The sequence below is a fragment of the Burkholderia sp. WSM2232 genome (genome assembly GCF_000472545.1).
In the GTDB taxonomy this organism is placed as follows: Bacteria; Pseudomonadota; Gammaproteobacteria; order Burkholderiales; family Burkholderiaceae; genus Paraburkholderia.
Genome location: NZ_AWZV01000004.1, coordinates 113,546 through 171,216, shown reverse-complemented (window position 1 = coordinate 171,216; position 57,671 = coordinate 113,546). Strand labels below are relative to the sequence as shown.

The 57,671-nt window shown below is 62.5% G+C and carries 50 protein-coding genes (2 of these 50 running past the window's edge); 22 read left to right on the top strand and 28 right to left on the bottom strand.

All coding sequences use genetic code 11. The annotated features are described in order from the left end of the window. The 7 genes from F757_RS0103050 to ureG form a co-directional block, all read left to right on the top strand. Window positions 1-36: the final stretch of a transporter substrate-binding domain-containing protein gene (locus F757_RS0103050; RefSeq protein ID WP_027210112.1), read on the top strand. The gene continues 768 nt to the left of window position 1, outside the view; 36 of the gene's 804 nt are visible here — the last part of the coding sequence; its start codon lies beyond the left edge, outside the window; its stop codon occupies window positions 34-36. A 167-nt stretch (window positions 37-203) separates the two neighbouring features. Then, window positions 204-506 carry an urease subunit gamma gene (locus F757_RS0103045; RefSeq protein ID WP_027210111.1) on the top strand — a complete coding sequence of 101 codons (303 nt, stop codon included), beginning with the start codon at window positions 204-206 and terminating at the stop codon, window positions 504-506. Between the two features lie 41 nt (window positions 507-547). Beyond that, window positions 548-853, top strand: a complete 306-nt coding sequence (locus F757_RS0103040; RefSeq protein WP_013338421.1) for an urease subunit beta — start codon at window positions 548-550, stop codon at window positions 851-853. Between the two features lie 55 nt (window positions 854-908). Further along, window positions 909-2,615, top strand: a complete 1,707-nt coding sequence (ureC, locus tag F757_RS0103035) for an urease subunit alpha (RefSeq protein WP_027210110.1) — start codon at window positions 909-911, stop codon at window positions 2,613-2,615. Between the two features lie 2 nt (window positions 2,616-2,617). Next, on the top strand, window positions 2,618-3,343 hold the full coding sequence (ureE, locus tag F757_RS0103030; protein WP_027210109.1) for an urease accessory protein UreE: 726 nt from the start codon (window positions 2,618-2,620) through the stop codon (window positions 3,341-3,343). Continuing rightward, complete coding sequence (locus F757_RS0103025; RefSeq protein ID WP_027210108.1) at window positions 3,330-4,010, top strand: urease accessory protein UreF; 681 nt, start codon at window positions 3,330-3,332, stop codon at window positions 4,008-4,010. Before ureE ends, F757_RS0103025 begins: the two co-directional genes overlap by 14 nt. Before the next feature lie 11 nt (window positions 4,011-4,021). Further along, on the top strand, window positions 4,022-4,675 hold the full coding sequence (gene ureG, locus F757_RS0103020) for an urease accessory protein UreG (protein WP_027210107.1): 654 nt from the start codon (window positions 4,022-4,024) through the stop codon (window positions 4,673-4,675). A 42-nt stretch (window positions 4,676-4,717) separates the two neighbouring features. On the opposite strand, the gene waaA is transcribed toward ureG, so the two are convergent. From waaA to F757_RS0103000, 4 genes are all read right to left on the bottom strand, one after another. Continuing rightward, the gene (waaA, locus tag F757_RS0103015; RefSeq protein ID WP_013338416.1) at window positions 4,718-6,031 is read right to left on the bottom strand and encodes a lipid IV(A) 3-deoxy-D-manno-octulosonic acid transferase; all 1,314 of its coding nucleotides are present in this window, start codon (window positions 6,029-6,031) and stop codon (window positions 4,718-4,720) included. A 70-nt stretch (window positions 6,032-6,101) separates the two neighbouring features. After that, the gene (locus F757_RS0103010) at window positions 6,102-6,986 is read right to left on the bottom strand and encodes a Kdo hydroxylase family protein (protein WP_013338415.1); all 885 of its coding nucleotides are present in this window, start codon (window positions 6,984-6,986) and stop codon (window positions 6,102-6,104) included. A 49-nt stretch (window positions 6,987-7,035) separates the two neighbouring features. Beyond that, the gene (gene waaC / locus F757_RS0103005; RefSeq protein ID WP_027210106.1) at window positions 7,036-8,037 is read right to left on the bottom strand and encodes a lipopolysaccharide heptosyltransferase I; all 1,002 of its coding nucleotides are present in this window, start codon (window positions 8,035-8,037) and stop codon (window positions 7,036-7,038) included. 308 nt (window positions 8,038-8,345) lie between these two features. After that, the gene (locus F757_RS0103000; RefSeq protein WP_027210105.1) at window positions 8,346-9,740 is read right to left on the bottom strand and encodes a phosphomannomutase/phosphoglucomutase; all 1,395 of its coding nucleotides are present in this window, start codon (window positions 9,738-9,740) and stop codon (window positions 8,346-8,348) included. Window positions 9,741-9,972: 232 nt separating this feature from the next. On the opposite strand from F757_RS0103000, the gene F757_RS0102995 reads away from it, so the two are divergent. From F757_RS0102995 to galE, 4 genes are all read left to right on the top strand, one after another. After that, on the top strand, window positions 9,973-11,277 hold the full coding sequence (locus tag F757_RS0102995; protein ID WP_442856619.1) for an oligosaccharide flippase family protein: 1,305 nt from the start codon (window positions 9,973-9,975) through the stop codon (window positions 11,275-11,277). Beyond that, window positions 11,274-12,107, top strand: a complete 834-nt coding sequence (locus tag F757_RS0102990) for a glycosyltransferase (RefSeq protein WP_027210103.1) — start codon at window positions 11,274-11,276, stop codon at window positions 12,105-12,107. Before F757_RS0102995 ends, F757_RS0102990 begins: the two co-directional genes overlap by 4 nt. 108 nt (window positions 12,108-12,215) lie before the next feature. Continuing rightward, the gene (locus F757_RS0102985; RefSeq protein WP_027210102.1) at window positions 12,216-13,364 is read left to right on the top strand and encodes a glycosyltransferase family 4 protein; all 1,149 of its coding nucleotides are present in this window, start codon (window positions 12,216-12,218) and stop codon (window positions 13,362-13,364) included. Window positions 13,365-13,376: 12 nt separating this feature from the next. Continuing rightward, window positions 13,377-14,402, top strand: coding sequence for a UDP-glucose 4-epimerase GalE (gene galE, locus F757_RS0102980; RefSeq protein ID WP_027210101.1), 1,026 nt, complete (start codon window positions 13,377-13,379; stop codon window positions 14,400-14,402). A 45-nt stretch (window positions 14,403-14,447) separates the two neighbouring features. Here galE and F757_RS0102975 read toward each other — a convergent pair whose 3' ends face one another. Continuing rightward, the gene (locus F757_RS0102975) at window positions 14,448-16,076 is read right to left on the bottom strand and encodes a methyl-accepting chemotaxis protein (RefSeq protein ID WP_027210100.1); all 1,629 of its coding nucleotides are present in this window, start codon (window positions 16,074-16,076) and stop codon (window positions 14,448-14,450) included. A 251-nt stretch (window positions 16,077-16,327) separates the two neighbouring features. On the opposite strand from F757_RS0102975, the gene F757_RS0102970 reads away from it, so the two are divergent. Beyond that, window positions 16,328-17,428 carry an MraY family glycosyltransferase gene (locus F757_RS0102970; protein ID WP_027210099.1) on the top strand — a complete coding sequence of 367 codons (1,101 nt, stop codon included), beginning with the start codon at window positions 16,328-16,330 and terminating at the stop codon, window positions 17,426-17,428. A gap of 131 nt (window positions 17,429-17,559) precedes the next feature. Here F757_RS0102970 and F757_RS0102965 read toward each other — a convergent pair whose 3' ends face one another. Genes F757_RS0102965 through F757_RS0102955 form a run of 3 tightly spaced genes read right to left on the bottom strand, consistent with a single transcriptional unit; the run spans window position 17,560 to window position 21,444 of the window. After that, on the bottom strand, window positions 17,560-19,440 hold the full coding sequence (locus F757_RS0102965; RefSeq protein ID WP_027210098.1) for a polysaccharide biosynthesis protein: 1,881 nt from the start codon (window positions 19,438-19,440) through the stop codon (window positions 17,560-17,562). Window positions 19,441-19,451: 11 nt separating this feature from the next. Continuing rightward, window positions 19,452-20,474: an MraY family glycosyltransferase gene (locus F757_RS0102960; protein WP_027210097.1), complete on the bottom strand. Its 1,023-nt coding sequence runs from the start codon at window positions 20,472-20,474 to the stop codon at window positions 19,452-19,454. Between the two features lie 10 nt (window positions 20,475-20,484). Further along, the gene (locus tag F757_RS0102955; protein ID WP_027210096.1) at window positions 20,485-21,444 is read right to left on the bottom strand and encodes a UDP-glucose 4-epimerase family protein; all 960 of its coding nucleotides are present in this window, start codon (window positions 21,442-21,444) and stop codon (window positions 20,485-20,487) included. A gap of 508 nt (window positions 21,445-21,952) precedes the next feature. On the opposite strand from F757_RS0102955, the gene F757_RS0102950 reads away from it, so the two are divergent. The 10 genes from F757_RS0102950 to F757_RS32885 all read left to right on the top strand — a co-directional run bounded on the left by F757_RS0102950 (window position 21,953) and on the right by F757_RS32885 (window position 34,727). Further along, on the top strand, window positions 21,953-22,933 hold the full coding sequence (locus tag F757_RS0102950) for a glycosyltransferase (protein ID WP_027210095.1): 981 nt from the start codon (window positions 21,953-21,955) through the stop codon (window positions 22,931-22,933). Then, window positions 22,930-25,101 (top strand): glycosyltransferase family 2 protein, encoded by a 2,172-nt coding sequence (locus F757_RS0102945; protein WP_027210094.1) that lies wholly within the window; start codon window positions 22,930-22,932, stop codon window positions 25,099-25,101. The genes F757_RS0102950 and F757_RS0102945 overlap by 4 nt, the downstream gene beginning before the upstream one ends. Beyond that, the gene (locus tag F757_RS0102940; RefSeq protein WP_027210093.1) at window positions 25,094-27,862 is read left to right on the top strand and encodes a glycosyltransferase family 4 protein; all 2,769 of its coding nucleotides are present in this window, start codon (window positions 25,094-25,096) and stop codon (window positions 27,860-27,862) included. The genes F757_RS0102945 and F757_RS0102940 overlap by 8 nt, the downstream gene beginning before the upstream one ends. Beyond that, a complete protein-coding gene (locus F757_RS0102935) occupies window positions 27,859-28,926 on the top strand; it encodes a glycosyltransferase family 4 protein (protein ID WP_027210092.1) in 1,068 nt (355 codons plus the stop codon). The genes F757_RS0102940 and F757_RS0102935 overlap by 4 nt, the downstream gene beginning before the upstream one ends. Beyond that, window positions 28,923-29,906 carry a glycosyltransferase gene (locus F757_RS0102930; RefSeq protein ID WP_027210091.1) on the top strand — a complete coding sequence of 328 codons (984 nt, stop codon included), beginning with the start codon at window positions 28,923-28,925 and terminating at the stop codon, window positions 29,904-29,906. Before F757_RS0102935 ends, F757_RS0102930 begins: the two co-directional genes overlap by 4 nt. A 1-nt stretch (window position 29,907) precedes the next feature. Beyond that, a complete protein-coding gene (locus F757_RS0102925) occupies window positions 29,908-30,963 on the top strand; it encodes a glycosyltransferase (protein WP_027210090.1) in 1,056 nt (351 codons plus the stop codon). A gap of 14 nt (window positions 30,964-30,977) precedes the next feature. Continuing rightward, a complete protein-coding gene (locus F757_RS0102920) occupies window positions 30,978-31,571 on the top strand; it encodes a histidine phosphatase family protein (RefSeq protein ID WP_027210089.1) in 594 nt (197 codons plus the stop codon). Continuing rightward, complete coding sequence (locus F757_RS0102915; RefSeq protein WP_027210088.1) at window positions 31,568-32,446, top strand: hypothetical protein; 879 nt, start codon at window positions 31,568-31,570, stop codon at window positions 32,444-32,446. Before F757_RS0102920 ends, F757_RS0102915 begins: the two co-directional genes overlap by 4 nt. 174 nt (window positions 32,447-32,620) lie before the next feature. Then, window positions 32,621-33,274: a class I SAM-dependent methyltransferase gene (locus tag F757_RS0102910; RefSeq protein WP_232221341.1), complete on the top strand. Its 654-nt coding sequence runs from the start codon at window positions 32,621-32,623 to the stop codon at window positions 33,272-33,274. 298 nt (window positions 33,275-33,572) lie between these two features. Further along, on the top strand, window positions 33,573-34,727 hold the full coding sequence (locus F757_RS32885; RefSeq protein WP_051376653.1) for a class I SAM-dependent methyltransferase: 1,155 nt from the start codon (window positions 33,573-33,575) through the stop codon (window positions 34,725-34,727). 29 nt (window positions 34,728-34,756) lie between these two features. Here the strand turns inward: F757_RS32885 and F757_RS0102900 are convergent, their stop codons facing one another. The 20 genes from F757_RS0102900 to F757_RS0102805 form a co-directional block, all read right to left on the bottom strand. After that, complete coding sequence (locus F757_RS0102900) at window positions 34,757-37,939, bottom strand: hypothetical protein (RefSeq protein WP_027210086.1); 3,183 nt, start codon at window positions 37,937-37,939, stop codon at window positions 34,757-34,759. A gap of 51 nt (window positions 37,940-37,990) precedes the next feature. Then, complete coding sequence (locus F757_RS0102895; RefSeq protein WP_027210085.1) at window positions 37,991-38,800, bottom strand: glycosyltransferase family 2 protein; 810 nt, start codon at window positions 38,798-38,800, stop codon at window positions 37,991-37,993. Between the two features lie 21 nt (window positions 38,801-38,821). Beyond that, on the bottom strand, window positions 38,822-39,178 hold the full coding sequence (locus F757_RS0102890; protein WP_027210084.1) for a multidrug transporter: 357 nt from the start codon (window positions 39,176-39,178) through the stop codon (window positions 38,822-38,824). After that, complete coding sequence (locus tag F757_RS0102885; RefSeq protein WP_027210083.1) at window positions 39,175-40,008, bottom strand: sugar phosphate isomerase/epimerase family protein; 834 nt, start codon at window positions 40,006-40,008, stop codon at window positions 39,175-39,177. The genes F757_RS0102890 and F757_RS0102885 overlap by 4 nt, the downstream gene beginning before the upstream one ends. Next, window positions 40,005-40,799 carry an NAD(P)-dependent oxidoreductase gene (locus F757_RS0102880; protein ID WP_027210082.1) on the bottom strand — a complete coding sequence of 265 codons (795 nt, stop codon included), beginning with the start codon at window positions 40,797-40,799 and terminating at the stop codon, window positions 40,005-40,007. The genes F757_RS0102885 and F757_RS0102880 overlap by 4 nt, the downstream gene beginning before the upstream one ends. Continuing rightward, window positions 40,796-41,935 (bottom strand): NAD(P)/FAD-dependent oxidoreductase, encoded by a 1,140-nt coding sequence (locus F757_RS32880; RefSeq protein ID WP_035466145.1) that lies wholly within the window; start codon window positions 41,933-41,935, stop codon window positions 40,796-40,798. Before F757_RS32880 ends, F757_RS0102880 begins: the two co-directional genes overlap by 4 nt. A 21-nt stretch (window positions 41,936-41,956) precedes the next feature. Next, complete coding sequence (locus F757_RS0102870; protein WP_232221340.1) at window positions 41,957-42,970, bottom strand: glycosyltransferase; 1,014 nt, start codon at window positions 42,968-42,970, stop codon at window positions 41,957-41,959. Between the two features lie 343 nt (window positions 42,971-43,313). Next, a complete protein-coding gene (locus F757_RS0102865; RefSeq protein WP_027210080.1) occupies window positions 43,314-44,441 on the bottom strand; it encodes a glycosyltransferase in 1,128 nt (375 codons plus the stop codon). An 11-nt stretch (window positions 44,442-44,452) separates the two neighbouring features. Then, window positions 44,453-45,700: a glycosyltransferase gene (locus F757_RS0102860; RefSeq protein ID WP_027210079.1), complete on the bottom strand. Its 1,248-nt coding sequence runs from the start codon at window positions 45,698-45,700 to the stop codon at window positions 44,453-44,455. Further along, window positions 45,693-46,814, bottom strand: a complete 1,122-nt coding sequence (gene wecB, locus F757_RS0102855; RefSeq protein ID WP_027210078.1) for a non-hydrolyzing UDP-N-acetylglucosamine 2-epimerase — start codon at window positions 46,812-46,814, stop codon at window positions 45,693-45,695. The genes F757_RS0102860 and wecB overlap by 8 nt, the downstream gene beginning before the upstream one ends. Continuing rightward, complete coding sequence (locus F757_RS0102850) at window positions 46,811-48,415, bottom strand: polysaccharide deacetylase (protein ID WP_027210077.1); 1,605 nt, start codon at window positions 48,413-48,415, stop codon at window positions 46,811-46,813. The genes wecB and F757_RS0102850 overlap by 4 nt, the downstream gene beginning before the upstream one ends. Next, the gene (locus F757_RS0102845; RefSeq protein WP_027210076.1) at window positions 48,412-49,794 is read right to left on the bottom strand and encodes a phenylacetate--CoA ligase family protein; all 1,383 of its coding nucleotides are present in this window, start codon (window positions 49,792-49,794) and stop codon (window positions 48,412-48,414) included. The genes F757_RS0102850 and F757_RS0102845 overlap by 4 nt, the downstream gene beginning before the upstream one ends. Window positions 49,795-50,037: 243 nt before the next feature. After that, on the bottom strand, window positions 50,038-50,814 hold the full coding sequence (locus F757_RS0102840; protein WP_027210075.1) for an ABC transporter ATP-binding protein: 777 nt from the start codon (window positions 50,812-50,814) through the stop codon (window positions 50,038-50,040). A gap of 4 nt (window positions 50,815-50,818) precedes the next feature. Further along, window positions 50,819-51,640, bottom strand: coding sequence for an ABC transporter permease (locus F757_RS0102835; protein WP_027210074.1), 822 nt, complete (start codon window positions 51,638-51,640; stop codon window positions 50,819-50,821). A 1-nt stretch (window position 51,641) separates the two neighbouring features. After that, window positions 51,642-53,060 (bottom strand): mannose-1-phosphate guanylyltransferase/mannose-6-phosphate isomerase, encoded by a 1,419-nt coding sequence (locus F757_RS0102830; protein WP_027210073.1) that lies wholly within the window; start codon window positions 53,058-53,060, stop codon window positions 51,642-51,644. Window positions 53,061-53,328: 268 nt separating this feature from the next. Continuing rightward, window positions 53,329-54,255 (bottom strand): dTDP-4-dehydrorhamnose reductase, encoded by a 927-nt coding sequence (gene rfbD / locus F757_RS0102825; RefSeq protein WP_027210072.1) that lies wholly within the window; start codon window positions 54,253-54,255, stop codon window positions 53,329-53,331. An 11-nt stretch (window positions 54,256-54,266) separates the two neighbouring features. After that, window positions 54,267-54,818: a dTDP-4-dehydrorhamnose 3,5-epimerase gene (gene rfbC / locus F757_RS0102820; protein WP_027210071.1), complete on the bottom strand. Its 552-nt coding sequence runs from the start codon at window positions 54,816-54,818 to the stop codon at window positions 54,267-54,269. After that, on the bottom strand, window positions 54,803-55,696 hold the full coding sequence (rfbA, locus tag F757_RS0102815) for a glucose-1-phosphate thymidylyltransferase RfbA (protein WP_027210070.1): 894 nt from the start codon (window positions 55,694-55,696) through the stop codon (window positions 54,803-54,805). Before rfbA ends, rfbC begins: the two co-directional genes overlap by 16 nt. Window positions 55,697-55,705: 9 nt before the next feature. Then, window positions 55,706-56,767, bottom strand: a complete 1,062-nt coding sequence (gene rfbB, locus F757_RS0102810) for a dTDP-glucose 4,6-dehydratase (protein WP_027210069.1) — start codon at window positions 56,765-56,767, stop codon at window positions 55,706-55,708. Between the two features lie 413 nt (window positions 56,768-57,180). Further along, window positions 57,181-57,671, bottom strand: the 3' portion of a protein-coding gene (locus tag F757_RS0102805; protein WP_027210068.1) for a GDP-mannose 4,6-dehydratase. It continues 421 nt past the right edge of the window; the window shows 491 of its 912 coding nt (coding positions 422-912); its start codon lies off the right edge, out of view; the stop codon is at window positions 57,181-57,183.

The window sequence follows — 57,671 nt, the reverse complement described above, 5'->3', positions numbered from 1 at the left end:
AAGTGGTTCGGCGCGGCGCTGCCTGCCGACCTGTAAGCACACCGTTAGCCGGGCTTGATAGCGTCACTGTCTGTCCGGCGTTGTGTCCGGCGTTGTGTCCGGCGTTGTGTCCGGCATTGCACGGATCGCATTGGGGATGTGCAACGCCTATCATTGTCGCGACCTGTTCCGTTGGAGCAGGCGCCACCCACCGCACTCATTCGATGAAGCTGACACCTCGCGAGAAGGACAAGCTGCTGATCTTCACCGCCGCGCTGCTTGCCGAACGGCGCCGCGCGCGCGGCCTCAAACTCAACTATCCGGAAGCGGTCGCGTTGATCACGGCGGCGTTGATGGAAGCAGCCCGCGACGGTAAGACCGTCGCCGAGGTCATGCACTACGGCACCACGCTGCTCACCCGCGACGACGTGATGGAAGGCGTGCCCGAGATGATCCCCGACATCCAGGTGGAAGCCACCTTCCCGGACGGCACGAAGCTCGTCACCGTGCATCATCCGATTCCGTGAGCCGCTGAACCTTGATCTCCCCGAATACGAAAGGCACGCCCATGATTCCCGGCGAACTCATCATCGACGAAGGCGAGCACGAGCTCAACGCGGGCCGCGCGACCGTCACGGTCGTCGTGTCGAATACCGGCGACCGGCCGGTGCAGATCGGCTCGCACTATCACTTCTACGAAGTGAACGACGCCCTCGCGTTCGATCGCGAAGCGGCGCGCGGCTTTCGCCTGAACATCGCGGCGGGCACCGCGGTGCGCTTCGAGCCCGGCCAGGAGCGCACGGTCGAGCTGGTCGAACTGGCGGGCGAGCGCATCGTCCACGGCTTCAACGGCAAGGTGATGGGCAAGCTCTGAGGCGCCGCGCGCGCTCTGCTGCCCGACCCGCCCTGCTCAATTCCGGACCCACATCATGACCTTACGCATTGGCCGCCGCGCATACGCGGAAATGTTCGGCCCCACCACCGGCGACCGCGTGCGTCTTGCCGACACCGAGTTGCTGATCGAAGTCGAACGCGACTTCACGACCTACGGCGAAGAAGTCAAATTCGGCGGCGGAAAAGTGATTCGCGACGGCATGGGCCAATCGCAGCGCGTGCATGCCGAGGTTGTCGATACCGTCGTGACAAATGCGGTGATTCTCGACCACTGGGGCATCGTGAAGGCCGACATCGGCATCAAGGACGGCCGCATTGCCGCCATCGGCAAGGCGGGCAACCCCGACATTCAGCCCAACGTGACGATTGCCATCGGCGCGTCCACCGAAGTGATTGCCGGCGAGGGGCTGATCGTGACGGCGGGCGGCATCGACACACACATTCACTTCATCAGCCCGCAGCAGATCGAGGAAGCGCTCGCGAGCGGCGTGACGACCATGCTCGGCGGCGGCACGGGCCCCGCAACGGGCACCAACGCGACCACCTGCACGCCGGGTCCGTGGCATCTCGAGCGCATGCTGCAAGCCGCGGACGGCTACCCGATGAATCTCGGCTTTCTCGGCAAAGGCAACGTGAGCCAGCCGCAGCCGGCGCTCGAACAGATCGCCGCGGGCGCCATCGGCCTGAAGCTGCACGAGGACTGGGGCACGACGCCGGCCGCGATCGACAATTGCCTCTCGGTTGCCGACGACACCGACACGCAGGTCGCGATTCACACCGACACGCTGAACGAAGCGGGTTTCGTGGAAGCGACCGTGGCCGCGTTCAAGGGCCGCACGATCCACACGTATCACACGGAAGGCGCGGGCGGCGGCCACGCGCCGGACATCATCAAGGTCTGCGGCGAAGCGAACGTGCTGCCTTCGTCGACCAATCCGACGCGGCCCTACACCGTCAACACGCTCGACGAGCATCTCGACATGCTGATGGTATGCCACCACCTGGACCCCTCGATTGCGGAAGACATTGCGTTTGCCGAATCGCGGATTCGCCGCGAGACCATTGCGGCCGAAGACATCCTGCACGATCTGGGCGCGCTCTCCATGCTGTCGTCCGATTCGCAGGCAATGGGCCGCGTGGGCGAAGTGATCATCCGCACGTGGCAAACCGCGCACAAGATGAAAGTGCAGCGCGGCGCGCTGCCCGAGGACAACGCGCGGCACGACAACTTCCGTGCAAAGCGCTATGTCGCCAAGTACACGATCAACCCGGCGATCACTCACGGCATTGCGCACGAAGTGGGTTCGATCGAGCCTGGCAAATGGGCGGACCTCGTGTTCTGGGAGCCCGCGTTCTTCGGCATCAAGCCGTCGCTCATCCTGAAGGGCGGCATGATCGCCATGGCGCAGATGGGCGACCCGAATGCGTCGATTCCGACGCCGCAGCCGGTGCATTATCGCGAGATGTTCGCAACGCGCGGCGGCGCTTTAGGGCGCACGTCGCTGACCTTCGTTTCGCAACTCGCCGCCGACGCAGGCGTCGCCGAGCGCTATGGTCTGCAAAAGCGTATCGTGGCTGTGAAGAACTGCCGCAACATCACGAAGGCGGACATGATTCACAACGCGTGGCGCCCGTCGATCAGCGTCGATCCGGAAACGTATCAGGTAATTGCAGACGGCCAATTGCTGACCTGCGAACCGGCCACTGTTCTGCCGATGGCGCAACGCTACTTCCTGTTCTGATCATGCGCACCCTCGACAAGCTGCTTGCCCCTCATCTGAAGCTCGCGCCGGTGCTTCTGAAGCGCGCACCCACGCTGACGCTCGCTTTCGACGAGCGCCGCAAGAGCCGCCTAGCGGCCACGCTCGATAACGGCGAGGAAGTGGCCGTGCTGCTGCCGCGCGGCACCGTGCTGCGCGACGGCGATGTGCTGGTCGCCGACGACGGCGGCCTCGTGCGCGTGGTCGCCGCACCCGAAACGGTGCTGGTGGTGCGTGCGAAAGATGCGCTGACGCTGACCCGCGCGGCGTATCACCTCGGCAATCGTCATACGCCGGTGGAAGTCGGCGCGGATTATCTGAAGCTCGAATACGATCCGGTGCTCGCCGACATGCTCGGGCGCATCGGCGCAACGGTCGACCAGCTGTCCATGCCGTTTCAGCCCGAATCCGGCGCGTACGGCGGCGGGCACAAGCACGGGCATGACGAGAGCTTTGCCGAAGATTATGCGCTCGCGCAGCAGGTGTTCGGCGAGCATCATGGGTCAGGTCATGCGCACGGTCATGAGCATGGTCACGAACATGGTCACGATCACGGTCATCAACATGTTCATGGCCATACGCACGAACACGGCCACGAACACGACCACGAAGGCCACACGCACGATCACGCGCACGACCACGCCCACAAAGGCCACACGCACGACGAATCCTGCGGCCACGGCCACCCTCATCACCATGCGCATCGCTGAACTCACGGCGCTGTTGCATCTCGCGTCGCCGGCGCTGCCCATCGGCGCGTTCAGTTATTCGCAGGGACTGGAAGCGGCGATCGAAGCGCAACTCATCACCGACGCGGACTCAGCGCGCGCCTGGATCGCAAGCGGCCTCACCGACGTGCTGGCGCACGGCGAGCTGCCGTTCCTCGCGCATCAGATAGAACGCTGGCGCACTCACGACGCAGCCGGTCTCGCGCAAGCCAACAGCGAATTTCTCGCGAGCCGAGAGTCCGCCGAGTTGCGCCGCGAAACCGCGCAGATGGGCTGGTCGCTGCGGCAGTTGTGCGTCTCGCTCGAATGGGGCGATGCGGCGCGGCGCACGACACTCGCCTCCATCTCGCCGCTCGCCCAACCTACGGCGTTCGCCTTCGCAGCCTATGCGCATGACGCCCCCGTGGGCGCCGCGCTCGCCGCCTACGCGTTCAGCTGGGTCGAAAACCAGGCCGCCGCCGCATTGAAGGCGGTGCCGCTCGGGCAGCTCGCGGGGCAACGCATTATCGTCGCATTGCGCGGGCCCATCGAGGCGGCGGTGACACGCGCGCTCGCCACGTCGCCGGAAAACATCAACACCTTCGCGCCGCAACTCGGCATTCTGTCGGCGCGCCACGAGTCGCAGTATTCGCGGCTCTTTCGCTCATAAAACGATCCATCATGAACGCACCTCAACATACCGCCCTCTCGTCCGTTCGCACGAAGAAGCTGCCGCCGCTGCGCGTGGGCGTCGGCGGCCCGGTGGGCTCGGGCAAGACCACGTTGCTCGAAATGCTCTGCAAGGCGATGCGCGAACAGTACGACCTGGTCGCGATCACGAACGACATCTATACGAAAGAAGACCAGCGGCTGCTGACGGTCGCGGGCGCGCTGCCGGCGGAGCGGATCATGGGCGTCGAGACGGGCGGCTGCCCGCACACGGCGATTCGCGAAGATGCGTCGATCAACCTGGAAGCCGTGGACCGCATGCTCACGCGTTTTCCGGACGCGGACATCGTCTTCATAGAATCGGGCGGCGACAACCTTGCCGCCACGTTCAGCCCCGAACTGTCGGACCTGACCATCTATGTGATCGACGTGGCGGGCGGCGAGAAGATTCCGCGCAAGGGCGGCCCTGGCATTACGAAGTCGGATCTGCTCGTGATCAACAAGACCGATCTCGCGCCGCTGGTGGGTGCAAATCTCGACGTGATGGCGTCCGACGCGAAGAAGATGCGCGGCGAGCGGCCTTTTGTAATGTGCAATCTGAAGGCGCTCGACGGATTGGACGAGGTGGTGCGGTTTATCGAACGAAAGGGCTTGTTGAAGGTTTGACGGCGCGCCGCTGCAGCGCCGCCGTTTTAGCGCCGCCGCCCGTCATTCCGGCAACAACGCCATCAACACATCCACAGTGCGCGCAGTTGCGCCGCGATGCCGCGCCGCGAAGGCCGACGCCGCTCCGCCCATCGCAAGGCGCCGCGCCTTGTCGTTGAAGAGCTCGCGCAGCGCGCGCCCAAGGTCGGCCGGGTCTTGCACCTGCACTGCCGCGCCGGCGGCGACCGCATCGGCAGTGGCCTGCGTGAAGTTGAACACGTGCGGCCCGATCAGCACGGGCACGCCGACCGCGCACGCCTCGATCAGGTTTTGCCCGCCGAGCGGCAGCAGACTGCCGCCTATGAACGCGAGATCCGACGCAGCGTAATAAGCGCCCAGTTCGCCCATCGAATCGCCGAGCAGCACATTCACGTCCGCAGGCATTGCCGGCACGCCGCCGCTCGCAGCCGCGGCCGCCGACGCCACCTTCGCATCGGGCGCCCAGGCGGAGCGCCGCACGAGCCGCAAGCCTGCTTTTTCGACCAGCCCCGCCACTTCGGTAAAACGCTGCGGATGGCGCGGCACGAGAATCAGCAGCGCGCCCTCGACCCCAAGCGCGGCAAACGCCTGCAGCACGAGTTCCTCTTCGCCTTCGCGTGTGCTCGCGGCGACCCACACGGGCCGCGTGCCGATCGCCGCGCGCCACGCATGACCGCGCGCCGCCAGTTCGGGCGGCGTGCTCATATCGAACTTCAGATTGCCGAGCACCGCGACATTGCGCGCGCCGAGCGCCGTCAGCCGCTCGGCGTCGGCAGGACTTTGCGCGAGCACGCGTGCAAAGCCGCCGAACACGTCTTTCGTCGCGCCGCCGAACTTCGCCGCGCGCTTATACGAGCGCGCCGACATGCGGGCATTGGTCAGCACCAGTTGCACGTCCGCCCGGCGGCATTCGTCGATCAGCGTGGGCCATACCTCGGTTTCCATGACGAGACCAAGCGACGGCCGCCACGCGCGCAAGAAACGCCGCACCGCGCGCGGCATGTCGTACGGCAGATAGCTGCGCAACACGCGGTCGCCGAAAATCTGTTCGCCGGTCGCGCGGCCGCTCGGCGTCATGTGAGTAAGCAGAATGCGCGCGTCGGGACGCGCCTTCATCAGCGCTTCGATCAGCGGCTGCGCGGCGCGCGTCTCGCCGACCGACACCGCATGCACCCAGATGAGCGGCGCGTTGTCCTCGGGCAGGCGTCCGCGCGCATAACCAAAGCGCTCGCCGATATGCTCGCGATAACCGCGCTCCTTACGCGAGCGGATCAGCAAACGCAGCACCGCGGCGGGCGCGATAAGCCACCACAGCGCGTTATAGATCGCCCTCAGCACGGCGGCTGCGCAACTACGAGCGCGCGAGAAGCGGGCAGCAGAGCCCGTCTGTTCAGATTGAGCGCGGCGCTCAAACCAGCGCCCTGCCCTTGAGGCGTTCGAGTATGCCGAGCGGCGCGCACTCGGGCTGCGCCATCGCCTTGACCGGCAGGAAGAAGGTCTGTTCGAGCATAAACTGACCGGACATTACCGCGTGCGAAGTCTGGTCGGAGAAACACACCCACACGCTGCCCGGCGGAAACGGCATGGTCTCCTGCGGGCTCGTCTTCTGATAGTCGAGGTCCGCCTTCATGCCGTCGTGCAGATTGAGCATCAAATGGTCGTATTCGCTGCGCGGCGACTTGGTCACGTGCAGCAGATTCAGCAGCCATGCGGAGCCTGGCACCTGCGGCTTGATGCGCGGCAGGAAGCGCTTTGCCATGTCCTCGAAAGGTTCGCCCACGCGCCACACGCGCGGCACGCCATGCGGATTGACGTTGGTGAACACGCGCAGAATGCGTTCGCCATAATTCGGTCGCGACGGAAAGGCGTCGACGTGCAGGCGGCTATCGTCCTTGCGCCAGGAGGTCTGGCGCGTTTCCACCTGATGCAAGCGCAGGCTCGTAGGCGCCACGCGCAGCTTGCCGTTGTATTCGGGAAAGAGCCCGTCGACCAGCGTGCGCGCATTGGCCTGATAACGCGCGATCAACGCACGCACCGCGGACTGCGTGACGGCGTCGCCGACCACGCCATGCAGCGCGCCGCCGTTCGGCTCGAGGCTGATGTTCTTGCGGTTCGGATCGGCGAGCGCCGGATCGAGCAGCGCCTGCTCGCCGCCTTCAATGGCGAAGCGCAGGTTCGGAAAATACAGCACCTTGCCGCGTTCGACGCCCGCGAGCAGCATCTCGCGCGGCACGGACAGATTGCGCCCGTGCCAGTCGGCGTTCGCGACTTCGATAATCTGGGTTTCGTTCATGATCGCCCTTGAAAACGGATGATGCGTAAGGCGAAGCGCGCCGGACGAATTACAGCAGGCCGAAGCCGGCAAGCGCGGACTTCACTTGTTGCAGCGTGGGCGCCTGCCCTGCCGTGCCGAGATTGACGACGTTCGGCGACCAGTACCCGCCGGTACGCCACGCGGTGGCGAAATTGTACAACTCGACCGTTGGCCGCTTCAGCGCCGCCGCGATGTGCACTAGACCTGTGTCAACGCCGACCGTCGCAGCCGCGCCTTCTATCAGACCAACCACCGCGGGCAACGACAATTTGGGCGGCACGATGGCGGCCGCGCCGAATTCCTTCGCAAGGCGTTCGCTCGTCGCGCGTTCGGACTCGCTGCCCCATGGCAGAACGATCGACGCGCCACGCCGCACCAGCGACTGCCCCAGTTCGATCCACGCGGTATCGGGCCATTGCTTGTCGGCGCGCGAGGTCGCGTGGACGAACACCACGTAAGGCACAGGAAGGTTCAGATTGGCCGACGACAACGCCAGCGCGGCGCGCGTCGTGTCGATGCCGAAGTCGATCTCGTCGCCCGGCTGCGGCTGCGGATCGTTCAGCGCCGCGGCCACCAGTTGCCGCGTGCGCTCGACCACATGGGTGCGCGGCTCGATCGGCACGCGCCTGTCGTAGAAGAAACGCACCGGCCATTCGAAGCCCGCGCCGTCCGTGCGATTCGCAAGGCCGACGAGCGGCCCGCGCGCCATTTTCGCGACCCACGCGGTCTTGATGAGCCCCTGGCAGTCGATGACGAGATCGTAGTGCTCCGCAGCGAGCGCGCGGCGAAATGCACCGATCTCGCGCCAGTTCTCGAGCGAAAGAATGCGCTTGCGCCAGCGCCGCAGCGACACTGGAATGGCACGCCGCACGCCGCTCACCAGTTCGACGAGCCCCACGAAGCTTTCCTCGACGAGCCAGTCGATCTGCGCCTCGGGATGGCGGCGCCGGATGTCGGCGATCACGGGCATGTTGTGAACGACGTCGCCCAGCGACGACACCCTCACGATCAATATCTTTTGCACGCTCAAAAGTGGGAAACCGGATACACGGTCCGAATAGGCATTGGAACAGACATTGAAAGAGGTGCCGCGCAACCTGCCGCTTCGCTTCGCGCGAGACCTCCAGCGAGAGGCGCCACGATCTGCACGCCGTGTGCAGGTCATGCCGCCAGGACGGCAATTCTAGCGCGACATAGCCGATCGGCATGAAAAAACGCGGCGCGGTAAGTCAAACCCGCGCCGCGTTACAGAGATCGTGGACGATGGCTGCGGCTCGCTGCGGCCTGCTGCGGTCCATCCGCAACTGCAGCGCCGCCGCTGCCCTTCGCCAGGACTTCCTAGAACGGCAACTTCGCGTCCGCCTTTTCGGCGAGAATCACGCGGCGGAAGTCTTCCTGAATGCGTTTGAGCGCCGCGTCGTTATCCGCTTCGAAACGCATGACGACAACCGGCGTGGTGTTCGACGATCGCGCGAGGCCAAAACCGTCCGGATACTCGACACGCAAGCCGTCGATCGTCACCACGTCGTCCGCGCCGGTGAACTGGGCGTTTTTCTGCAGACGCGCGATCAGTTCGAAGTTCTCGCCTTCTTCAAGCTTGAGTTGCAGCTCGGGCGTGGAGTTGGAGTTGGGCAGCGAGTTCAGCAGCTTGCTCGGGTCTTCCACACGCGTGAGGATTTCGAGCAGACGTGCGCCGGTGTACAGACCGTCGTCGAAACCGTACCAGCGGTCCTTGAAGAACACGTGGCCGCTCATTTCACCTGCCAAGGGCGCGCCGGTTTCGCGCAGCTTTGCCTTGACGAGCGAGTGGCCCGTCTTCCACATAAGCGGCTCGCCGCCCTTGTCCTTCACCCACTTCGCGAGATTGCGCGTGCACTTCACGTCGTAAATGATCTGCGCGCCCTTGTTGCGCGACAGGACTTCTTCGGCGAACAGCATCAGTTGGCGGTCCGGATAAATGATCTGGCCGTCTTTGGTGACGACGCCGAGACGGTCGCCGTCGCCGTCGAATGCAAAGCCGATTTCCGCGTCCGTTTCCTTCAACGCGCGAATCACGTCCTGAAGGTTTTCCGGATGAGCCGGGTCTGGGTGATGGTTCGGGAAGTTGCCGTCGATTTCCGTGAACAGTTCGACGAGTTCGCAGCCGAGCTTCTTGAAGAGCTTCGGCGCGAGACCGCCCGCGACGCCGTTGCCGGTGTCCACCACGATCTTCATGGGACGTGCGAGCTTGACGTCGCCGGCTATGCGGGCAAGGTAATCATCCGCAATGTCGTACTCGACGTACGTACCGCTGCCTGTGGAGAAGTTTTCGTCGACAATGCGCTGATGCAGCGCGAGGATCTGCTCGCCATAAATCGCGGAACCGCGCAGCACCATCTTGAAGCCGTTGTAATCCGGCGGATTATGACTACCTGTCACGACAATGCACGAATCGACGCGGCGTTCGCCGCCTTCCAGCTCAAGCGGCACGCTTGCCGCGAAGTAACCGACCGGCGTGGGCACCATGCCCACGTTGACCACGTCGACACCGGCCGCACGCAGGCCGTCCGACAATGCCTGGATCAACTCCGGACCCGACAGCCGACCGTCGCGCGCGACCACCACGGCGTCGCCGCCTTGCGCACGCACTTCGCTACCGAATGCGCGGCCAATCGACCGCGCTGCGTCGGCGTCGAGCGTCTTGCCGATCACACCGCGAATGTCATATGCCTTGAAAATGGATTTGGAGATCATGTTGGCTCACTTGCGTGCAATGGAAAATTTTGACCGGCGCAGTCATGCTGGATCGGTAAATCATAGTGATCGGACATGATGCTGCACCCTTGCCGGAAGCGATCCGGTTCCAACTTATAATTGCGCTTTTCGGACCAGCCTGTAACGCCATTCTAATGCTTAGACGCGCTCCATTTGTAAAGTTGCCGGGGCAGCACATGCCGGGGCAACGCATGCCGCGCAAGGCAACCCGATGCGGGCACTTGCGCACCGTGCATTGGCGAGCGCCCAACGGATGCTGACGCTCAAACGCTTTGCCAATCCGGACGTCACGCGCGCGTTCACCAACATTGTCTGGCTCGGCCTGGAACGGCTTGCGCAAATCGGCGTGGCCATCGCGATCAGCGGCATGCTCGCGCGTTACTTCGGACCCGAGACGTTCGGCAAATGGCAATACGCCAATACGCTGCTGCTCGTGCTTTCGCCCATTACGTGGGTATGCGGCGCGGAGATCCTCGTACCCACCATCGTCGCGCGGCCGCCCGCGCAACTCGGCACGGTGCTCGGCAGCGCCTTTGCGCTGCGTTTTTCCGTCTCGGTCGCGGCCTTGCTGCTCACGTGGCTCGGCATTGCGCTGCATTTCTTCGATCCCCTCGTGGGTGCGATGCTCGCGGGGCTTGCAGTGACCATGCTGTTTCGCGAGCCGTTTGTCGGCGTAATCAACGCGTGGCTGCAAAGCATGACCTACAGCAAGCCGCAGTTGCTGACCAGCATGTGCACCGCTGTGTTGAAGGCCGGCTTCGTCTATCTGCTCGTGCAGGCAGCCGCCGGGCCCGCGCGCTTTGGCTGGCTGTGGGCGCTGGAGTCGGCGGCTATCGGCAGTGTATTGCTCGTCTATTACATTCGTCGGCATGGCGGCAAACTGGACTGGCGTGTGGAGCGCCCGCTCTTCATGCACTTCGCGAGTGCGGGCACGGTGTTCTGGCTCGGCCTGATCTGCATGTACCTGTTTCTGAAACTGGACCGGCTCATGCTCGAGCGCGCCATTTCATTCGCCGATCTCGGACGCTACTCCGCCGCGCAACAACTGAACGAAAACTGGATCACGCTCGCGCTGATGCTCGCGCAGACCATTGCGCCCGCGTTCGTGTATCGCGTGCAGCAGTCGCAGCAATTGCGCCGTAACGTGTGGCGCCTCACGGCAATGACGGCCGCGTTGATGATCTGCGGCGCGCTCGTGCTCGACCTGCTTGCAGGCCTTATCATTCGCCGCGTGTTCGGGCCGGGCTTCGAAGGCGCAATCGACATTTTCCGCTGGGCTGTCTGGCTCTCGGTGCCTGCGGGCATCGAGGCGATTGGCAATCTGGTCGTGCTGAAATATCAGGCGAAGTTCGTCTTGCTGTTCAAATGGCTGCTTGCGCTCGCAGTTGCGTTCGTCATCAATCTGCTGGCCATTCCGCGGCTCGGCGCTTATGGCGCGCTGGTCGGCCTCGCAGGTGGGTATCTCGCGGCGGCGGCAGTTAATCTTTATTACATTCGTTTCAAATTGCGCCCATGACGCTCCCTCTCGCCGACGCGCCGCCGCACTGCCTCGACGACGTCGCGGTGCTCATGCCCGCCTATAACGGCCAGGCCGACGTCGATCTGACGCTCGCGTCCTTCAATGAACGTGCGCTGGTGCACGTGCTGATCGTCGACGACGGCAGCACGCCGCCCATCGTCGCGCCGGCGCTCTCGAACATGCAGATAGAAGTGCTGCGCATGCCGGTGAACGGCGGCATCGAGCGCGCGCTCGAAGCCGGTATCGAAGCGCTCGCCCAGCGCGGCTTTCGCTACGCGGCGCGCATCGACGCGGGCGATCGCAGTGTGCCGCAACGGCTCGCGAAGCAGCGCGCATACATGGAAGCGCATCCGCAAGTGGCCGGGCTCGGCATGTGGACGCAGGTCGTCACGCGTGCGGGCGAGCCGCTTTTCATGCTCACGCCGCCCGCCGAAGCGGCGCAGATCCGGCGCCTGCGCTTTTTCCGCTCATGCCTCGCGCACCCTTCGATGATGCTGCGTATCGACGCGGTGCGCGCGGTGGGCAACTATCGCGCGAACTATCGCTCGGCCGAAGACCTGGATCTGTTCGTACGCCTCATGGAGCGCTACGACTGCGCGAATCTGCCGGAACTGGGCCTCTATTACGAGCTGAACGAAGGCGGCATCAGCGCGACGAAGCGGCGCCGCCAGGTGCTTTCCACGCTGCGGCTGCAACTGCGCTACTTCAACGTCGCCAATCCTTATGACTGGTTGGGCCTCGCGAAGAACCTTCTGCACCTCGTGACGCCTTACCGCGCGTTGCAGCGGGCCAAACGCAACCTGCTCGCGCCCCGTGCGAGCCGTTGATTTGCTGCGCCGCGTGCGAGCCGTTGATTTGCTGCGCCGCGTGCTAGCCGTTGATTTGCCGCGCCGCCGTGCGCACGTCCTTTCATTCACCGCCGAGTTCGTTACCGCATGAAGCCAGCCCTGAAGTCGACGCCCGCGTTGCGCATTACACTCGTGTGTAACACCGCCTGGGCAATCTATACGTACCGGCAAGGGCTGATCCGCATGCTGGTCGGGCGCGGCGTCGACGTGACGGTGCTCGCGCCGCACGACCGCACGTTTGAGCTGCTGCGCGCAATGGGCTGCCGCTGCATCGAGTTGCCCGTGGCCTCGAAGGGCACCAATCCGCGCGACGATCTGCGCACGCTGTATTCGCTGTATCGCCACTATTGCGCGATCCGCCCGCACGTCGTGTTTCATTACACGATCAAGCCGAACATTTACGGCTCGATCGCCGCGAAGCTGGCGGGCGTGCAATCGGTGGCGGTGACCACGGGCCTCGGCTATGTGTTCATCCAGTCTAGCCGCGCCGCGCAGGTCGCCAAAAAACTGTATCGTTTTGCGTTCCGTTTTCCGCGCGAAGTGTGGTTTCTCAATCGTGACGATCAGGCAGCGTTTGTCGAACAGAATTTGTTGGTGCATCCTGAGCGCGCGCGGCTTTTGCATGGCGAAGGTGTCGACCTCGAACAGTTTGCGTTCACGGCCTTGCCCGAGCGCACGGAATTCAGGTTCGTGCTGATCGGCCGTTTGCTGTGGGACAAAGGCGTCGGCGAATATGTGGAAGCGGCGCGGCGTCTGCGCGAACGCTATGCGCATGCGCGGTTTCAGTTGCTGGGCCCGGTCGGTGTCGACAACCCGAGCGCGATCACGCGCGACGAAGTGGCGGCCTGGGAACGCGAAGGCATTATCGAATATCTCGGCGAAGCGCATGACGTGCGCCCTTTTATTGCCGATGCGGACTGCGTCGTGCTGCCGTCGTATCGGGAAGGCGTGCCGCGCACGCTGATGGAAGCCTCGGCAATGGGCCGGCCCATCGTCGCGACCGACGTGCCGGGCTGCCGCGAAGTGGTGGCCCACGGCGTCAATGGATTGCTTTGCGAAGCGCGCAACGCAGAAGATCTCGCGAAGGCGCTCGCGCACATGCTCGACATGAGCGGCGCCGAGCGCCGCGCAATGGCAGAACGCGGCCGGCAGAAAGTCGCGCAGGAGTTCGACGAACGCGTCGTCGTCGAAACATATAAAGACCTGGTGCAAAAAATGACGGGCGTTTTACTTTAACGGAGTAACAGCATGACCACGAAGGGCACGATTCTGGTAACGGGCGGCGCGGGCTTCATCGGCTCGCATACCTGCGTCGAACTGCTGAACGGTGGCTACGACGTCGTGGTAATCGACAATCTGGTGAACAGCAAGCGCGAATCGCTGCGGCGCGTCGAGCAGATTACCGGCCGCGCCGTCGCGTTCTACGAGGCCGACGCGCGCGACGAAGCGGCGCTCAATCGCATTTTCGACGCGCATCCTATTACCGGCGCGATTCACTTCGCGGCGTTGAAGGCGGTCGGCGAATCGGTCGCGAAACCGGTCGAGTATTACAGCAACAACGTAGGCAGTCTGCTCGCGCTGCTCGGCGTCATGCGCGATCGCAACGTCAAGCAGTTCGTGTTCAGTTCGTCGGCCACCGTATATGGCGTACCGAAAAGCTCGCCCATCGACGAATCGTTCCCGCTCTCGGCAACCAACCCGTATGGCCAGTCGAAGCTGATCGCGGAGCAGGTGCTGCGCGATCTGGAAGTGGCCGATCCGTCGTGGCGCATTGCCACGCTGCGCTATTTCAATCCGGTCGGCGCGCACGAGAGCGGCTTGATCGGCGAGGATCCGGCGGGCATTCCGAACAACCTGATGCCGTACGTCGCCCAGGTCGCGGTCGGCAAACTGGAAAAGCTGCGTGTGTTCGGCGGCGATTACGACACGCCGGACGGGACGGGCGTGCGCGATTACATTCACGTGGTCGATCTGGCGCGCGGGCACCTGGCCGCGCTCGATGCACTCGTCAAGCGCGATGCGAGCTTCGTCGTGAATCTCGGAACCGGCCAGGGCTATAGCGTGATCGACGTGGTGAATGCGTTCGAGAAGGCCTCGGGACGCCCGGTGCCGTATGAGATCGTGGCGCGCCGCCCGGGCGATGTGGCGTCGTGCTTTGCCGACCCGAGCGCGGCGCGCGAGGTGCTCGGCTGGCGCGCGGAGTTCGGCATTGAAAGAATGTGTGCGGACCACTGGCGCTGGCAGTCGTCGAACCCGCGCGGATTTGCAGACTGACGCGCAAGGGTCGCGGGAGGCGAGCACCGGGCCTCGCCGCCTGAATCAGGACACGGCAAGCGCCGCGTGCCCGGAAGCAATGCCGCGCGAAGGCGCGGCCACATAGCTCGCGTGTTTCGCCGAGCCTTCGCTCACGCGAAACACCGCCACCGCTTCACGCAACACGGCCGCCTGTTCTTCCAGCGACTTCGCCGCAGCGGCCGCTTCCTCGACGAGCGCCGCGTTGTGCTGCGTGACCTCGTCGATTTGCGCGACCGCCTTGTTGACCTGCTCGATGCCGTCGCTCTGCTCCAGTGCGGCGGCTTCGATCTCTCCCATGATGCCAGTCACGCGCTCCACCGACTGCATCGCCTCGTGCATCGTGCGGCTCGCCTCGGCCACGAGCGAGGCGCCCTGCTCGACCTGCGCCGCCGAATCGCCGATCAGCTCCTTGATCTCCTTGGCCGCCGCGCCCGAGCGCTGCGCGAGGCTGCGCACTTCCGAGGCCACCACCGCGAAGCCGCGCCCCTGCTCGCCGGCACGCGCCGCCTCCACCGCGGCGTTGAGCGCCAGAATGTTGGTCTGAAACGCAATGCCCTCGATCATGCCGATGATTTCCGTCACCTTGCGCGAGGACTCGGTGATGCCGTCCATTGTCTCGGTGACGCGCGAAACCACGTTGCCGCCGCGCGTGACGGTATCCAGCGCGCCCTTCGCAAGGCGGTTGGCCTGCTTCGCGTTGTCGGCATTCTGCTTCACCGTCGCGGAAAGCTGCTCCATGCTCGCCGCCGTCTCTTCGAGCGCCGCGGCCTGCTGTTCCGTGCGCGCCGACAGATCCGCATTGCCCGACGCAATTTCGTTCGCGCCCTGCGTGATGGCCGTGGTGCTGCCGCGTACCTGCGACACGGTTTGAACGAGGCCGTCGCGCATCTTCGTCAATGCGCTCAGCAACTGACCCATTTCATTGCGCGACTGGCTGTTGATCGCCACCGTCAGATCGCCGGCGGCCATGCGCTCGAAGTGCCTGACCGTCGCGTTGACCGGCTTGATCAGCGCCGCCGACAGCGCGATTCGCGCCCCGACGCCAATCGCGATAGCGAGCGCGCCAATCGCCGCGAAAAGCAGCGTCGCGATCTGGAAGCGCTGCTCGGCCGTCTCGGCCTGGCGGTGCTGGTTTTCGGTCTGCGCGTGTTCGAGCGCGTCGATGGCTTTCGAATACGTGGTGTAGAACGCGTTCGCCGTCTCGCCCTGAATGTTGCGGAACGTGTTGAAATCGAAGTCGATGAGCGCCTTGAACTCCGGCTCGATTGCCTTATCGACGAGCGCGCTGCGCGCCTGCTCGACGTTCTGCGCGAGCTTCTGCTCGGCGTCGCTCGAAAACGGGCCCGCCATGTAATTGCGAAAGTCCTTGTTCGATTCGACCAGCACTTTATGCGCGGCCGGCAGCAGGTCGTCGGTCTGCTTGCCGACGCTGAAGAGTGTTTGATACGAACCGAGCGCCAGTTGCACCTGCAGCAGTTTCTCCGAACTTGCCTTCAGATGCGAGAGCGCCGCTGCGCTGCGCTGCGTGTCGGAAAGGCTGCTGTTGGCCAGTTTGAGCGCCCCGTAGCCGACACCGATCACGGTCAGCAGAAAGGCAACGAATACGCTGATCACCAGCGTCAGGCCGCCACGAATTGTGATGTTGTTTAGCATTGAGTCTCCGGAACGGTCTTGTCGATCCGCGGCGAGTGACGATTCACCCGCGTGGCCCCACTTCGCCGCATCCAGCTTTAACGGCTTGCGCGAAGCCTCGCTAAATAGGTGAAATCCATGACTGGCGCGGCTTTCCGGCCGATTTGCACCTCACTATCTGGGAAACCTGGCGGCATGCTCGAGCCGCGCGCTTTTCCGGACGCGCGACGTTTCGTTTGTATAATTCGGCGTCTTTGCTCAGGCCCACTTTCATGCTTAGTTTTGCGCTCGGCTTTCTGGTTTCGCTGCTGATCACGCTGTTGATCGTGCGCTATGCGCATCTGCATGAAAGATTTTCGACGGACACCGATCTAGCCGGCGTGCAGAAATTCCATGTGCGTCCGGTGCCGCGCATCGGCGGCACGGGCATTCTGCTCGGGCTGATCGTTTCCGCCGTGCAGTTGCATGGTTCGTATCCGGCCGTCTCGGGCGGCATTCTCGGGCTGATTGCATGCGGCTTGCCCGCCTTCGGCTCAGGTCTGCTCGAAGATCTGACCAAGCGCGTGTCGCCGCTCGCGCGCCTCGTCTGCACGATGGCGGCGGCGGCGCTCGCGTACTTCCTGCTCGATATCGCGGTTACGCGCATCAGCGTGCCGCCGCTCGACTTTCTGCTCTCGTATGCGGTGATTTCATGCGCGGTCACCGTGCTTGCGGTGGCGGCGCTCGCCAATGCGATCAACATCATCGACGGTTTCAACGGCCTCGCGTCGATGGTCGCGTTCATGATGTTCGCTTCGCTCGCTTACGTGGCCTTCCAGGTGCACGACCCGGTGGTGCTGTCCGCGTCGTTCATGATGATGGGCGCGGTGCTCGGCTTCTTCATCTGGAACTTCCCGGCGGGGCTCATCTTTCTCGGCGACGGCGGCGCGTACTTCATCGGCTTCATGCTCGGCGAACTGTCGATCCTGCTGGTCATGCGCAATCGCGAGGTGTCCGCGTGGTATCCGGTGCTGCTCTTCATGTACCCGATCTTCGAGACGTGCTTTTCGATCTACCGGAAGAAGTTCATTCGCGGCATGTCGCCAGGCATTCCGGATGGCGTGCACCTGCACATGCTGGTGTACAAGCGGCTGATGCGCTGGGCGGTGGGCGTGCGCACCGCGCGTGAGCTGACGCGGCGCAATTCGCTGACGTCGCCTTATTTATGGCTGCTGTGCCTGATCGCAGTCGTGCCGGCCACGCTGTTCTGGCGGCATACGCTGCATTTGTTCTGCTTTGTCGTGGTGTTTGCGGCGACGTATGTGTGGCTCTATGTGAGTATCGTGCGGTTCAAGTCGCCGCGGTGGATGGTGGTGAGGAAGGCGAAGCGGTAAAAACAAAAAAGGCGCCGAGGCGCCTTTTGTTTTTTCGCTGCGCCTGTGGGAGCGCATATGGATCACCGGGAAGCACGCTTGTCGTGGTGGCTGTCTCACCCCGCCACGCAGAGCCCATGCGGAGCCAGCGCTCAGGAAACCCGCGTAACGGGCGCAGGCACGCTGCGCAGAGCCGTCGGCGTGGCCGGCTGATATTCGGAAACCCAGCGGCGCAGGTCGCGGCGCACTTCGTCGTCTGTGGGAACGCGGTGCTGCATGAGCCACGGCAACAGGTTGTCGATCAGGCTGTCCGGCACTTCGCGCGCTTTCGCGATGCGCAGCTTCGGGTGAGGTGTGCGGGTGGTGGTTTCGTCGTCGGCGAGCAGTTCTTCGTAGAGTTTTTCGCCGGGCCGCAGGCCCGTGAACACGACGCGAATCTGCTCTTCGGTGAAGCCGTACAGGCGGATCAGATCGTGCGCGAGATCGGCGATGCGCACCGGCTTACCCATATCGAGGATGAAAATCTCACCGCCCTGACCCATGCTCGATGCTTGCAGCACGAGCTGCGATGCTTCGGGAATCGTCATGAAAAAACGCGTGATTTCCGGATGCGTGACCGTGACCGGACCGCCGCGCGCAATCTGTTCCTGAAATTTCGGGATGACGCTGCCCGCGCTGCCGAGCACGTTGCCAAAGCGCACGGTTTCGAACTGCGTGCGCCGCGCGCTTTGCTGCAGCGACGAGCACACCATTTCCGCGAGGCGCTTGCTCGCGCCCATCACGTTGGTGGGATTGACGGCCTTGTCGGTGGAAATCAGCACGAAGTGCGCAACGTCGTGCCGGATCGCGGCGCGCGCCACACGATAGGTGCCAAGCACGTTGTTGCGCACGGCCTGCCAGGCGTTCACCTCTTCCATGAGCGGCACGTGCTTGTAGGCGGCGGCGTGGAAAACGATATGCGGGCTGTAGCGCGCCATCACCTGATCGAGCAGCAACGAGTCTTTCACGTCGCCGATGATGGGCACCACCGACACTTCGGGGTATCTGTCCGCGAGCTCTTCGTTGAGCCGGTAGATGGAAAACTCGGAGACGTCGAAGGCCACCAGTTGAACCGGGCCGAAGCGCAGGATCTGCCGGCACAATTCGGAGCCGATCGAGCCGCCCGCGCCGGTGACCATGACGACGCGGTTCTTGAGCAGCGCTTCGACGTGGTCGGTGTCGATCATCACCGGGTCGCGGCCCAGAAGGTCTTCGAGGTCGATTTGGCGGACGCGGGAGAGGAAGGCCTGGCCTTGGGTCAACGGCGTGAGCGCCGGCAGCGTCATCGCACGAACACCTGCGCGCACACACAGTGTCGCGATGCGCCGGTGCACTTCGACTGGCGCCGACGGCACGGCGATAATCACGTGCTCCACTTTGAGGTCCGACGTAATTTTCTGCAGATCGGTGATTGCGCCGAGCACCCGGTAGCCGTAGATTTCACGGCCTTGCTTGACGGGGTCGTCGTCGAGCAGACCCGCCAGACGCCACTCGCCGGATCGCTTCAATTCGCGCACGAGGTTCGCGCCTGCATTGCCCGCGCCCAGCACAAGCACAGGCTTGCCCTGCCCGACGAGCCCGCCGTAGCGATAAAACTCCTTCGCCGCCCGGTAGAGCGCCCGCGAGCCGCCCATGGCGAGGAATAGCAGCATCGGCGAAACGATCAGCACCGAGCGCGGCACGATAGGCGCCGGCTGCAGCAGCGCCGAAGCGATCATGACGACGAGCGCGCCGACGCCGATCGCTTTTGCGATCCGCACGAGGTCCGGCAAACTCGCGAAGACCCACATGCCCCGATACAACCCGTAGCTGCGGAACATGACCGCGTAAATCAGCAATACCCATATCAGGGCATGCAAGCCGCTCGACCAGAAGGGGCCCGGCACGGGGCCGTTGAACCGGATCACGTAAGCCAGCATCCAGGCGAGAGCCACCGCGCACAGGTCGAACGCAAACGCACTGAACGAAAGCCATCGGGCTTTGAATCTCTTCATTGCGCAGAACCTCAGGATTGCCTGGAGCGGGATATATGGCGTCGCCAGCGCCGATCAATAAGGAGCCCGGCGACGGCCAGCACGACAGTCCATGCAGCGACCACCAGCCATTGATATGGCACCGATAAATGCAGTGCGGACAAAGCAAGCATTATGCCTGCACCCATGAACAAATACCAAATCCGTGCAGTCGATGCATGCCCGACGCCCGACTGCACCAGTCTTTGATAGTAGTGTTCGCGGTGGGCTTGCCAAAATTTTTCGCCGCGCAGTAGTCGTTTTGCGAGCGTGACCGATGCATCCCCGATGAACGGCGCAAAGCTTACCGCCGGAAACCACACCGGCCAGACACCCTTGCGCCAACCCCAGTAACCCAGCGCGCCGGCCAGAAAACCGAGCGGAATCGAGCCCGCGTCGCCGAGAAAGATGCGCGCCGGGTGGAAATTGAAAAGCAGGAAGCCGCCAGCCGCACCTGCGACGACCACGGACGCGAGCGCGAGCGCCGCATCGGGATGGCTGGAAATCGAGGCTGCGATGGCGTAGCCGCCGAAGCCGAATACCGCCATTCCGCCCGCCAGTCCGTCGGAGCCGTCCATGAAATTGTACAAATTGACCAGCCACACAAGTAAAACTGCCATGGCTGCGAGCGCCCACCACGACACATCGGCGGGATAAACGGCGACAAGGGCGACGACCGCTGCCGCATGTCCGCCGAAGCGCACGCGCGCCGGCAGGCCGCGGCGGTCGTCGACTTGCGAGAGCGCGGCGAGCAACGCCGCCGCGAGCGCCGGCAGCCAGAGCGCCGGCGCCGAGAGGCAGATCAGCACGACAGCCACCGGCACGATGCCCCAACCGCCGACACGCGGTGTGGGGCGCGTGTGCAGGGAGCGGTCGTTAGGGATGTCGGTGGCGAGCCGCCACGCGAGCCCGGTTCTGAGCAGCGCCCATAGGATTGCCGCGCAGGCACAGAACGCGAGCGCACCCCACACGAGCAGCAGGAGCACGGGGTGAGCGGAAAGCGGGGCAAATAGCATCAAAGTACGTTCAGTGCGTGGCGCGGTACCAGGCCGCGGTTTCGAGCAGGCCGTGTTCGACCGTGTGCGGCGGATACCAGCCGAGGCGTTCGCAAATATGCGAAGTGTCAAGACGCAACTCGCCGATCAGACGGTCGACGCGCGCGGACCGGCCAGTCAGCCGGCCGGCGAGGCGCAACAGCGTGACCGGCACCGGCACGAGGCGCGCCGGCGCATGCAGTTGTGTTGCGAGCGCTTGCGCGAGTTCGCAGACACTCAGGTCGCGGCAGTCGGTGACGTTGAAAGTCTGGCCGGCAGCGCGTGGATCGGTGGTGCAGTGGACCAGCGCGTCCGCGAGGTTGTCGACGAATACCAGGCTGCGGCGGGCGTATATCGCGCCGAGCGGCAACGGAATGCCCCGGGCAATCGCATTCATCAATTGGAAAAAGTTTGCGCGCACGCCAGGCCCGTACACCAGCGGCGGTCGCACGATCACGATCTCCATGCCCGAGTCCTGGCCATACGCGAGCAGCGCGCGCTCGGCCTCCAGTTTCGAGATGCCATAGGGGTCGGTGGGGGCCGGTTCGTCGGTCTCAGCGATAGGCCGCCCGGCACTGCTTTCGGCCACCGCCTTGATGCTGCTCACGAACACGAAGCGCCGTGCGCCGGTACGCCGCGCCGCCTGCGCCACCCGCATTGCGCCCGTGACATTGGTGGCGCGGTAGGCGGCGAGCGGATCGGCCGTGAGATCACGCATCATGTGCACGCGCGCCGCGAGATGGATGACCGCATCGCATTGCATGTCAGCGGCCCAACGCTCCTCGATGCCCTGAAAGTCCGCTGCGTCGAAGAGCCATTCACGCGCGCCGCGCTCCGCAGTCTGCGGGCGGCGTACGAGCGCCGTCACCGTATCGCCGCGCTGCAGCAGGGCTCTCGACACCGCCTTGCCGACGAAGCCACTGGCGCCCGTCACGATCACACGCTGGGTCATGAGCGCGCCTCCGATGCAGGCGACAGCGGTCGCATTCGCGAGCGCGTTTGGGCGAGGCCCGAGCTCCCCCGACACGTCGGGAAAGGGGGGTGAGACACGATACAATCTGGCATCGGCGGCGATGGTAAGGAAGTCTGATTGGGAACGTATTGTATGCGGGCAGCTTCCACTTCGGCCCGGTCGCGCGGTTCCTCAGGCGCTAAAATGTGCCGGCATTGCGTTGGCCGGCGCCGTCAGCAGCTCGGCGGCCCGGGCCGGAATAATAAACGCGCGGCCGCGTAGCGAGAGCCGCGGGAACACTTAGTAACAACTCAAACCATTCGCGCATGTGGAAATCGTGGTTTCGATCCGACGTGCTCGACAACAGCACATTCAGGACCGCGTCGCTCACGGCGCGGCCGTGCAAAGGCCCCGCGCCCGGGGGCCAGCGAGCCGACGGGCGCTTCGCGAGGGTCGCGCCACGCACGAGCCGGTCTGAAGAAAACGTTTGAGCTAAAAGAGCCCATTTATGAAAGTGCTGTTCGCCACCTACCCGATGGCATTCCACACCCCCGGAGGCGGAGAAATCCAGTTGCTCGCATACCGCAAGCATCTGCCCGCGCATGGCGTGGACGTCACGCTGTTCGATCCGTGGAATCCACGGTTTCTCGAACACGACGTGGTTCATTTCTTCTCGTGTGTCGGCGGCTCCGTCCACTTCTGTAACTTTGTTAAACAGTTGGGCTTGCCGCTTGTTGTTTCCTCTAGTCTTTGGGTAACCGAGGAGACCAGGCATCTCTATCCGATCGGCGAGATTCATCATCAGTTCTCGCTCGCGGACCGGGTGGTGGCCAATTCGGAAATCGAATGCGACACGCTCGCGCGCATCTTCAACCTGCCGCGTGAGAAGTTCGCGAGCGTGCTGAACGGCGTCGAGCAGACTTTTTACGAGCCGGTTGCAGCGGAACTCTTCCGCGGGGAATTCGCGATTCACGGCCACTTCATCTTGAACGTAGGCAACATCGAGCCACGCAAGAACCAGTTGGCGCTGATCCGGGCGATGAAGTCGTTCCCCGAACTGAAGCTCGTGCTGATCGGCCATCAACGCGATCCGGAATATGCGAAAGCCTGCTTCGCGGAAGGCGGCGACCAGGTCATCTATGCCGGCACGCTTGCACACGACTCCCCCGTGCTGCGCTCGGCCTATGCGGCATGCGAAGCATTCGTGCTGCCAAGTACGCTGGAGACGCCTGGGCTCGCCGCACTCGAAGCGCATGCAGCCGGCGCCCGCATCGCGGTCACGAAGGTTGGCTCCACCGAGGAATACTTCGCGGAGCATGTCGCCTATCTGGACCCGGCCGACGTCGACAGCATTGCGCGGTCGATTCGCGACGCCCTCGCACGTGAGCGCAACGGCACCCCGAATGCATTGGGCACGGCGCGCGACCTGACCTGGCAAGCCGTCCTGTCACCTCTGAAAGACCTTTACGATTCCCTGCTAAGAAAATGAACTTCGATCTACGTCCTCTGAACAACGTCGAGAAATCCTCGAATCCTGACTTTTCCTGGCAGGCGACCAACAACGACCCGCAGTTCGAACTGGTGGGCTGGGAAGCTTTGTCGCAGCGAGCCGCGCGCATTTCGTTCGAGCTCAAGACCAGCGCGTCCGCGGCTTCGCCATGCATGTTGTATATCGACGCGGGCTCGGGCATGTCGGAACATACCGCGATCGGGCTGCACGTCGACGGCAACGGCAAGGTGCAGCAGGACGTAGCGTTTCCGAAGCTCGCCGGGCCCATCCGCTTCGACCCGATCGCGTTGCCGGCGCTCTTCTCCGTAACGGGCCTGACCATCACCGTGCTGGACGAAACCGAATGCTCGCCGGAACTGCTTGCGCGTGCGCGCCGTATGGCGGCCTGGCGCGGCGGACCGTTGCCGGCTACCGCGCCCATCGTCGGCGAGTCGTACCAGGAATGGCTCGATGCGAACGAACCGCCGAAGTCCATTTATCCGCAACTGCGCGAGCGCTCAAAAACGTTCGCTTTGCAGCCGAAGGTCAGCATCGTCATGCCGACCTACAACACGCCGGAAAAGTGGCTGCGCAAAGCGCTCGATTCGGTGATCGACCAGGTATACGAAAACTGGGAGATCTGCGTGGCCGACGACTGCTCGACCAAGCCTGAAGTGAAGGCCGTGCTCGACAGCTACGTCGCGAAGTACCCAGGCCGGGTGAAGGTCGCCTATCGCACGACGAACGGTCACATCAGCGCGTCAAGCAACACGGCGCTCGAGCTTGCGACCGGCGAATTCGTCGGCCTGCTCGACCACGACGACGAACTGCATCCGCTCGCGCTCTATTGCGTGATCGAAATGCTGAACGCACACCCGGACGCGGCGCTCATCTATAGCGACGAAGACAAGATCTCCGAAGAAGGCGAGCGCTCGGACCCGTACTTCAAGTGCGACTTCAACTACGATCTGTTCCTGAGCCAGAACATGATCTCGCACTTCGGGGTGTACAAGACGTCGGTGCTGCGCGACATCGGCGGCTTCCGTACCGGTCTCGAAGGCTCCCAGGATTACGACCTGGCGCTGCGCGTGATAGATCGCGTCGGACACGACGTGGTGTATCACGTGCCGCGGGCGCTTTATCACTGGCGCATTATTCCCGAGAGCACCGCAAGTGGCCATGAAGCGAAGCCCTACGCGCATATCGCTGCAATGCGCGCAATCGACGACCATCTCAAGCGCAACAACATCAACGCGCACACCATTCACGCGCCGGGCACGCATGCGTTCAACAAAGTCGTCTACGAATTGCCTGAAGCGCTGCCCTCCGTCGAAATCATCATCCCCACGCGCGATTCGGCGGAACTCGTCGAGCAATGCGTGGAGTCGGTGCGTCAGAAATCGAGCTATCCGAATTACCGCATCACGATCATCGACAACGGCTCGGTCAAGCAGGAAACGCACGACCTGTTCGCGCGCCTGCAAACCGATGAGCGCGTCAAGGTTGTGCGCGACGACTCGCCGTTCAACTACTCGGCATTGAACAACCGCATTGCGCTGGCAAGCACCGCCGACTTCGTCTGTCTGATGAACAACGACATTGAGGTCATCAATGCAGACTGGCTCGATGAAATGGTGTCGGTCGCCATTCAGAAGAACGTCGGCGCGGTCGGCGCCAAGCTGCTCTACCCCGACGACACCATTCAGCATGGCGGAGTGGTATTGGGTGTGGGCGGCATTGCCAGCCATGCGCACAAGCATTTCCCCAACACAATGGCCGGCTATTTCGCACGGGCGCGGCTGCGCAATGCGATGAGCGCCGTCACCGCTGCATGCCTGCTGATCCGCCAGTCGATCTACAAGGAAGTCGGCGGCCTCGATGAAAACCTGCACGTCGCATACAACGACATAGACTTCTGCCTGCGCGTGCGTAAAGCGGGCTATCGCAACGTCTGGACGCCGTATGCGGAGCTGTATCACCATGAGTCGGCCACGCGCGGCGCCGAAGACACGCCCGAGAAAATCAGCCGTTTCAATCAGGAGTCGGAACTGGTCCGGCAACGCTGGGGCGATCTGCTGATGAACGATCCGTACTATTCGCCGAACCTGACGCTCACGGCCGACGACTTCTCGTTCGCCTGGCCTTCGAGGATTGCCAACCTTGTCTAATCTGGAAAAGAAAAACAACACCGCGTGGCTGGCCGAGTACCGCCATCCGTCGCCAGGCGAGTTATTTTGCCTGCCGAGCGCGATCTACTTCCTGATGAAGTTCAGGGCCGACCTCGCGCGCTACAACTCGAAGTCGCTGAACGATCGCGTCACGTTGTACTTCTGGTGGGAAATGACGGCGCGCGACACTTACCCGGACTTCGAATGGGTGCTGCGTCACGAGGACCTCGAATATCTGCGGCAACTCGATAACGAAACGCTAATTGCGCGGCATCCGGAGGCCGTGACGTACTGGCTTGGATCCGTCCTGCCGAGCGTGCTCGACACCAAGCATCTGCCCGAAACGCTGCTCGAGCCGCAAACCGTGCTCGAACAGGCGGGACTGCAATTGCCGAAGCTCGTCACGATGATTGTGGGGAGCCGCGGCGACCTTTCGCAGGCTTTTGATCTCGGCACGTTGAGCGGCTATCTGAATTGTCTGAACTGGTGGGAAGCCCATGGACAGGACGCGTGTCCGCGCATCACGTGGAGAGTGCCCGTCGCGTGGCCGAAGCTCACGGAGCCAACCGGCGACACAGAGGCCGGCGCGCTGCCCTTCCCGCGTTTTCTCGCGCTCATCGCTGCAGAGCGGCCTGATCTGAAGAGCGCGTTCGACCTGACTACGTTCATCGGCCAACTGGCCTGCCTCAGTTGGTGGGAAGAGCATGGCCATCGCGAATACGCGCGCATCAGCTGGTCGCCCGCGCCGGTCGGCGGCGCCATGCTCGAGCCGGCGGACCCGGTCAGCGAGGACGGGTTGCACGTACCGCGCTTCATTTCGCTCATCATCAATGAACGGCCAGACCTGCAAAGCTCGTTCAACCTGCGCACCTTCACCGGCCGGCTCAGTTGCCTGTCGTGGTGGCTTGAACACGGACAGCTTCAGTACCGTGCGATCAGGTGGGTGCCGCCCACCGCCCCCCGAACGCTGACCGGGATGGAAGCGGGCGACAATCAGCATGGCTTGCCCTTGCCGCTCTTTTTGAGGCTGATCCTCAGCGAACGGCCAGACCTGCAGGCACTGTGCCCACAAGACACCTTCATTGGCCGTCTCAAGGCGCGTTCGTGGTGGCTCGAACACGGGCAATTCGAATATCCGGCAATTCGCTGGGTCGCGCCGCCCGTGCCTGCCGACCTCTTCGACATGCAAGCCGGCGAGCGCTGCATGCTGCCGCTCCTGCCGCGCTTTCTGAACCTCATCTGGAAAGAGCGCGCTGACCTGCAAGCGGCATTCAATCTCGACAGCTTCGGCGCGCGCCTGAGCTATGAGTCGTGGTGGAATGCGTACGGCCAGAACGAATACCCGGCGATCAGATGGTCGGCAACCGGGCTCGCGCATGCACTCGCCCAAATGGACGACGAGGAGGCGCCGGACACGTCGAAACTGCCGCGCTTTCTTGAACTGATCGTAAGCGAGCGGCCCGATCTTCAAGCCTCGTTTGACGTCGCGACGGAAGCCGGCCGCGCCCAGCTTGTGCGTTGGTGGAATAATTGCGGCGGCCGGGAGTATGCGCTGCTGGACTGTCTGAAGGTGCAGTGGGAGCAAGGCAGTGCGGCGCATGATTCACGACATCCGCCGCGCTACCATGCGCATGTCGAAAGCACATACGGTTTCGGCGTCAATGTGATCGGCTTTCCGCAGGGTGTGCTCGGACTCGGCGAAGACGCCCGCATGGCCGCGCGCGTCTTCCAGATGAACGACACGCCGGTCGCGCTCGTCAATGCACCAATGTCCGGCCCGGCGAAACTCGACCACTCGGTGGATCACCTGCTGAGCGACGAGCTGAAGTACAGCATCAGCCTCATTTGCCTGCCGGCCCCAGAGATGGTGCGTCTCGCGCTGGAAGGCGGCCGCAAGCTGATCGAGGCGCCTACCCACAAGATCGGCGCGTGGCCTTGGGAGTTGCCCCACTGGCCGAGCGCGTTCGGCAAGGTGCATCAGATGGTGGACGAAATCTGGGCACAGAGCAGGTTCGTGCAAAGCGTCTACAGCCGGCTTGGCGACACGCCGGTCTACCACATGCCGATGGCGGTCGAAGTGCCCGCACCTGTGGCCCCGCGGCGCGAACGCTTCGGTCTGCCGTCGAACGAATTTCTGTTCTACCTGATGTTCGACGGTAACTCGTGGCTGAGCCGCAAGAATCCGCTCGCGGGCATACAGGCGTTCCGCCAGGCTTTTGGCGAGAACTCTCGCGGCGTCGGACTCGTTATCAAAGCCATGAACGTGCGCGACGACGATCCGGTGTGGCGCGCAGTCCGCGAGCTTGGGGCGGGCGACAGTCGCATTCACATCGTCTCCGAACGTTTAAGCCGCCAGGATTCGACCGACTTCATGGCCTGCTGCGACGCGTATATTTCGCTGCACCGTAGCGAGGGCTTTGGCCGCGTGATCGCAGAAGCCATGGCGCTCGGCCAACCCGTGGTCGCGACGAACTTTTCGGGCAACGTCGACTTCTGCGAGCCGGACACGGCGTTTCTCGTCGACGGTGAACTGGTGCCACTGCGCCCAGGTGACTATCTGTTCTCCGAAGGCCAGTACTGGTGCGATGCCGACGTGTCGTTGGCCGCTGAACAGTTGAAGCGCATGATCGAAGACGTACCGTTGCGCGAGCGCATTGCGCGAGCCGGCAAAGCGCGCATCGAACGTGACTACTCGGTCGAAGCGGTCGCGCGCGCTTACGCGCGGCGTCTCGCCGACATTGCGGGAGCGCAGACTAAATGAAGCTGCACGTGTGCGCCCCCGACATTTTTGCCGGCGACGCGGTCGGCAACCACTGCCTCGGCCTCGCCCGCGCAGCGCGGCGTCTCGGCCTCGCCACCGCTCTGTATGCGCAGCGCTACGACGTCGGCACGATGGAAGTGCGTCCGCTCCAGGAACTGTTCACGAGCGTGACGGCCGACGACATCGTGCTGCTCAGCTACTCGATCTTCGATCCATATCTTGAGCAACTGCTCGGGTTGCCGGGCCGCAAGCTGTGCTATTTCCACGGCGTGACCGATCCGCGGCTGCTGCGCGAACTCGAACCTCGCACCGCACAGCTGTGCGAGGAAGCGCTCGCGCAACTGCCGTTGCTAGGCGGATTCGACCTCGTGATCGCGAACTCGCACAACACGGCGGAAAGCCTCGCCGGTGCAGTGGAAGTGACGGCGGTCAGAATCATTCCGCCGGTGTTCGCCGATATGCCAGCGTTCCGGCGCGAGCCTGCGTCGTCGATGCGCATCTTGCGCGAGCCGAATCTGCTGATGGTGGGCCGGGTCGTGCCGCACAAGCGAGTCGAGGACGCCGTCGAGCTTCTCGCGCTCCTGCAACAGCATGAGTTTGCGGCGACTCTGACGATAATCGGCAATGCGCCGAACTACGATTATATGAAGCTGCTGATCAACCGCGCCCGCGAGCTCGGCGTTCTCGATCGCGTCGATTTCAAAGGCATGCTCGACGACGCCGACCTCTTCGAATGCTACGACACCGCTAGCGCGCTGCTGGCGATGAGCCGGCACGAGGGATTCTGCGTGCCGGTGCTCGAGGCAATGCATGCCGGCAAGCCGGTCTTCGTGCGCGGCGGCACCGCAGCGCAGGAGATCTGCCCGGCGGATTGCGTTTTCGATGCTGACGCGGAATTGTCCGTATGGGCGGCCGCTATTGCGGAACGTCTTGGCGCAACAGCCGGCGCGGCGCCGGCGGACGACGGATATGTCGCGCATGCGGACAGTGTGATCGAGCGCGCGAGCGACACGGTGTGGCGCGAAGTACTGTTTGGGTGGAGCGCTCAGAGGACAGACGTATGACAGGGCTTAAGTTCATTCTGACCACGTATAGCACCGCGTTCACGGTTAGCGGCGGCGGCGAATCCGAGCTCGTGCAGGTCGCGGAGATCCTGAAAGGATCGGGCGTGCACACGGACATTTACGGTATCGGCAGCCGTCCGCTCAGCTTTTACGACGGCGTGATCCACTTCTCCGTGCATGCGGACGGCCACGCAATTCTGCGCGAGGCCGCGAGCCGCAACAAGCGGATTTTCCTGTGGCCGAACGTCTGGTGGCTCGGGCCCGTTGCGCCAGGGGAAGTGCAGCGCATCGAACAGATCATCGGACTCGCGCACAAGCTTCTGTTCAAGTCGCGGGCGGAACTCGAGAACTTCACGCAGTACATTCAGGTTCCCCCAGAGAAGATCGAAGTACTACCCACTTGCGTGTCCAACCGCTTTCTCGCGCCGCCCGACAAGGATCTGATGTCCACGGTGTCGAATAGCACGGATTTCGCACTGTGCCTTGGCCTCATCGAGCCGATCAAGAATCAGTTGCAGACAATCCGCGCGCTGAACGAACTGAAGCTCGACGGCCTGTTCGTGGGCGGTGCGCGCGATGACGAGTACTACCGCCAGTGCGTTGCCGAGGCGCATCCGGGCATTACGTTTCTGCCGTTCATCCAGCCTTGCAGCGCGATGCTTCGCTCGATCATTGCGAACTGCAGCGTGATGGTGGAACCCAGCATCGATCCGCCTGGCCGCTCGAGCCTCGAAGGCGCGATCATGCAAAAGCCGCTCGTCATGTCCGACGGCCCCTGGCAGCGCGAGCATTTCGAAGACGGCGTCTGGTACACAGCCACCGATTCGGTGAGCGCGATCGCATCAGCAATCGCCGGCGCGATCAACGACGCTGACCGCGAAGCCCGGATCGCAGCCACCTATGAGCGGGTCATGGCACGTCATTCGGCGTCGACTATCGGTCCGCAAATCGCGGCGCTGCTCGCACGGGAAAGTGTCTGACATGCCGAAGATTCCTCGCCTACTGGTTGTTCAGCGAATCTCGCTGTCGCACGACAGGCTGATGTCGCGCTCCATTGCGGCCCGGTTCGGCCCCTTACTCGGCTACATGGCGAACAACCGGATGCTCGAATGGGAAGAGATCGTCGAAAGCGACGTCACCGTCGGGCAATTGCGTCGTTTCGATGCGGTGCTGTTCAACAAACATAGCTCGAACCGCGCGACGGACGTGATGCGCATGGCCAACGACCTGGGCCTTCGCACCATCTACGATATGGACGACTGGATTATCGACTTGCCGATGTACAGCGTCACCGACCTGAACGACGATCTGCTCGCAAACATTACGTGGCTGATCCGTCAGGCGTCCATTGCGACGGTCTCCAATGAAACACTGCGCAACAAGCTGCGCCGTCTGCGGCCTTCGGTTGTGGTCATTCCGAACGGCTTCGATCATGACTCGCTGCCTTCCGGCCCGTCGAACTGGCACGAGTCCGCGCCGCCCAAGATCCTGTTCTCGAATACGGACGGCATCAAGCTCGTTCAGTTCAGAAAGGAGTTCTTCAGGGTCGTCGTCGACTTTCTGCAACGGCACCCCGAGGTTGTGCTCGAGTTCTGGGGCGACGGCTTTCCGGAAATGTCGCGCATTCCGCGGCTCGTTTCCAAAGGGTTTCTCGAAAATCACGCCTATAAGGCGGCGATTCGGGACGCGGGCTACATGTTTTCGATCGTGCCGCTCGGCGGCCGCGAAGATCCTGACGCGCTCTTCTTTAACAGCTGCAAATCGTGCATCAAGTACATCGACTACGGCAGCCTCGGCATTCCGGGCATCTACTCGCGTTCGCCGGTGTATGAGGAAGCTGTTACGGACGGACAAACCGGACTGCTCGTGAACAATACGCCCGACGAATGGGCAGCAGCCATGGAAAAGCTTTACCAGGACAAGACGTTGCGCGACTCCCTACGAGTCAACGCGCACACCGACACTCGCGAGCGATTCGGCCTGACCGGTCCGGCAAAGACTTTTCTTGAACTCGTGACCGGCGAAAGCCCGGTCTGAACGGACACCACACCATGGATCTCCTATTGATCAGGCACGGCCAGTCGGTCGCGAACGAAAAGGGACTGCTGATCTCGACCGACAAGGACGGGCTCACCGAACTTGGCAAGACCCAGTCGATCAACCTCGCCGCGACGCTCGATCGCTTTGGCTTTGAGCCGTCGCGCTTTTATTGCAGCCCGTGGGCGCGTGCCCGCCAGACCGCCGAATTGCTGTTCGACGCGACCACGCCCATTACCTACGACGCACGGCTAGCCGAAACGCATCCAGGTATTTACGGATCGTGGCTCGAAGCCGATTTCAACCGGACCTTCCCCGACTTCAACGGCAACATCCGCAATCGCTATGAAAACGGCGAATCGCACCTTGACATGGCCGAGCGCGTGCAAGCGTGGGTCGAGTCGGAGGTTCGCCCGCACGTGAGCGAAAGCGGTTTGACGGCGGCGGTCGCGCACGGCGGGCCGATCAGCGTCGTCTTGCAATATCTGCTCGGCGTGCCCATCGAAACGCATTACCCGAGCTTCACGGTGCCGAATGCGTCGTTCACGTATCTGAAGTGGCGCGCGGATCTGAACCGCTACTGCCTGGAACGCGCGGGCCACGTATGAGCAAAACCGTTGCGATATTCGAGCCGATCTACTCGCAGGACCAAACGCTGACCTGTGCGGATTTCCTGCCGTTAGTACGTGCGGACAATGCGCGTCCCGAATGGCGCGAGTTCAAGATCCTGACCGACATGTATCGCAACGGCGAGCATTTGGCGCACGACTATACGGGTCTCTTTTCGCCCAAGTTCTCGCTGAAGTCGAAGATCGCCGGTCGCGCATTTATTGATTTCGTCCAACGCCATGACGGCGCGGATGTCACTTTCATCAATCCATTTCCGCAACTCGCGTATTGGTCTTTCAACGTTTGGATGCAGGGCGAGCACGCACATCCCGGCCTCACCCGTGCGGCTCAGGCGCTTCTGGATGCGAGCGGTGTCGACATTCCGGTTGCCCACACGCCGCGACATGGACCGGCAACACTCGCTTACTGCAACTTCTGGGTCGGCTCGCGCCGCTTCTGGGACGAGTACGTGGGCAAGACGCTGTTGCCGATTGCGGATTTTCTCGAAGGGAATCCGTCGCACGAAGCGGCCGTCGGTGTAATGACCGATACACTGCACACGGACCCAGCGCCATTCTTGCCGTTCATTGTCGAGCGCCTTTTCAGCACCTACATTTCGTTGCATCCGGAGCTGCCGCGCGCGGCTTATACATTCGATGCGAACGCCGTGCGCGACTACTGCATCAACGACTTCGAGAAATTGCTGTTCGACCGCATGCAATCAAAAATCGACCGGGCCGATGCGTCCGGTGCGTTTGAAGCGGCGCTGATCGAGGAGATGGACACCGTGTGCGCGTTGTGGCAAAAACACTTCTTCGATTTCTACGCGACACGGCCACATCCGCATACGGGTCAGCCGGTCCGGATCGATTAGAGGGCGTCCCCGCCGTTGTAGATGCATAACGTTGAACTGCAGCACCAGGACCCGCCACAAGCGGTTAATGACTTCGCTCAAGAAAAATACTAGACCATGCATCCAGCACGAATTCATCCTAACGATGACATGTTTCACGGCTCGACCGAGCATTACGAATCGGTCGGCACCCAGATGGCCGACTTCGTCTCCCAAGCAGCCGCTCTGGCCGGTGCGCAGTCGCCGGTCTGCCTTGAATTGCCGTGCGGTTATGGCCGCGTGACCCGCCACCTCGCGTCCCGCTTCGATCCGCAACGGATACATGTGGCCGACATCATGGTCCCCGCCGTCGAATTCTGCGCCGAGGAGTTCGGCGTCAATGCCTATCCCATTACCGACCCTGTGTACGAGTTCAACAACGTGCCGGACGATTTCTTCGACGTAGCCGCACTCGGCTCGTTGATCACGCATCTTTCCGGCCACAATGCCCGCACGGTGATGAAATACTTCTTGCAGAAGCTCAAGCGCGGCGGGGTCGCCGTCGTCACCACGCATGGCGAGCGTTCGCGCGAGATTCTCGGAAGCGTGGACTGCTATCAGGTCGGCGACGCCGCGCGCACGCATTTGTTGTCGAGCTACGACGCCGGTCAGTACGGCTTCGTCAACTATATGCCCGACCACTCACTGGAGGCCAAGACTGTCGATTACATCGGAGACAGCTACGGCATCGCGCTGATCCCGCATCAATGGGTAACCGATGTCTGCCGCGAAAACAACGTAGAGATACTCGAGTATCGTCGTGGCGGATGGGACAATCATCAGGACGTTTTCTTTATCACCCGCAATTGAGGTATCCTTTGATCGCTGGAGATCCGGAAGGGCCTCGTCCTCGTACTGAGCCGGCACGCATTCGCCGGCCCACAACTACCGACACTACGGCCAACCGCTCATTTATCCGGAAAATATGCTTCATGCAGCACGTGCGCGATGCACGCGCTGCCCTTCATCGTTTGACAGTTGCGACAGGAGCATTGGCCGCCGCCACCGCCGTCTGACGCATGCACGCTGACCCATCTCTTCGCGCTGTGCGCCGCTACCCGCGACGCATATCTCGTGACCCGGGATGCCGTTCGAGTGAGGAGACGACATGACGAAGGAAAGCAATGACCGCGACAAGCTTGCACGAGAGAAACGTCGAATCCGCCTTCTTCGCGGACTCAAGCTGAAGGAGAGCGTAGGCGTCGAAATCGGCCCACTGTGCTGGCCGCTCGTTCGCCGGGCCGACGCCGCGAAGATCATCTACGTCGATCACACCGACACGCCGCACCTGCGTCAGAAGTATCGCGACGATCCGCATGTCGATCCGGACCAGATCGTCAACGTCGATGCAGTGTGGGGCGCAAACACGCTGCACGAAGCCATTGGCGGGCAGTATGTGGACTATGTGGTGGCGTCGCATGTTGTCGAGCACGTACCCGATCTCGTGACGTGGCTGCGCGAACTGGCGGCCGTGCTCAAGCCCACCGGCGAGGTGCGTCTGGCGGTGCCCGACAGGCGCTTCACGTTCGACTACTTCCGGCGCGAAAGCCGTCTGCCCGAGGTGCTGACAAGCTATATCGAACGCGCGCGCGTCCCTCACCCATTCTGTCTGCTCGATCACTGTCTGAACGCCGCCGACATCAGTACCGCACAGGCATGGCGCGGGCGTATCGAACGGGCCTCCGCAAAACGACATCACACGTGGCAAGGGGCGATGCAGCTCGCGCGCGATGCCTTCGAAAACGGCAGATATCACGACGTCCATTGCTGGGTTTTCACGCCACGATCGTTCGCGAAGCTCATCGCCGATTTATGCGACATGGACCTGCTCGACTTTGCATGCGAAGACTTCGCCGACACAATGCACAACGGCATGGAGTTCTCCGTCGTGCTGCGGCGTTCGTGTGACCGGCGATACATCGCGGAAAGCTGGCAACGCATGGCACGCGTGGCCAAAGTCGCGGCGCCCGGTACTGCCTGGTGGCGAACGCGCCGGATATTCGCCGCATTAGGTCCCGGCTGGGACAACGCGCAAGGCAGTTCGCGCGTGTGCGGACAGCCGAGCGATCTCGATCCGGTCGAACCACTCGTGTTCCCGCCAGCATTCAATGCTGCTGACTATCTCGCCGCGAACCCCGACGTGCGCGATGCGGGTGCTGACCCCGTGACTCACTACCGGCATTTCGGGTGGCGCGAAGGACGGCCGTTCCGGCCATTGACGACACCTCACACTGCCCCCGGCGCGATTGCATCTGCAACATGACAGAGCCAAGGGGCGCGGTGAGCCGCCCACTACCGGAAAACATTCCGTTGCAAAAGCGTCGCATTTGTCACGCCAATCGCCCCACACGCGCCCGGATTAGCCAAACGGATCTGCAGTGCATCGACTCGCTCCAGGGTTAGCCAGCGCGGGTACGCATCGATGGGGACGATGAGCACGCCGTCGTCCGCGGTGAACTGCAACTGCCCCGCTCCAGCGGCCCCTTCCTGGCGGACGCCGGACCACGACACCGTGAGCCTCGGCTGGGCACGGCGGTCGAAGCACGCGAAGTCGAATCGCAACAGACCCGCGGCATGACCGGACAATTGCAGCGAGGCGATGTCAAAGCTGATTTGCGGATTACCACCGGCCACCTTGTACTGGCCTGCTTCGGCAATCAGGTCGCGCAATTGAGCCGCCGACGAATCGAGCTTCCCGACCGTCGACATTTTCTTCGCCAGCGACCTGTTGGAGCGCCCCCAGGCGACCGGAATCTCGCCAAGGTCAGGGGCGGAAAATGCCGCGTCGAGCATGGCCATACGGAACTCGCGTGCAGACGATGCATCGAGCACGATCTCGGTTGCAGCGGGATACCCTACTTTCGACGCGTCTAGCGGAACGCCGTCGAGCGAGACCGTGTGCAGCCCGGCATTCACTCCGGTCACCCGGCGCTGCTGGCCGTCAGCAAGGCGTAGCTGCGTGCCGACAGTCAACGCGGAGACAGGCGTGTCGCTATCCAGCAGCAACGCTGCCTCGTTGCGGGAGACACCCCGGTCCCATTTGTCGTCCGTCTGGTTCTTCGCCGTCACGGTCGGGCGCTGGCTCAGCTCGCCGGCAGTTGCCCGCTTGCCGCTGTAGCCGAGAATAACCCCGTCTGCCCAGACCGGTGTGTAATGATCGATCGCGAAACGGTAGAGCACTGGATCTCGCAACGCAAGCCCGCCGCCGTCATAAGCAAGATTGCCGGCCCCGAGCAATGCGACATCCGGCAACTGGGCCGAAAGCTGCTCCACCGCGCGCTGCTGCTGTCGAACCGAGGCCATGTTGTAAGGCGCCGTGACCGCCATTGTCACCGGACGATTCATATAAAACGTCCGGGCATTGCGCGAGGTCAGGTCGAGGTAACCCACCCCCGGCGGCAACGCGCTGTTCAGCAGCGTGTTGAGTTTGACGAGGCTTGCCCATTGATCCTCTTGAACCATCGCCCGACCGATGTTCGGCATACCCACATCCGCGCCATTCTTCATGGGACCGATTGCGATGGAAGGCGCCGCCGCCGTGACGGCCGTGGAAAAGGCGAGCGTGGTGTAATTGAGCGTCGCACTCGCGCCGGCCAGCGCGACGACCAACGCAACCCGGTACGGCGTCTTGATCGCATGCCAGGCGACGAGGGGAATCAGCACTGCCCAGCCGAAGATAGCTGCGAGGCCTGCACGCGACAGGTCGCCGGCATCAATCCGTCCCATTGAATACGGCGTGAGCAGCAGCGTGAACAGCAGAACGACGATGGTCGGCAGCAACGCGGCATCGCCTGCACCCCGGCGCCTGATAATCGCATAGGCCATCAGCAAACAGAAGAACGGAGCGGCGAGCCACGACATGCGCACCGCTTCGAACACGAGCCCGGACTTCGGTCCGTTCGTGTTCCAACTCGCGTCCCAAGGAATGCCGTAAGCGACCTGATTGATAGGCCCGTTTTCCAGTACATAGCGAATCGCGCCGAACAGCATGGGCACGAACGGCGTGGCGATGGCGAGCACGACAAGCGCGATGCAAACGGCTATAAGCGTTCTTAGACCCGCACGCTCACGCCCTCGCCAGATGCGCCATACCGCTTCCAGCGCCAGCAATCCGGAGGCGGCGGCAAGCAGCAGCCCTGCGGGCGGCACGCCCAGCACGACGATGGGCGCGGTGATGAGCCAGGCCGCAAGCCAACGTGCCGGAGTCGCCCTGAGCGAGGCGCTGAACCAGAGGCAAAGAAACGGCGTGAAGAACAGAAACGCACTTCTGCCGCCGATGAAAAACGTCGCGACCAACGCGAGACCCATGCTGCCCGAAAAGCGGAACAGCGCAAGAAACGTCACTAGCGACAGCAAGGTCGAACCAAGCCTGTTCGCGTCCGCGATGCTCGCCGCCGTTCCGTCGTAGAACACCAGAGAAAGCAGCCCCGGAAGGTCGTCTTCCATGAAACCGTGCGGTGCTACGTAGCCGACGTACGGCACGACGCCCTTGACGTAAGACCACCAGCCGAGCAGGTTCTGCCCGAACTCATAGTCGTTCGTGGATAGCGCCGGTCCGATCGTGTTGCCGAACTTGAATGCGACGAGAAGTCCAAATAGCGCCAGCGGCGAGAACAGCACCTTGAAAGACATGCCATCGCTGCGGCAATAGTTGCGGTAACGACGAACTACGTCGACGATGCCCGCGAGCACCAGCGCGACAACTAGTGCCTTGAGCGCCCACGTTGTGGAATATTTGGTCAGCGATCCATCGGGTAAGGCGAGGCGTGCGGGATAGAGCGCCAGATAAAAGAGCGGCAGTCCGAGTTGTCCGGCGAAAAGCGCGCCGGGCAATACGCGCGCGAGCCGCCGAGGATTGACGGCGGTGGTCAGCACAGCGACGAACAGCAGCGCAGCGAGCGCCTGGCTTGCCTTCGCATAGCGGTCCACCTGCATCAAACCGACCATGGAAACAGGCGCCCGGCCCATCACCAGTGCGAGTTCAAGCGGCAGAAGCGCTACGACCAACGCCGCAAAAAGACCGAGCCCCACAATCAGCGGCGATTGTTGACCGTCTTTGCCGCGCTGCAACCACGCATAAACGACGAGAACGATGACCGCCACCGCGGAGATCAGTTGCATCGACCGATCAATCGACGAGCCCGTAACGAGGCCCGCCGCCACGACCACCGACGGCACCGACCACCACAGCAATTGTTCCGATAAATCTTGCGCCCATGCCGCAGAACCGCTCTTGAGCCGCTTCATTTGAGACGAAAGCAGTAAGAGCCCGACGAACAACACGACGATCATCAAAGGCGGCGCGAACAGATCCTGAAACTTCGTCTCCGCCTGCCACGTGATCCGGCCGACAATGAAATCCGAATAGGTCGGTGCCAGCGTCATGCGCAAACCAAGTGCGAGTGCGGCGGCGGCCAACGCGGCCGACGCCACCGCCACACTGAATTTTTCTGTATTCGTTAACTGGTTCGACATTCAATGTCCCGTTCTTTGCCCATCACGCCCACCGGTTCGCAGCCCCTCGGCTCACGAAGGGTTATATGCGCCGAAACAGGCCTTAAACAGCACTTGCAGCACCGAAAGGTTGCCCCGCACGCTGCTGATCTTGGTAGGCACCTCGCCTTTGGGATAACGTCGCGTGGTCGCGAGCTCGACACAACGGTAACCGAGTTTCGGTACGCGGTATGACAGGTAGGCGAGCAATTCGTAGGTGTTGAACACGTCGCGAAACGGCGCGACTCGCGAATCCAGCAGCATTTTGCGGCTGTAGGCGCGAAAGCCTTGCGTCGTGTCTGTCCAGCGAAAGCCGGAGAAAAGACTCAGCATCGGCGCATGAATCAGCCGGATGGCGAGGTCGCGCGACTTGGGCGTGTTCTCCGCGATGCCGCCGGAAAGATAGCGCGACGCCTGAACGAAATCGACGCCGTTCTGCAGCTCATCAATGAAGCGCGGGATAGCGTCGGGATCGTCCTTGTCGTTGCCGTCGATCGTCACGATACCCTCGTAGCCCTTGTCCAGTGCGAATGCATAAGCGCACCGCAACTGCGCGCTCAACTTGCCCGGCCCCGTCTTCAGTAGCAGCGTGCGCACCCCTTTGCTGGCAAGGAAGTCATGTTGGAGCGAGCCATCCGTGCTGCCGCCGTCCACGATAATGACGTCGGCCGCCTCGTGAATGCGAAGCGCCGCCATCCGCTCGAGCAGGTTGCGGATGCGGGCGCCCTCGTTGATCACCGGAATGACCACGCACCAGCGACTGTGTGCTGGCGAATCGAGTTGCACCTTGAATGCGGGAACTTGCCAGCGGGCCCGCGCTTGCTGGGAAATATCGTGTGTCATTGAATCTGCAATCCTTCGATTTCACCCTACGCGGGCAGTAATGAGCGCAACGCCCGCGATGATGAATAGAATCCCCACACCGACGGTCCAGGGAAATGGCTCACGGAAGATAGCCACCGACAGAATGGCTACGCTCGCGATGGCGCCCGCGGTCAGCACCGGCTGCGCAACGTTCAACGGCAGGCGGCTGAGCGCCGCTGCGTAAAGCAGGAAGGCCGCGCCATACAGCGCAAGGCCGAGCCAGAAAGGTCCGTTTTTCAGCGCGCCAATGGGGTCGCTGAGGCTCGGAAAGCGGCGCGGCGGCATCATTGCTATCTTGACAAGCACACTGGCGGACGCGTTGGAAGCGATACCTAAGACAAGGATCAGCCACTTCATGAGGCGGCTCCGCTTTCCGGACGGTAGCAGCGGACCGCTTCGCCGACCGCACGGCGGACCGCATCAATCGCGCCGCCCGACTTCGGCGCCAGCATCTCGATGGACACCACCCGCGCGGGCAGCATCTCGCTCAGCACGCTCGCTATCGCCGCGTGATTCGCGCCGCCCTCGCCAAGCGTGACCAGGTTCGGCTCACTCGCATGCACATGTCCGATCAGATGCGCGTAATCGGTTATCACCTGGCGAGGCTCTTCTTCATTGATCGTGACCGCGCCAGTGTCCAGTTGCATCCTGATCGCAGGATGCGCGACCGCGGACACCACAGTCGCCGTATCGCGGCTGTTAGTCATGAAATTAGCGCCGTAGCACGGCGGATTGGGTTCGAGGCAGACCTGCACGCCGTGTCCAGCCGCAATATCGCCGAGCCTACGGAAGAAGGCAACGGCGATGTCATGGGCGGCGGCGTCGGTGAGGCCGGTGCGGTCACGATTGCGCGGCGAGCCAAATACGAGCCGCGTCGCGCCCAGTTCGCCGCCTATGCGGCAGACTGCCCGCAAATGCTCGAGCATCGCTTCTTGCGATTCGACGGTACCGAACAGGTTCAGCCCGCTGGTGCCGAACAGCAACGACTGCATGCCGGTGATCTCGATTCCGCGATCCGCCCACCACGTGCGAACGCGCTGGATGTCCACCACGTCGGCGGACTTCGGGTCCGGAAAGTATTTGCCCGGCGCGACGTCGATCGCATCGACGTCGTGTTGCTTCAGAATGTCCGCGACCAGTTGATCGTCCGCGACTTCCCATGCAATGTTCGAAATGGCGATTCTCATGCCTGCCCCTGCGATGCGGCGGGCAGCTTGCGCGGTTCGGACTGCGCATACGACCTCACGGCCTGAATCGTCTCGCGCCGGCTGTATTGATACGGCCCCGTGGCGCCGAACAGCTCCGCGTGCCTCGTGCGAAAGTCGTAGCTTGCGGGCTGCGCCTGCGTGGTCTGCTCGAAGCGCTTCCCGAAACCCTGTTCAGCCACCTGGGCGACGCTGACCGGTTCAGCGGTCAGATGCACCAGTTCGAGTCCGGCAGACAGCGCGGTCTGAATATCGGCCCACAGATTCACCATCGGGTAAAACTGGAACGATCCCCGGCTGTCGATGGCGTGGAGGTTGTTATCGTTCAGGAAATCGAAAATGACGTTCTTGCGCAATCCCGGTCCAACCAGTCCAGGAAGACGGACAATCAGATGCCGCGCGAAATGCTGCGCGACGAACTTTTCGAGTAGGCGCCGGTGCAAGCCATAAGCATGCAGCCCCTGCTCGTCCACCGGTGTGCTCTCGTCGACACCAACAGGTTGCCGGAACACGTCCACGGTACTGATCAGCACGAAGGTACCGCAGCGGACGGTGGACAAATGCTCGATCAGCGCTTCTATTTTCGCTCGGTCCGCCTCCGGTTCCGCATTCGCAATCCACTTCTGCGCAGGCGCGCCGGCGCCGACCACGAGATCGAATGATTGGCCGCGAATGTCCGCGATGTTCGTCGAGCAGAAGCGCGCATCGAAATGTTTCTGTTTCAGCAAGGTCGATCCGACAAACCCTGTGTACCCGATCAATGCGTCGTTCATGTGTCTGTTCCCAATGCTGTTGGTGCTTGCGAAGTGGAAACGAAGGTTTCTGCGTCCAGCTTCTCAAGCACGTCGTAGATGTTGTCGATCTTGCCGCCCAGAATCGAATAAAGCCCGTGCGATGCGGGGTCCTGCTCGAACAGGATCGGACGGCCGTCGTCGCCTTCGTTCTTGACCAGAACCGTTTTGACCTCGAAGAGGGACTCGACGTAGCGCGCATCGTGAACCGCGGGAAAATAGCGTTCCACGTCCCGCACCATCCGGTCTACCCGGCTTTGGCGCACGTACTCGCCAAGGCGCGCATACGGGTCCGAGTGGGGCGCGTCCATCCAGCTCGCGTGCGGCGTATAGCGCACATGCGAAAGCGTGTGAAGACCGCGGGCGGGAAACGGCATCATCGAGAAAAACGGGCCGTCCATGACGGTCACGCCGAGTCCACGCAATTGCGGCGCTGTCTCGACCAGCGCCATCTCCGTGATCTCATGCTTCAGCTTCGTCTGGGTGCCGCGAAAGTCGCCTTCGAACTGATTCAGGCCGCTATAGGTGCAATTGAACACATACTTTGCGTGCAGGCTCGAACGGTTTGCGTCGTCGCACTGAAGCACAAAACCTTCGCCACGCCGCTGAATACTTTCGACGCGCCTGCCGAGCCTGATGTCCACACCGAGTTCGCCCAGTTCGTGCCGCGCCCAGGCCGCAAGCTTCGTCGAATCGAAAGCATACTCCTCGACGAGAAAGACCTGCTCGATCAGGCGCGGTTCAAACAGCTCGCGCACCTGCTGGGGCGCCGGCTCGAGGCTTGCGCCGATTTCACGGCAAAAGCGCTCGAACTGCCGCGCGGTGACCTTCGAATTGCGCCGGGCGATCGCGTAGATCTTGGTGAAGTCGCGCTTCACGACCTCCGGAAAATCGCGGACAAAGCGCGGCAGATTCACGCGGCTGCGAAACGCCGTCGTGAAGCTGCGCGGATAGTGATAACCGTTGTGAACGCGCGCCTGATTGTTGTACGACGCCCGCGCGAGCAAGGTAGGCTCGCGCTCGATGAGCGTCACTGTTTTCAAGCCCCGTTGCTTCATCAGGTAAATCGCGATCGCCGTTCCGTAGAAGCCACCGCCGATCACTACGGCATCTTGCATGAGCCAATCCTCCCCGTCCGTTCAGGAGGAATGCATCGAGTCGTTCATCTGCGCGCCCTGCGGGCCTGGCAACCTGACGTCTTCGATATTCAGCTTCTGCCGGCGTGTCATGACGCTGCTCGTGAATTCCTGCGCGACATGATAGAGCGGGCCCTCGTTGCTCAGGCGCGCCATTTGCAGGATGTACTCACCCAGCACCAGCAACACCAGCGAGATCAGGAAGAACATGCCGGACTGTTGCAACGACAACGTCACCCAACCAGGCGCCACGTTGGACTTCAGAAGACCGATGGCAATCACGTAAATCGAATAGACCAGGTTCGACACTGCGCCGAATAGCGACAGCGCCGTGACGAGGCGCATCGGCGCCTTTGTCGTCGACACGAGAAGGCGGATGCCGCGATCGATGCTATGCGACAGGCGTTTGGCCTGCCGCGCCTTGGGCGGTGCGCTGTAGCTCAGATTGGCACGCGCAAAACCGCCAGTTGCAGGTAAATAGCGGTAGGTCAGCGCGGGCATGGGGTGCTGCAGCATGAAGTTGATGACGCGCTTGCTGAGCAACCGGTATTGCGGAGCGTCTTTCGCCAGATGCACGCCGTTAGACCACTTGTATAGCGCGTTAAACGCACCAAGGCAGGTTCGGTATGCCCAGCTTTGCGCCGCCTTCTGCTGGTTCGCGGCAAACACGACGTCGGCGCCGCTCGCCGCTTTGTCGAGCATGGTGGGCAGGAAGCGGATGTCGTCCATCAATGGGTCGACCACGGCGACGAAATCGCCAAGCGCGTTTTCGAGGCCCACCCACGACGCAGTGTCGGAGTCGACTTCCTTCGTGAGCGCATACACTTGCAGATTCGGCAAACCCTGTTCGCTCGCAAGCCGCTTGAGGACCGAGACGCTGTCGTCATCGGACGCGTTGTCCACCACGATAAGCTCGTAATCGCTGACAAGATCGGCCATGACGACCGCAGCGTCCTTCAGGATGACTTCGAGATCCCGAGCCTGATTGCGAACGACGAATACAACGGACAAGAACACCGGGAAAAACACCACCTGCCCCCTTGGGAAAGACTTAGCCTACGCGAAACCACTCTGTCTATCCGGCGCACAGCCCCCAAATATCCAGATGGCAAGGTTCGACTAATGATTGCCCCGCTTCCAGCGACTCGTCACAGGTCGCTTGCACTCAGGAACAGCTTCAAACGCCGGGAATGCGATCAGGTCCGGCCTTCTCTCTACTCGATGCTTGCACAGGCTCGACAACTCGTTTCTGAAACCCTGCCAGGTCGCGGAAAATGCGCCAACTATGCCGTTACAAGCTATTTCTGGCAAGTTGTTTCATTTGCAGGATAGCGCTCGGAGCCAGGAAAGGAGCGGCCGTTCACTCCAATACCTCTTCGTAAAGCCCGCGATAGGCATTGCCCAATGCCGGCCCCGAGAACAGCCTCTCATACCGCTCGCGCGCCGCCGTGCCCATCTTGCGGGCAAGCGCCTCGTCGCGCACCAGTTCATTCACCGCAGCCGCAAACTGCACGGGCGCCTCCGGCGGCACCACGAAGCCCGTCACGCCGTGCTCATTCACATAGGACGTGCCCGAGCCCATCTCGCAGCAGACCATCGGCTTGCCGAACATTTCCGCTTCGACAAGCACCATGCCGAACGCCTCCGAGCGCAAGTGCGACGGCATCACCAACGCGCGGCAGCCGCTCAGCAATGCGACCTTCTCTTCGTGCGACACCTGCCCGGCGAATACCACATTGTGCGCGCCGACTTCGCGTGCAAGCGCAGTTAGCCGCTCCATCTCCGGTCCCGACCCGGCAATGACGATCTTCGACGCGATAGACGACGCCGCCTCGACCAACGTATGCAGTCCCTTGTAATACCGCAGGACGCCGAGCGCGAGCACATAAGGCTCGTCCCCGAGTTGCAGGCGGGCGAGGCAGTGCGGCGAGAAACGGCCGAGGACAGGATCATCGCGGTAATCGATGATGCCAAGCGGGATAGCCTTGAGGCGCCGTTCGTCCACGACGCTTGTCAGAACAGGGCTGCTGCGCGCGTAGACGGCAGAGGTGGCCACCACCGCCGACATCGAGCGCAACGTCGAACGCATCAACGGTCCGTACACGTAACCCAGCGCGCGCTGACGCACCACGTCGGAGTGGTACGTCATCACGGCGGGTTTTTTGACGCGGCCCAACAGATGCAGCACGTCCGCAAACGGCCACGGGAAGTGAAAATGCAGAATGTCGGCCGATTCGGCCTCCGCCCGGTATTGCCGCAGCGATTCGAGCCCACCCAGATCGCAGGAAGCCGGCGCCGCCCACGAGCGCGAACGCGTCACGACGCCCTCGGCAAACCGCACTTCGCGCGGCACCGGATTCGGCGACAGCGTGAAGATGCGTGGATCTACGCCGCAAGCGCGCGTGGATAGGCTGATCTGACGGATAGCTTCCTGGAGTCCGCCTGGCGGGTCGGGAAAATAGGTGCGGTAGATATGCAGGACTTTCATGCGGTGGTCACTCACGCGACGGCGTCGAGCGACGCGGGCCGGCCGTCGCCCGCCGCATGCCCCGCAAACGTGATCGCGAGCATCTTGTCGAGCCTGCGCTCCCAAGTATTCTCGCCGACGGCCGCGGCGGCCTCGTCGGCAGAGAGCTTGCCGCGCGCCAACTGTTTTTCGATCGCGGTAATAAAGGCATTTGCGTCGCCGCCCACTTCGAGACCGGCACGCGGCTCTTTCGCGAAGTCGAGCGGCGTGGACACAACGGGCAGCCCCGCGGCCAGGTATTCGTAGAACTTCATGGGGAACATCGACCGGGTGTACTCGTTGAGCAAGGTCGGCAGGACGCCAACGCGCATGCCGCGCAAATACTGCGGCAGCGACTGATAGCTTCGATAGCCGAGCAGGTGCACATTCGGCAAGCGTGCGAGCTGCGCGAGCAGTTCGCTGCGCTGACCTTCCCGCTCCTCGCCGATAATCACCCATTGCCATTGCGGACGCGCCCGCGCGGTCTGCATGAGAAGCGGAAAGTCGACCTTGAAGTCGGACAGCACGCCGTGATATACGAGCCGGGGCTCGGGAATCGCAGCGAGTTCCGCTGGTATCGGGCCATCCGCGCGCGCTTCGCCGAAATGCGCGTCGTCGACCACGTTGCCGAAGAAGTGCGTGTTCCGGTTGAACGGCAGGCACACTTCCTTTAACGACATAGCCGTCGTGAACACTGCCTCGCACTGACCGAGCAGCGCCTGCTGCGCGCTGCGAAACGCGTTGACGTCAACGCCGGGGATCGCTGCGATATCGTCCACGCAGTGATAGACAAGCGGTCCGCGCGGCAGCGTCGAGATCGAGTCGAGCATGTACGGATGATACGTCCACACGACTGGGTCTTTGTAGCGATGCCCTTTGGCAAAGCGCGCCACCGAAAAGCGCAGCAGCGCCTGATTGAGCGAACGCACGAATGGCAGATGGTGCCCGGCCGGCACCATCAGCGGCGAAAGCACCCAGATGTTCGCCGCGCGCCGCGGCGGGCCGAGCACAAGCGACTGCACGCCGCGCCACAGGCGCCGCCACAGACGCGCCCAGTCGCGGCCGCTGCCGACCTTCGGCGAACGGAAACCGACACTCTCCACATAGAGAACCCGCCAGCCGCGCGCGGCAAGAATGCTCGCTGTGTGCTGCTTGTTGGTCCAATACGGTTCGTCCCAGTCCGCGGTCGAAAACAGCACACAGTCACGCGCGGCTGACATCCCATTCTTGCCGTCAACCAATGAACACCTCGACAGGCCGGCCCAACAGGCTTTCGACAATGCGGCGCGCGGCCAGCCCGTCGCCATAAGGGTTTGCGCGGTTGTGCAGCGCCGCGCGACGCGCGGGGTTGTCGAGCCAACCCGCCACCGCGTTTTCTATGTTTGCCGGCGCCTGACCCGCCAGCGTCGCAAAGCCGGCGTCGACGCCTTCACGGCGCTCCGTGTGATTGCGCATCACCACGACAGGCACGCCAAAGGTCGGCGCCTCTTCCTGGATGCCGCCCGAATCGCTGACCACAACCGCGCTGCGGCTGATCAGATAGAGGCTCGTCGGATAGTCGACGGGTTCGATCAGCGCGAGATTCGCAATGCCGTCCAGTTCGCGATGCACGGGGCCGCGCACGGCCGGATTCAGATGCACCGGAAACACCCAGCGGTAGCCGCTGTAGCGCTGGCACAAGTCGCGCAGCACGCGGCAAATGTCTTGCAACACGTCACCGAAATTTTCCCGCCGATGGCAGGTGACGAGAACGTGCTGGTCTTCGGCACCATGCCATTCGGGCAGCGGATTTTGCGGCGGCGTCGTGCTCCAGCTTTGGCGGACCGCGTCAATCGCGTCGACAACCGTATTGCCTGTCACGACGATCTTTTCTGCGGCGATGCCCTCTGCGAGCAGGTGCTGGCGCGCGAGCCCGGTGGGCGCGAAATGCAGGGTCGCGATGCGGCCAATCAGACTGCGGTTCGCTTCCTCTGGAAACGGGCTCGTCAGGTCGCCGGTGCGCAGGCCCGCTTCGACGTGACCGACCGCAATCCCGCGGTGAAAAGCCGCGAGGCCGGCGCAAAATGCGGTGGTCGTGTCGCCCTGCACGATCACCCAGTCGGGGCGCACTTCGTCGAGCGCGCGGTCGAGCGCCGCGACGAGGCGCGAGGACAACGCGTTGAGCGATTGTCCCGCGCTCATCGTATCCAGCGTAACGTCGGGTTCGATGCCGAAGAACGCAAGCGCTTGCGCAGCCATATCCTTGTGTTGGCCGCTCGCGCACACCACCGTGTCGACCTGCTCGCGCAACGCGCGTACGACGGGCGCGAGCTTGATGACCTCGGGCCGCGTGCCCATCACCACCATGACTTTCATTGCAATGGGTTCCCTGCCTGGACCGGCACATGCGCGCCACGATATTCGACGCCGAGCGTCAAGGCTGCGGCGGCTCTTGCCGGCGCCGCCTCGAGGTTGCCCGGCGTCAGAACGCGAAATTTGCCGGCAGCTCCGGCAACCTGGGCAAGCGACCTGAATCTGACAAAATCGAGCGCCGCTTCTTCATGCAGAAAGAGGGGCTTTTGCGCCCTGCTTCTGATGTATGCAATGAACTTTTCGTGAGCGTCGACACGCTGCGCCTCGTCCGTCCAGCCATACGTATAACGTTCGGAGAACGGATGGTCGAGATAGCCGAACAGCGTATTGGTTGCATACGCGTAGTCGAAAGCCTGCTTGAAGACCGTGAGCGGATCGCTGCTCTGTAACAAGCAATCGCCGTGCAGCATGCACTGCTGGCTGTGCGCGACGAAGCCCGCGGGCATGCCGGCAAGTGCGCCGCCGCGAGCGGCCAGGAACTCAGGATCGTTGCGGATGATTCCACCAATGCAGCCTTCGTAACCGGCGTCCGCGAGACCCCGCATAGCATAGGACGGCGACTGATGAAACGGCGAGACGGCATAGCGCACGGGCACGCCCGTCGCTGCTTCCAGCACCGCCGCCGACTGCATGCCTTCAGCGACTGCGTTGTCGTAAGTGCCTCCCCAGTTCGGCGCATGCGTCGCCGTATGCGAGAGCACCGCACCTTGTGTCCTGTCGGCGAGAAGCTCCCGCAGAATGGCATGGTGCTCCGGGCGGTTCAGATTTTGCGTGTGAACCGCGAGCGTGAAGGGCACGCCAAGACGTTGATACGCCTGCCACAGCGGACGCGCCGATTCGACGCCCTCGTCGCAGTCGAGGCGCGACGTAATTGCCGCGTCGTAACCCCAAGGCAATTCGCTCAGCACCGGCTGACAGGGCAGCATATCCTGCGCCCGATAACTCGATAGAAAATTCTCGACGAGGCGCCACTCGAACGAATCGCACGGGCCGACGGGACGGTTGAACCACAAGACGCTCGACGCATCCGCATCGGAGAGCGCGCTGTACGAGAACTGCCTTTCGCCGCCAACGAATACAGCCGCCAGTTCGGCCTGCGCGGGTACCTGCACTGGCTTGCCGACTGCCCAGATCGAGCCGTCGCCACGAATCGCGCCGAAGCCCAGATTGTTCCACTCGTCGGCGAAATCGAAACGCTCGAACGGACGATGCCACGCATCGCCCCCGAGCATCTGCGCCAGTGCACCGTAACGCACGGCCGCGGCGCTTTCGCGGGCTTCGCCCGAGGGCGCCGGTTCGCTGCGGCTTGCAGTGGTGAGATCGGCTTGCCGATCAGCACTTCGATAGCCGAGATAATCGGCAAGCGCGATCGGCATGTTGCCGAACACCACGAGCTTGCGGGGCCGCGCCCGCAGCCACGCGATAAGGTCGGCGCTCCAGCCGTCGGGGGTATCGACGGCAACCACGATATCGGGCGCCATCCCGTCGCGCAGCAGACTGCGCGAGATGGGCTGCAGCTGGCTCCCGCTGACCGAGCGCTGCACCGCGGCGAGCACATGGTGGCCGGCTTGTGCCGACGCATTGGACCAAAGAATGCCGATCATGCAGTCACCACGTGACGGAACTTGGCCCGGCTGCCGACGCGCACGAAGTCGTCGTGACCGACATAGGCGATCGTGAAGGCGTCCTGCCAGAAATGCCGCAGCCTGGCAGTGGTGTCTTCCGCATTGGCATGCGGCTCCAGCACGATTCGCAGTGTGGGCGGCGAGGTGCGAAGATCGATCTGGAACTCCTGAATGCCGCCGACGCGATGATCGAGCATGTCCTGGATGTGGTGCGTGGGATGGGCGACTCCGTTGATGGGCACGACGTCGTGAATTCGCCCGACCACATCGGTCAAAAAGAAGCCCTTCTCCGTTTCCTGCACGCGCGCGTTGTCGCCCGTCGCGTAGCGGATGAGCGGCATCAGCTTGTTGCGAAAGCCCGTAAATACGAGTTCGTGCGTGCCGTCCGGATTTCCTTCGAGCACGCGGCTTTCCGGCCATCCTTCGGACTCGAGTATCTGGAAACCGCCTTCATGACCGTCGAGCTCATAAGCCATCACGCCAAGTTCAGCGAGGCCGTAACGGTCGATCACGCGGCAACGCAGCGCCGAAGCAATCATGTCGCGCGCATGCGGCTCGAGAAGCTCGCCGCTCGACTCGAACACCTGAAACGCCTTGCCGCCGCCATATTTGCGCTGCACGTAACAGGCGAGTGCGTACATAGTGGAAGGATGCGAATGCGCGAGGTAAGGCTTGCGGCGCTTCAACGTGCGCCACATCTCTTCGAGGCCCTGATCGTCGATGCGGTCGAAGAAAATGTTGCTGCGGTTCATCGCGAAGCACTTGAAGTCTTCGCGCGACGGCCATTGCGGAATCGCCTGATCCGGAAAACGGCACGCGAAGTGAAGCTCCGAGCGATGGCGCAGTTTGCCGATACGCTCGCGGCAATAATTGGTGACCGCCGACGAGTAGTCCGCGCCTTCCTGATCGTAGTAGATCGTGGTCGACAAACCGGTCGAGCCGCCGGTCTTGCATGCGTGATGCTGGCCTGCTTCGAGCGGCCCGGACAACAGACGCGCCCCCTGCTCGCGGATGATGTCCTTCGTCAGGTACGGAAGCTCTTCCAGATAGCGCGGGTCCTGTTTGACCTTGGCGGGCTCGAACTGCCTCGCCTTGAACAGGTCCTGGTAATACGGCACTTTCGCGCCGGCAAATTCGAGCATGCCCGCGAGACGCTCCAGCGCGATGCGCCGGCGATGCGGCATGGGCAGCCTGTAATGCTCACGCAACTCCTGTATCTTGGGGCGCACACTACGCTTTTCGCGGCTCTCCGCAATCGGGTAGGCGATGTAGCCGCCGGCAAAACCCTTCAGCGTGCGAAACGGCTGACGCACGAACAGGGATTCGGAATAACGCAGGAATGGATGATTAGCTCGCATGACTTCGAACCTCGTTGCGCCTCTCTTGCGCCTGACTGCTGTCACCGTATGTGCCGCGAAAGTTTTCGCGGCGCTCACGCAGCGTGATTTGTATTGAGCGCGAAGCTTTGCCTGGAATGGAAACACGCGCGAGCACAGTACGACCCGCGCGCATCCAGCGTTCATCGACACACTGCATGCGGTGCTGCTATCGCGAAACCTGATCAACGCGCGAGGCTCGCAGCTTCGACTCTCGCTGCAGCCTCAATGCGGTAACTGCGCGGTATGACTGACGAGCGGGCCCTCGCTCTCTGCCGGCGGGGATACAGGCTCGTCCGCAATCATCCGGCCATGTTCCATCGAAATCTTGCGATTGCACACGCGCGCGACCAGCGACGGATCGTGTGACGCGACGACCAGCACCGACGCCTTGCCAACGAGGCTCTCCAGACGCTCCGCAGCCTTGATGCTGAACTCCGCGTCGCCTACGCTCAGCCACTCGTCCATGATCAGGATGTCGGCTTCGACGCTCGTAGAAATCGCGAACGCAAGGCGCAGCATCATGCCGCTCGAATAGGTGCGCACCGGCAGGTTCAGGTAGTCGCCCAGTTCGCTGAAATCCGCGATTTCGTCGATCTTGCTGCGGATACGCGCAGGCTTCAGCCCATCGAGAATGCCGCGTAGATAGATGTTTTCGAAGCCGGTCGCATCAGGGTCGAGGCCCATCGACACGTCCAGCAGCGAAGCAATTTTTCCATGCACCTTCAGTTCGCCACGCACCGGCGCGTATACACCCGACAGCGTGCGCAAAAGCGTGGTCTTGCCCGAGCCGTTGTGCCCGACGAGGCCCACGCGATCACCTTCTGTAAAGCTGAAGGTAAGGTCGTCGATCGCCTTGACGATCGCATGGCGTCCTGCGTCCTGGCCGATGCGGCCACCCGTCGTAAGGTTGAGCACCGCTTTTTTCAGCGAGCGATGGGAGTTCTCGTAAATCGGAAATTCGACGGAGATGTTACGAGCGACAATCGATGAAGAACTCACAATATCAAAGCCAGTAAGGAACGCGATTACGGAAACGCTTCATCAGGAACTGTGCGAATGCAAAGCCGACGACCAGCAGGCCGATCGACCAGGCCCACGACTCCCAATGAGTAGGACGGCCGGTGAGCGGCGCGCGAACCGTTTCGATCAGATGATAGAGCGGGTTGTAATCGGCGATCCAGCCCCGCTCCTTGAGAATTTCCGGCGACCACATGACCGGCGTGAAAAAGAAGACGACCTGAATGAGATTGGTGACGATGGGCGGAATGTCGCGAAAACGCGCGCACAACACGCCTAGTGTGACCCCGAGCCATACGCCGTGCAGCAAGAGGATACCGAGCGCGAACGGCACCAGCAGAAATTCCCAGCCCGGCCAGCGCCCGAAAGCGAGCAGCAACACCACCACCACCGGCAAACTGTGCAAAAGGATCACGAAGTTGCGCCACGCTATGCGGCATACGTGCACGGTAAGCGGCAGACGGATCTGCTTGATCAGATACGCCGCGCCGATGAACGCCAGACAGCCTTCGTTGGCCACCGACGCGAGATACGCCCAGACCACGAGGCCGACCGCGAGGTACGGCAGGTAGTCGGAGATTTCCTGGTGCAGCAGCGTGGAGTACAACGCGCCGAGTACGACCACCATGATGATCGTGCTCAACGTGAACCAGAACGGCCCAAGCACCGAACGGCGATAGCGTTGACGGATGTCGTGCCAGCCGAGCGTGCCCCACACGCGCACCGACTTCATACCGACGATCAGATCGTCGTTTTGCGTGTGCCGCGTGAGGTCTTCACTACTATCGTTGATAAAGGTGATGTCCATCTCAAGTACGTCCGTAAATGTCTTCAAAGCGGACGATGTCGTCTTCGCCCAGATATTCGCCGCTTTGCACTTCGATCATCACGAGCTCGACGACGCCCGGATTCTCGAGGCGGTGCTTGTGCCCCGCCGGAATATAAGTGGACTCATTGGTCGACACGAAGAATTCCTTTTCGCCGTTGACGACCTTGGCCATGCCGCTCACGACCACCCAATGTTCGTTGCGGTGGTGATGCATCTGCAAGCTCAGACTTGCGCCCGGCTTGACCTCGATGCGCTTGATCTTGAACCGCGGGCCTTCCTCGAGCACCGAGTAGGTGCCCCACGGCCGGTGCACCGTGCGATGCAGCTTGTACGCTTCATGCCCACGCGCTTTCAGTTCCGCGAAAATCTGCTTGACGTCCTGAGCCCGGTCTTTGCTTGCGAGCAGCAGCGCATCGGGCGTGTCGATCACGATCAGATCCTCCACGCCCACAGCGCCGATCAGGCGGTTGCCGCCACGCACATAGCAGTTCTTCACGTCGAACAGCAGTGCTTCGCCCTCCACGCGGTTGCCGCTCGCGTCTGCCGGCGAAAGGTCGCTGAGTGCCGTCCATGAACCGACGTCGGTCCAGCCAATGTCGCAACGCACGACCGCGGCGTGCTCGCACTTCTCCATCACCGCATAGTCGAACGAGACGTCGGGCACAGCGCCGAAACAGCCCGGTTCGAGCCGGATCTGCGCGGCGCCGTCCGGCCCTTGCGCCGACGGCGAAGCCTTCATGCACTCCGCTGCGGCACTCAGTATCTCGGGGCAGTGTTGCTGCATCTCCTTGAGAATAGTGCGCGCGGTGAAACAGAACATGCCCGAATTCCAGACGAACTTGCCGGATGCCAGGTACTCGCGTGCTTTTTCGAGCGATGGTTTTTCAACGAAACGCACGACCTTCTCGCCGTCCGCCTCGATATAGCCGTAGCCCGTCTCAGGTGTTTGCGGCTGCACGCCGAAGGTGACCACCTTGCCGGCCTCGGCCAGCTTCTGCGCTGCTCCTACGGCCTTCGCGAACGCCGCCTGATCCGCGATCAGATGATCGGCGGCCAGCACCAGCATGACGGTTTGATCGCCGTGCGTTTTGGCCGTATGGAGCGCCGCCGTTGCAACGGCAGCAGCCGTATTGCGGCCAAACGGTTCAAGAATGAACGAGGTCGCGCAGCCATTCGCGTTCACCTCGCGGAAATCGTCTTCCGTCTTGAAGAACAGCTCGCGATTGGTTACCGTCAGCACTTCCTTCACGCCGGGCAATGACACAGCGCGTAGGAAAGCCTTCTGCAAAAGGCTTTCCCCGTCCGCGAGACGGATAAACGGTTTCGGGTGCGACTCGCGCGAGACGGGCCACAGTCTCGAACCCGCCCCGCCACACAGAATGATCGGCAACAAACTCACAGGCACCCCTTCAATACCGTATTTATTACTTGGCCGCTTTGCGGCAAGCCTGACAGGCATGCCGCGCCACAGCCCGGCGCGATCGTCGGCAGACGTTCTGCACAACACATGTTTCAGGCGCGAGGAAGCGTCACACGACGGTCAATATTCTACCCTCGCCCTCTTTCCGTATTGTCAGCCAGCGTGGGCTCGGGGACGAGCGTGCTGCAAACGGCAACCCATAACCCGGCGCCCTTGACGAGCAGCGCCACCAGCTTGCGCAGCGGCGTCAGGGGCGCGTGGCAGGCGACTTCGGGAACCCGTCAGTCAAACACAGCTTCAACGCATCGCGCCAATGCGGCGCGGCGAGCCCGAAGGCCTGTGCAAGCTTCTCATTCGACATGCGCGAGTTGGAAGGTCGCCTGGCCGGCGTCGGATACTCGGCGGCAGGAATGGGCAGCGTGCTGGGCCGATGGGGCAGGTCCGCAAGCTCGAAGATGGCCGACGCGAAACCGTGCCACGAAGTGGAGTCGCCGGCGCACAGGTGATAGACGCCCGAACGCTCTTGCCACCACGAGGCGTTGTCTTGCGCCGCCAACGACTGCGCAGCGATATGCGCGGTAAGCGTCGCAATCGTGTTGCACCAGGTGGGCGCGCCGAACTGGTCAGCGACGACTTTCAGCTCAGGCCGCTCGGCGCCGAGCCGCAGCATGGTGAGCAGAAAATTCTTGCCACGCGTGCCATAGACCCAGCTTGTGCGCAACACCAGGTGATTCACGCCGGTTGCCGCAATGGCCTGTTCGCCGGCTAGCTTGGTTCGGCCATACGCGTTCTGCGGATTCGTCGAATCGCTTTCGACATAAGCATCCTGCTTTTCTCCGTCGAACACGTAATCCGTCGAATAGTGGATCAGCGCAGCACCGAGCTTCTTCGCTTCCTCCGCGAGCACGCCCGGCGCTTCGCCGTTGATGCGCATTGCAAGTTCCGGCTCCTGTTCTGCCTTGTCCACCGCCGTGTAGGCCGCGGGATTGACGATCAACGCAGGCTTCAGATCGCGAACCACGGCGCGAATCTGGTCAGGATTCGACAGGTCGAGCGTCGACCGGTCCACCGCAACTGCGCTGCCAAGCCCTTGCAGCGTGCGAGCAAGCTCATAGCCGACCTGCCCGTTGACGCCGGTGACGAGAATCGTCCGCTTGCCATTCTGTGCACTCATGCGGCGGCCCCTTATGCGTAGACTTCTGCGTCACCCAACCGCTTACCCGCCGCGTCCTTCGCCGCAAGCAGCGGCTCGAAGTCGATAGGCCACTCGATACCAATTGCCGGATCGTTCCAGACGATGCTGCGCTCGTGCTCGGGAAACCAGTAGTCGGTAGTCTTATACAGAAACTGGGCGGACTCGGACAGCACCACAAAGCCGTGCGCAAACCCAGGCGGCACCCACAGTTGCCGATGGTTCTCCACCGACAGCGTCACTCCCACCCACTTCCCGAAATTCGGCGAACTCTTGCGAATGTCCACGGCGACGTCGAACACCTCGCCTTCCACCACGCGCACCAGCTTGCCTTGCGCATGCTGAATCTGATAATGCAGGCCGCGCAGCACGCCCTTAGCGGAGCGCGAATGATTGTCCTGCACGAACGTCACGCCGGGCTCGACATGCTCCGCGAACTCCACGGCATTGAAACTCTCATAGAAATAGCCGCGCGCATCGCCGAACACCTTCGGCTCGATGATCTTGACTTCAGGAAGCGCCGTAGCGGTTACTTGGATGGCCATGCGACTTGGTCCGTAAGAATGTTTTGCAGATACTTGCCATAGGCGTTTTTCGCGAGCGGCGCGGCGAGCGCGAGCAACTGCTCGGCGCCGATCCACTGCCGGCGATACGCGATTTCCTCGGGACAGGCGACCACGAGGCCCTGGCGCTTCTGCAAGGTCGCAATGAACGTGGCGGCTTCGATCAGCGAATCGTGCGTGCCCGTGTCGAGCCACGCATAACCGCGACCCATGATCTCGACGTTCAACGCAGCGTTGGCGAGGTAACGCGAATTGACGTCGGTGATTTCCAGCTCGCCGCGCGGCGACGGCTTGATGTCCGCCGCGATGTCGCAGACCTGCTTGTCGTAGAAGTACAGGCCCGTAACCGCGTAGTTCGAACGCGGTTTGGCAGGCTTTTCCTCGATCGACAAGGCGCGGAACTGCTTGTCGAACTCGACCACGCCATAGCGCTCCGGATCGTGCACGTGGTAGGCAAACACGGTCGCGCCTTCGGCCTGATTGTTGGCGCGCTCGAGCTGCTTCGCGAGATCGTGGCCGTAGAAAATGTTGTCGCCGAGAATCAGCGCCGACGGATCGTTGCCGACAAACTCGCGCCCGATAATGAACGCCTGCGCAAGACCGTCCGGCGAAGGCTGAACCGCGTACTGAATGTTCATGCCCCACTGGCTGCCGTCGCCGAGCATGGCTTCAAAGCGTGGCGTGTCCTGCGGCGTGGAGATGATCAGCACGTCGCGAATACCCGCCACCATCAGCGTGGAAAGCGGGTAGTAGATCATCGGCTTGTCGTACACCGGCAGCAGTTGCTTGGAGACGACATGCGTGATCGGATACAGCCGCGTGCCCGATCCGCCCGCGAGAATAATGCCTTTGCGCGCCATGCTATGTCCTTACGCGCGCTGCGCGTAGTTTGTCTCAACCCACTTGCGGTACTCGCCCGAAGCGACTTCGTCAGACCACGCCTGATTGTCGAGATACCACTGGACCGTCTTGGCCAGACCCGTCTCGAAGGTTTCCGCCGGCTTCCAGCCGAGTTCGCGTTCGAGCTTGCGCGCGTCGATTGCGTAACGGCGGTCGTGGCCCGGGCGGTCCTTCACGTAAGTGATCTGGTCGCGGTACGAACCCGCCGCTTTCGGACGAAGCTTGTCGAGCAGATCGCACAGCGTATGCACGACCTCGAGGTTCTTCTTTTCGTTCCAGCCGCCCACGTTGTACGTCTCGCCCGGCACACCGCGCACGAGCACTTCGCGAATGGCGCTGCAATGGTCGCCCACATACAGCCAGTCGCGCACGTTCTGCCCGTCGCCGTACACCGGCAGCGGCTTGCCGCCGAGGGCGTTGGCGATCATCAGCGGAATAAGTTTTTCGGGGAACTGGTACGGACCGTAGTTGTTCGAGCAGTTCGTGGTCAGAACCGGCAGGCCGTACGTGTGATGGTACGCGCGCACGAGGTGGTCCGAACCCGCCTTGGTGGCCGAATACGGGCTATTGGGCGCGTACGGCGTGGTTTCGGAGAATTGCGGATCGGTTGCGGAAAGCGAGCCGAACACTTCGTCGGTCGAAACATGCAGGAAGCGGAACGCGGCCTTGTCGGCCTCGCCGAGCGTGTTCCAGTAGCTTCGCGCGGCTTCAAGCAGCGTAAAGGTGCCCACGACGTTGGTCTGCACGAAATCGGCGGGACCGTGTATCGAACGGTCCACGTGGCTTTCGGCGGCGAAGTGCAGCACGGCGCGCGGCTTGTGCTCGGCAAACAGGGCGTCCATGGCAGCGCGGTCGCAAATGTCTGCGCGCACGAAAACATGCTTCGGGTTGCCCTGTTGCGACTTGAGCGTGCCGAGATTGCCGGCATAGGTCAGCTTGTCGACGTTCAGCACCGCTTCGTCCGACGTATTTAGCCAGTCGAGCACGAAATTGGCGCCGATAAAGCCGGCACCGCCCGTTACCAGAATCATGAAATTCCCTTCCAGATGTCGGCGAAGCGCCGGCATCGCTCTGCCGGCCCGCTCGCCACGCGTTGTGGAGTCTGATTGTTTCGGCGCCCGCGGCCTGTACCCAGTACGCAGACGCTCAGACGCCAATCTTATGAAGCCCAGATTATAAAGCCGCGGAGAACAAAAACTAGGACCCTAACAACTTGAAACAGCTTGACAAGCGTCGTTTCAGCTGCATTTTCCGCGATTTGGCGTGAACCGCTCATGCTCACCGAATGGCCACAGCGCATGCGTCAGGACGTCGTAAGATCGGACTCGCTGTCCGATACACGAAGCGCAGCATTGAAACGCGCTGAGGGACAGAACGGCGCGGGCCGCGCCCCGTCTGGGCCGGCGCGGATTGGGCGGACGGGCGAGCGCCAGTCCGCCTGTTTTCAGGCGGCCAGCATCCAGCGCAACGTATCCATGAACGGAATGGCCTGCACCTCTGGAACCAGCGCGCGCAGCTTCGCGGGCGACCCGGCCAGCACCTTGACGTCGGTTTGCCGCACGAATGCGGGATTGATATTCACCTGCAGCTTGTGGCCAGTCAGATCGCTTGCGGCGGACAGAATCTCGCGCAGCGTATAGGGCCTGCCCGTGCAGACGTTCACCGTCTCGCCCGTCGCGTCGGAATTGAGCAGCGCTTCGTAAGCGCGCACCACGTAACGCACGTCGGAGAAATCGCGCGCTATGTCGATATTGCCCAGCTCGATGGAGGGCTCGCGCCGCGCGAAATGCTCGACGATCTTCGGCACGAGGAAGTTGGACGCCTGCCCGCGGCCGGTGTAGTTGAACGGCCGCACAATCAGAATAGGCAGACGGTCGAACCACGTGTGCACCATCGTTTCCATGGCCGCCTTGCTCGCCGCGTAGTGATTGACCG

Bases quoted from the DNA above. Each gene is read 5' to 3' on its own strand.
- F757_RS0102945 (WP_027210094.1), top strand. From the start codon at position 22,930: ATGAACTTCGATCTACGTCCTCTGAACAACGTCGAGAAATCCTCGAAT.
- F757_RS0102960 (WP_027210097.1), bottom strand. From the start codon at position 20,474: ATGCTATTTGCCCCGCTTTCCGCTCACCCCGTGCTCCTGCTGCTCGTG.
- F757_RS0102975 (WP_027210100.1), bottom strand. From the start codon at position 16,076: ATGCTAAACAACATCACAATTCGTGGCGGCCTGACGCTGGTGATCAGC.
- ureE (WP_027210109.1), top strand. From the start codon at position 2,618: ATGCGCACCCTCGACAAGCTGCTTGCCCCTCATCTGAAGCTCGCGCCG.
- F757_RS0102995 (WP_442856619.1), top strand. From the start codon at position 9,973: ATGCGGGCACTTGCGCACCGTGCATTGGCGAGCGCCCAACGGATGCTG.
- F757_RS0102835 (WP_027210074.1), bottom strand. From the start codon at position 51,640: ATGGACATCACCTTTATCAACGATAGTAGTGAAGACCTCACGCGGCAC.
- rfbC (WP_027210071.1), bottom strand. From the start codon at position 54,818: ATGGCCATCCAAGTAACCGCTACGGCGCTTCCTGAAGTCAAGATCATC.
- F757_RS32885 (WP_051376653.1), top strand. From the start codon at position 33,573: ATGACGAAGGAAAGCAATGACCGCGACAAGCTTGCACGAGAGAAACGT.
- F757_RS0102895 (WP_027210085.1), bottom strand. From the start codon at position 38,800: ATGACACACGATATTTCCCAGCAAGCGCGGGCCCGCTGGCAAGTTCCC.
- ureG (WP_027210107.1), top strand. From the start codon at position 4,022: ATGAACGCACCTCAACATACCGCCCTCTCGTCCGTTCGCACGAAGAAG.
- rfbA (WP_027210070.1), bottom strand. From the start codon at position 55,696: ATGGCGCGCAAAGGCATTATTCTCGCGGGCGGATCGGGCACGCGGCTG.
- galE (WP_027210101.1), top strand. From the start codon at position 13,377: ATGACCACGAAGGGCACGATTCTGGTAACGGGCGGCGCGGGCTTCATC.
- F757_RS0102845 (WP_027210076.1), bottom strand. From the start codon at position 49,794: ATGCGAGCTAATCATCCATTCCTGCGTTATTCCGAATCCCTGTTCGTG.
- F757_RS0103045 (WP_027210111.1), top strand. From the start codon at position 204: ATGAAGCTGACACCTCGCGAGAAGGACAAGCTGCTGATCTTCACCGCC.
- F757_RS0102910 (WP_232221341.1), top strand. From the start codon at position 32,621: ATGGCCGACTTCGTCTCCCAAGCAGCCGCTCTGGCCGGTGCGCAGTCG.
- F757_RS0103010 (WP_013338415.1), bottom strand. From the start codon at position 6,986: ATGAACGAAACCCAGATTATCGAAGTCGCGAACGCCGACTGGCACGGG.
- F757_RS0102925 (WP_027210090.1), top strand. From the start codon at position 29,908: ATGCCGAAGATTCCTCGCCTACTGGTTGTTCAGCGAATCTCGCTGTCG.
- ureC (WP_027210110.1), top strand. From the start codon at position 909: ATGACCTTACGCATTGGCCGCCGCGCATACGCGGAAATGTTCGGCCCC.
- F757_RS0103040 (WP_013338421.1), top strand. From the start codon at position 548: ATGATTCCCGGCGAACTCATCATCGACGAAGGCGAGCACGAGCTCAAC.
- F757_RS0102965 (WP_027210098.1), bottom strand. From the start codon at position 19,440: ATGAAGAGATTCAAAGCCCGATGGCTTTCGTTCAGTGCGTTTGCGTTC.
- F757_RS0102990 (WP_027210103.1), top strand. From the start codon at position 11,274: ATGACGCTCCCTCTCGCCGACGCGCCGCCGCACTGCCTCGACGACGTC.
- F757_RS0102865 (WP_027210080.1), bottom strand. From the start codon at position 44,441: ATGAAAGTCCTGCATATCTACCGCACCTATTTTCCCGACCCGCCAGGC.
- F757_RS0102890 (WP_027210084.1), bottom strand. From the start codon at position 39,178: ATGAAGTGGCTGATCCTTGTCTTAGGTATCGCTTCCAACGCGTCCGCC.
- F757_RS0102850 (WP_027210077.1), bottom strand. From the start codon at position 48,415: ATGATCGGCATTCTTTGGTCCAATGCGTCGGCACAAGCCGGCCACCAT.
- rfbD (WP_027210072.1), bottom strand. From the start codon at position 54,255: ATGAGTGCACAGAATGGCAAGCGGACGATTCTCGTCACCGGCGTCAAC.
- F757_RS0103025 (WP_027210108.1), top strand. From the start codon at position 3,330: ATGCGCATCGCTGAACTCACGGCGCTGTTGCATCTCGCGTCGCCGGCG.
- F757_RS0103000 (WP_027210105.1), bottom strand. From the start codon at position 9,740: ATGATCTCCAAATCCATTTTCAAGGCATATGACATTCGCGGTGTGATC.
- F757_RS0102985 (WP_027210102.1), top strand. From the start codon at position 12,216: ATGAAGCCAGCCCTGAAGTCGACGCCCGCGTTGCGCATTACACTCGTG.
- F757_RS0102885 (WP_027210083.1), bottom strand. From the start codon at position 40,008: ATGAGAATCGCCATTTCGAACATTGCATGGGAAGTCGCGGACGATCAA.
- F757_RS0102955 (WP_027210096.1), bottom strand. From the start codon at position 21,444: ATGACCCAGCGTGTGATCGTGACGGGCGCCAGTGGCTTCGTCGGCAAG.
- F757_RS0102915 (WP_027210088.1), top strand. From the start codon at position 31,568: ATGAGCAAAACCGTTGCGATATTCGAGCCGATCTACTCGCAGGACCAA.
- rfbB (WP_027210069.1), bottom strand. From the start codon at position 56,767: ATGATTCTGGTAACGGGCGGTGCCGGCTTTATCGGCGCCAATTTCGTG.
- wecB (WP_027210078.1), bottom strand. From the start codon at position 46,814: ATGAAAGTCATGGTGGTGATGGGCACGCGGCCCGAGGTCATCAAGCTC.
- F757_RS0102935 (WP_027210092.1), top strand. From the start codon at position 27,859: ATGAAGCTGCACGTGTGCGCCCCCGACATTTTTGCCGGCGACGCGGTC.
- F757_RS0102900 (WP_027210086.1), bottom strand. From the start codon at position 37,939: ATGTCGAACCAGTTAACGAATACAGAAAAATTCAGTGTGGCGGTGGCG.
- F757_RS0102880 (WP_027210082.1), bottom strand. From the start codon at position 40,799: ATGAACGACGCATTGATCGGGTACACAGGGTTTGTCGGATCGACCTTG.
- F757_RS0102950 (WP_027210095.1), top strand. From the start codon at position 21,953: ATGAAAGTGCTGTTCGCCACCTACCCGATGGCATTCCACACCCCCGGA.
- F757_RS32880 (WP_035466145.1), bottom strand. From the start codon at position 41,935: ATGCAAGATGCCGTAGTGATCGGCGGTGGCTTCTACGGAACGGCGATC.
- F757_RS0102970 (WP_027210099.1), top strand. From the start codon at position 16,328: ATGCTTAGTTTTGCGCTCGGCTTTCTGGTTTCGCTGCTGATCACGCTG.
- F757_RS0102930 (WP_027210091.1), top strand. From the start codon at position 28,923: ATGACAGGGCTTAAGTTCATTCTGACCACGTATAGCACCGCGTTCACG.
- F757_RS0102920 (WP_027210089.1), top strand. From the start codon at position 30,978: ATGGATCTCCTATTGATCAGGCACGGCCAGTCGGTCGCGAACGAAAAG.